49 protein-coding genes, 1 tRNA gene and 2 rRNA genes (2 of these 52 running past the window's edge) are annotated in these 57,042 nt (G+C 69.3%); 36 read left to right on the plus strand and 16 right to left on the minus strand.

Features of this window, described 5'->3' with window-relative positions:
* The 3 genes from PBN85_RS03150 to PBN85_RS03160 form a co-directional block, all read left to right on the plus strand.
* Window positions 1-1,834: ribosomal RNA gene (locus tag PBN85_RS03150) — 23S ribosomal RNA — on the plus strand; it begins 983 nt to the left of the window's first position.
* Between the two features lie 195 nt (window positions 1,835-2,029).
* Window positions 2,030-2,144, plus strand: a 5S ribosomal RNA gene (gene rrf / locus PBN85_RS03155).
* 98 nt (window positions 2,145-2,242) lie between these two features.
* Window positions 2,243-2,319, plus strand: a tRNA-Met gene (locus PBN85_RS03160).
* Between the two features lie 67 nt (window positions 2,320-2,386).
* Here the strand turns inward: PBN85_RS03160 and PBN85_RS03165 are convergent.
* Window positions 2,387-3,304: a LysR family transcriptional regulator gene (locus PBN85_RS03165; protein ID WP_271300130.1), complete on the minus strand. Its 918-nt coding sequence runs from the start codon at window positions 3,302-3,304 to the stop codon at window positions 2,387-2,389.
* A gap of 57 nt (window positions 3,305-3,361) precedes the next feature.
* Between PBN85_RS03165 and PBN85_RS03170 the strand changes: the two genes are divergently transcribed.
* The 12 genes from PBN85_RS03170 (at window position 3,362) to PBN85_RS03225 (ending at window position 17,832) form a co-directional block, all read left to right on the plus strand.
* Window positions 3,362-4,909 (plus strand): CoA-acylating methylmalonate-semialdehyde dehydrogenase, encoded by a 1,548-nt coding sequence (locus PBN85_RS03170; RefSeq protein ID WP_271300131.1) that lies wholly within the window; start codon window positions 3,362-3,364, stop codon window positions 4,907-4,909.
* Window positions 4,910-4,913: 4 nt separating this feature from the next.
* The gene (locus tag PBN85_RS03175; protein WP_271300132.1) at window positions 4,914-6,062 is read left to right on the plus strand and encodes an acyl-CoA dehydrogenase family protein; all 1,149 of its coding nucleotides are present in this window, start codon (window positions 4,914-4,916) and stop codon (window positions 6,060-6,062) included.
* A gap of 40 nt (window positions 6,063-6,102) precedes the next feature.
* Window positions 6,103-7,167 carry an enoyl-CoA hydratase/isomerase family protein gene (locus tag PBN85_RS03180; protein WP_271300133.1) on the plus strand — a complete coding sequence of 355 codons (1,065 nt, stop codon included), beginning with the start codon at window positions 6,103-6,105 and terminating at the stop codon, window positions 7,165-7,167.
* A gap of 29 nt (window positions 7,168-7,196) precedes the next feature.
* A complete protein-coding gene (gene mmsB, locus PBN85_RS03185) occupies window positions 7,197-8,072 on the plus strand; it encodes a 3-hydroxyisobutyrate dehydrogenase (RefSeq protein WP_271300134.1) in 876 nt (291 codons plus the stop codon).
* Window positions 8,073-8,221: 149 nt separating this feature from the next.
* Window positions 8,222-9,112: a TorF family putative porin gene (locus PBN85_RS03190; protein ID WP_271300135.1), complete on the plus strand. Its 891-nt coding sequence runs from the start codon at window positions 8,222-8,224 to the stop codon at window positions 9,110-9,112.
* Window positions 9,113-9,219: 107 nt separating this feature from the next.
* Window positions 9,220-9,309 carry a K(+)-transporting ATPase subunit F gene (kdpF, locus tag PBN85_RS03195; RefSeq protein ID WP_037531783.1) on the plus strand — a complete coding sequence of 30 codons (90 nt, stop codon included), beginning with the start codon at window positions 9,220-9,222 and terminating at the stop codon, window positions 9,307-9,309.
* A gap of 13 nt (window positions 9,310-9,322) precedes the next feature.
* Window positions 9,323-11,026, plus strand: coding sequence for a potassium-transporting ATPase subunit KdpA (kdpA, locus tag PBN85_RS03200; RefSeq protein WP_271300136.1), 1,704 nt, complete (start codon window positions 9,323-9,325; stop codon window positions 11,024-11,026).
* 11 nt (window positions 11,027-11,037) lie between these two features.
* Window positions 11,038-13,074, plus strand: coding sequence for a potassium-transporting ATPase subunit KdpB (kdpB, locus tag PBN85_RS03205; protein ID WP_271300137.1), 2,037 nt, complete (start codon window positions 11,038-11,040; stop codon window positions 13,072-13,074).
* 59 nt (window positions 13,075-13,133) lie between these two features.
* A complete protein-coding gene (gene kdpC / locus PBN85_RS03210) occupies window positions 13,134-13,706 on the plus strand; it encodes a potassium-transporting ATPase subunit KdpC (protein ID WP_271300138.1) in 573 nt (190 codons plus the stop codon).
* 13 nt (window positions 13,707-13,719) lie between these two features.
* Window positions 13,720-16,389, plus strand: coding sequence for a sensor histidine kinase (locus tag PBN85_RS03215; RefSeq protein WP_271300139.1), 2,670 nt, complete (start codon window positions 13,720-13,722; stop codon window positions 16,387-16,389).
* Between the two features lies 1 nt (window position 16,390).
* On the plus strand, window positions 16,391-17,074 hold the full coding sequence (locus PBN85_RS03220) for a response regulator transcription factor (RefSeq protein WP_271300140.1): 684 nt from the start codon (window positions 16,391-16,393) through the stop codon (window positions 17,072-17,074).
* Window positions 17,075-17,154: 80 nt separating this feature from the next.
* Window positions 17,155-17,832, plus strand: a complete 678-nt coding sequence (locus PBN85_RS03225; RefSeq protein ID WP_271300141.1) for an HAD family hydrolase — start codon at window positions 17,155-17,157, stop codon at window positions 17,830-17,832.
* Between the two features lie 30 nt (window positions 17,833-17,862).
* On the opposite strand, the gene PBN85_RS03230 is transcribed toward PBN85_RS03225, so the two are convergent.
* The 10 genes from PBN85_RS03230 to PBN85_RS03275 form a co-directional block, all read right to left on the minus strand.
* Complete coding sequence (locus PBN85_RS03230; protein ID WP_051583739.1) at window positions 17,863-18,612, minus strand: Crp/Fnr family transcriptional regulator; 750 nt, start codon at window positions 18,610-18,612, stop codon at window positions 17,863-17,865.
* A complete protein-coding gene (locus PBN85_RS03235) occupies window positions 18,605-18,769 on the minus strand; it encodes a hypothetical protein (RefSeq protein WP_153810812.1) in 165 nt (54 codons plus the stop codon). The genes PBN85_RS03230 and PBN85_RS03235 overlap by 8 nt, the downstream gene beginning before the upstream one ends.
* Window positions 18,770-19,000: 231 nt before the next feature.
* Window positions 19,001-19,813: a Crp/Fnr family transcriptional regulator gene (locus tag PBN85_RS03240; protein ID WP_271300142.1), complete on the minus strand. Its 813-nt coding sequence runs from the start codon at window positions 19,811-19,813 to the stop codon at window positions 19,001-19,003.
* A 132-nt stretch (window positions 19,814-19,945) separates the two neighbouring features.
* Window positions 19,946-20,749 (minus strand): SDR family NAD(P)-dependent oxidoreductase, encoded by an 804-nt coding sequence (locus tag PBN85_RS03245; protein WP_271300143.1) that lies wholly within the window; start codon window positions 20,747-20,749, stop codon window positions 19,946-19,948.
* A gap of 10 nt (window positions 20,750-20,759) precedes the next feature.
* Window positions 20,760-22,298: a GMC oxidoreductase gene (locus PBN85_RS03250; protein WP_271300144.1), complete on the minus strand. Its 1,539-nt coding sequence runs from the start codon at window positions 22,296-22,298 to the stop codon at window positions 20,760-20,762.
* Window positions 22,295-23,644: an alpha/beta fold hydrolase gene (locus PBN85_RS03255; protein WP_271300145.1), complete on the minus strand. Its 1,350-nt coding sequence runs from the start codon at window positions 23,642-23,644 to the stop codon at window positions 22,295-22,297. Before PBN85_RS03255 ends, PBN85_RS03250 begins: the two co-directional genes overlap by 4 nt.
* A 63-nt stretch (window positions 23,645-23,707) precedes the next feature.
* Window positions 23,708-25,060, minus strand: coding sequence for a dihydrolipoyl dehydrogenase (locus tag PBN85_RS03260; protein ID WP_271300146.1), 1,353 nt, complete (start codon window positions 25,058-25,060; stop codon window positions 23,708-23,710).
* Window positions 25,061-25,316: 256 nt separating this feature from the next.
* Complete coding sequence (locus tag PBN85_RS03265) at window positions 25,317-26,516, minus strand: alpha/beta hydrolase (protein ID WP_271300147.1); 1,200 nt, start codon at window positions 26,514-26,516, stop codon at window positions 25,317-25,319.
* Entirely contained in the window at window positions 26,513-27,499 is a 987-nt protein-coding gene (locus tag PBN85_RS03270; protein WP_271300148.1) for an acyltransferase family protein, read from the minus strand. The genes PBN85_RS03265 and PBN85_RS03270 overlap by 4 nt, the downstream gene beginning before the upstream one ends.
* 94 nt (window positions 27,500-27,593) lie before the next feature.
* Window positions 27,594-28,490: a helix-turn-helix domain-containing protein gene (locus PBN85_RS03275; protein ID WP_271300149.1), complete on the minus strand. Its 897-nt coding sequence runs from the start codon at window positions 28,488-28,490 to the stop codon at window positions 27,594-27,596.
* A 124-nt stretch (window positions 28,491-28,614) separates the two neighbouring features.
* Here PBN85_RS03275 and pobA point away from each other — a divergent pair, with 124 nt between their 5' ends.
* From pobA to PBN85_RS03355, 16 genes are all read left to right on the plus strand, one after another.
* Window positions 28,615-29,814, plus strand: coding sequence for a 4-hydroxybenzoate 3-monooxygenase (pobA, locus tag PBN85_RS03280; protein WP_271300150.1), 1,200 nt, complete (start codon window positions 28,615-28,617; stop codon window positions 29,812-29,814).
* On the plus strand, window positions 29,811-30,521 hold the full coding sequence (locus PBN85_RS03285) for a CoA transferase subunit A (RefSeq protein WP_271300151.1): 711 nt from the start codon (window positions 29,811-29,813) through the stop codon (window positions 30,519-30,521). Before pobA ends, PBN85_RS03285 begins: the two co-directional genes overlap by 4 nt.
* Window positions 30,521-31,168, plus strand: coding sequence for a 3-oxoacid CoA-transferase subunit B (locus PBN85_RS03290; protein WP_037536953.1), 648 nt, complete (start codon window positions 30,521-30,523; stop codon window positions 31,166-31,168). The genes PBN85_RS03285 and PBN85_RS03290 overlap by 1 nt, the downstream gene beginning before the upstream one ends.
* Complete coding sequence (pcaH, locus tag PBN85_RS03295; protein ID WP_271300152.1) at window positions 31,165-31,878, plus strand: protocatechuate 3,4-dioxygenase subunit beta; 714 nt, start codon at window positions 31,165-31,167, stop codon at window positions 31,876-31,878. Before PBN85_RS03290 ends, pcaH begins: the two co-directional genes overlap by 4 nt.
* Window positions 31,871-32,563 carry a protocatechuate 3,4-dioxygenase subunit alpha gene (gene pcaG / locus PBN85_RS03300; protein ID WP_271300153.1) on the plus strand — a complete coding sequence of 231 codons (693 nt, stop codon included), beginning with the start codon at window positions 31,871-31,873 and terminating at the stop codon, window positions 32,561-32,563. The genes pcaH and pcaG overlap by 8 nt, the downstream gene beginning before the upstream one ends.
* A complete protein-coding gene (locus PBN85_RS03305) occupies window positions 32,560-33,699 on the plus strand; it encodes a lyase family protein (RefSeq protein ID WP_271300154.1) in 1,140 nt (379 codons plus the stop codon). Before pcaG ends, PBN85_RS03305 begins: the two co-directional genes overlap by 4 nt.
* Before the next feature lies 1 nt (window position 33,700).
* Window positions 33,701-34,885, plus strand: coding sequence for a bifunctional 3-oxoadipate enol-lactonase/4-carboxymuconolactone decarboxylase PcaDC (gene pcaDC / locus PBN85_RS03310; protein ID WP_271300155.1), 1,185 nt, complete (start codon window positions 33,701-33,703; stop codon window positions 34,883-34,885).
* Window positions 34,882-36,084 carry a 3-oxoadipyl-CoA thiolase gene (gene pcaF / locus PBN85_RS03315; RefSeq protein WP_271300156.1) on the plus strand — a complete coding sequence of 401 codons (1,203 nt, stop codon included), beginning with the start codon at window positions 34,882-34,884 and terminating at the stop codon, window positions 36,082-36,084. The genes pcaDC and pcaF overlap by 4 nt, the downstream gene beginning before the upstream one ends.
* A gap of 134 nt (window positions 36,085-36,218) precedes the next feature.
* Window positions 36,219-36,689 (plus strand): MarR family winged helix-turn-helix transcriptional regulator, encoded by a 471-nt coding sequence (locus tag PBN85_RS03320; protein WP_271300157.1) that lies wholly within the window; start codon window positions 36,219-36,221, stop codon window positions 36,687-36,689.
* Window positions 36,690-36,761: 72 nt separating this feature from the next.
* Window positions 36,762-38,183, plus strand: a complete 1,422-nt coding sequence (locus PBN85_RS03325; protein WP_271300158.1) for an aldehyde dehydrogenase — start codon at window positions 36,762-36,764, stop codon at window positions 38,181-38,183.
* A 65-nt stretch (window positions 38,184-38,248) separates the two neighbouring features.
* Window positions 38,249-39,088 (plus strand): p-hydroxycinnamoyl CoA hydratase/lyase, encoded by an 840-nt coding sequence (locus PBN85_RS03330; protein ID WP_037536940.1) that lies wholly within the window; start codon window positions 38,249-38,251, stop codon window positions 39,086-39,088.
* An 11-nt stretch (window positions 39,089-39,099) separates the two neighbouring features.
* Window positions 39,100-41,238, plus strand: coding sequence for an acetate--CoA ligase family protein (locus PBN85_RS03335; protein WP_271300159.1), 2,139 nt, complete (start codon window positions 39,100-39,102; stop codon window positions 41,236-41,238).
* A 23-nt stretch (window positions 41,239-41,261) separates the two neighbouring features.
* Window positions 41,262-42,572, plus strand: coding sequence for an MFS transporter (locus tag PBN85_RS03340; protein WP_271300829.1), 1,311 nt, complete (start codon window positions 41,262-41,264; stop codon window positions 42,570-42,572).
* Between the two features lie 40 nt (window positions 42,573-42,612).
* A complete protein-coding gene (locus tag PBN85_RS03345; protein ID WP_037536937.1) occupies window positions 42,613-43,062 on the plus strand; it encodes a MarR family winged helix-turn-helix transcriptional regulator in 450 nt (149 codons plus the stop codon).
* Window positions 43,063-43,127: 65 nt separating this feature from the next.
* A complete protein-coding gene (locus PBN85_RS03350) occupies window positions 43,128-44,201 on the plus strand; it encodes an aromatic ring-hydroxylating dioxygenase subunit alpha (protein WP_271300160.1) in 1,074 nt (357 codons plus the stop codon).
* A gap of 96 nt (window positions 44,202-44,297) precedes the next feature.
* On the plus strand, window positions 44,298-44,495 hold the full coding sequence (locus PBN85_RS03355; protein ID WP_037536934.1) for a helix-hairpin-helix domain-containing protein: 198 nt from the start codon (window positions 44,298-44,300) through the stop codon (window positions 44,493-44,495).
* On the opposite strand, the gene PBN85_RS03360 is transcribed toward PBN85_RS03355, so the two are convergent.
* From PBN85_RS03360 to PBN85_RS03380, 5 genes are all read right to left on the minus strand, one after another.
* Window positions 44,492-44,845, minus strand: coding sequence for a response regulator (locus PBN85_RS03360; protein WP_271300161.1), 354 nt, complete (start codon window positions 44,843-44,845; stop codon window positions 44,492-44,494). The genes PBN85_RS03355 and PBN85_RS03360 overlap by 4 nt on opposite strands.
* A 94-nt stretch (window positions 44,846-44,939) precedes the next feature.
* Window positions 44,940-46,430 carry a PAS domain-containing protein gene (locus PBN85_RS03365; protein WP_037536930.1) on the minus strand — a complete coding sequence of 497 codons (1,491 nt, stop codon included), beginning with the start codon at window positions 46,428-46,430 and terminating at the stop codon, window positions 44,940-44,942.
* A 47-nt stretch (window positions 46,431-46,477) separates the two neighbouring features.
* Window positions 46,478-46,639, minus strand: coding sequence for a hypothetical protein (locus PBN85_RS03370; protein ID WP_200870479.1), 162 nt, complete (start codon window positions 46,637-46,639; stop codon window positions 46,478-46,480).
* 2 nt (window positions 46,640-46,641) lie between these two features.
* Entirely contained in the window at window positions 46,642-48,282 is a 1,641-nt protein-coding gene (locus PBN85_RS03375; RefSeq protein ID WP_271300162.1) for a histidine kinase famiy protein, read from the minus strand.
* Between the two features lie 83 nt (window positions 48,283-48,365).
* Window positions 48,366-50,939, minus strand: coding sequence for a GAF domain-containing hybrid sensor histidine kinase/response regulator (locus PBN85_RS03380; protein WP_271300163.1), 2,574 nt, complete (start codon window positions 50,937-50,939; stop codon window positions 48,366-48,368).
* A 335-nt stretch (window positions 50,940-51,274) separates the two neighbouring features.
* Between PBN85_RS03380 and PBN85_RS03385 the strand changes: the two genes are divergently transcribed.
* The 5 genes in view from PBN85_RS03385 to PBN85_RS03405 are tightly spaced (at most 50 nt apart) and all read left to right on the plus strand, a layout consistent with a single transcriptional unit that may run on beyond the window.
* On the plus strand, window positions 51,275-51,718 hold the full coding sequence (locus tag PBN85_RS03385) for a DUF2721 domain-containing protein (RefSeq protein WP_037537019.1): 444 nt from the start codon (window positions 51,275-51,277) through the stop codon (window positions 51,716-51,718).
* Window positions 51,715-52,275, plus strand: coding sequence for a DUF4337 domain-containing protein (locus tag PBN85_RS03390; protein WP_037536928.1), 561 nt, complete (start codon window positions 51,715-51,717; stop codon window positions 52,273-52,275). The genes PBN85_RS03385 and PBN85_RS03390 overlap by 4 nt, the downstream gene beginning before the upstream one ends.
* A gap of 50 nt (window positions 52,276-52,325) precedes the next feature.
* Entirely contained in the window at window positions 52,326-56,333 is a 4,008-nt protein-coding gene (locus PBN85_RS03395; RefSeq protein ID WP_271300164.1) for a Pls/PosA family non-ribosomal peptide synthetase, read from the plus strand.
* Window positions 56,333-56,899: a 4'-phosphopantetheinyl transferase family protein gene (locus PBN85_RS03400; protein ID WP_271300165.1), complete on the plus strand. Its 567-nt coding sequence runs from the start codon at window positions 56,333-56,335 to the stop codon at window positions 56,897-56,899. The genes PBN85_RS03395 and PBN85_RS03400 overlap by 1 nt, the downstream gene beginning before the upstream one ends.
* A protein-coding gene (locus tag PBN85_RS03405) for a GNAT family N-acetyltransferase (RefSeq protein WP_271300166.1) crosses the window boundary here: on the plus strand, window positions 56,896-57,042 show its 5' portion. The gene runs 387 nt beyond the window's last position; the window shows 147 of its 534 coding nt (coding positions 1-147); it begins with the start codon at window positions 56,896-56,898; the stop codon falls past the right edge of the window. Before PBN85_RS03400 ends, PBN85_RS03405 begins: the two co-directional genes overlap by 4 nt.

A 57,042-nucleotide genomic window follows, 5' to 3' on the forward strand; every position in this document is an offset into this window, starting at 1 on the left:
AGTGATATCCGGGAGACAGACGGCGGGTGCTAAGGTCCGTCGTCAAAAGGGAAACAGCCCTGACCTACAGCTAAGGTCCCCAAGTTATCACTAAGTGGGAAAGCATGTGGAAATCCCAAAACAACCAGGAGGTTGGCTTAGAAGCAGCCATCCTTTAAAGAAAGCGTAACAGCTCACTGGTCTAAACAAGGGTTTCTGCGGCGAAGATGTAACGGGGCTCAAGTGATACACCGAAGCTTAGGGTGTGGCGCAAGCCACGCGGTAGCGGAGCGTTCCGTAAGCCTGTGAAGCGATCTGGTAATGGGTCGTGGAGGTATCGGAAGTGCGAATGCAGACATGAGTAGCGATAAAGAGGGTGAGATGCCCTCTCGCCGAAAGACCAAGGGTTCCTGCGCAAGGCTAATCCGCGCAGGGTGAGCCGGCCCCTAAGACGAGCCCGAAGGGGGTAGTCGATGGGAACCACGTTAATATTCGTGGGCCTGGTGGTGTGTGACGGATGGTGTGAGTTGTTCGGCCTTAACGGATTGGCCGGGCTTCGAAACTGTTCCAGGAAATAGCCCCACCGTATAGACCGTACCCGAAACCGACACAGGTGGTCAGGTAGAGTATACCAAGGCGCTTGAGAGAAGTGTCCTGAAGGAACTCGGCAAATTGCCTCCGTACCTTCGGAAGAAGGAGGCCCAGCATAAGCGCAAGCTCTTGCTGGGGGCACAGGCCAGGGGGTAGCGACTGTTTAGCAAAAACACAGGGCTCTGCTAAGTCGGCTTCAAGACGACGTATAGGGCCTGACGCCTGCCCGGTGCCTGAAGGTTAAGTGGAGGGGTGCAAGCTCTGAAATGAAGCCCAGGTAAACGGCGGCCGTAACTATAACGGTCCTAAGGTAGCGAAATTCCTTGTCGGGTAAGTTCCGACCTGCACGAATGGCGTAACGACTTCCCCACTGTCTCCAGGACATGCTCAGCGAAATTGAATTCTCCGTGAAGATGCGGAGTACCCGCGGTTAGACGGAAAGACCCCGTGCACCTTTACTGCAGCTTCAGAGTGGCATTAGGAAAGAACTGTGTAGCATAGGTGGGAGGCTTTGAAGCGTTGGCGCCAGCCGGCGTGGAGCCATAGGTGAAATACCACCCTGTTGTTTTCTGATGTCTAACCTCGCACCGTTAGCCGGTGCAGGGACCCTCTGTGGCGGGTAGTTTGACTGGGGCGGTCGCCTCCTAAAGAGTAACGGAGGCGCGCGATGGTGGGCTCAGGCCGGTTGGAAACCGGCTGTTAGAGTGCAATGGCATAAGCCCGCCTGACTGCGAGACTGACAAGTCGAGCAGAGACGAAAGTCGGTCATAGTGATCCGGTGGTCCCTCGTGGAAGGGCCATCGCTCAACGGATAAAAGGTACGCCGGGGATAACAGGCTGATAACCCCCAAGAGCTCATATCGACGGGGTTGTTTGGCACCTCGATGTCGACTCATCACATCCTGGGGCTGGAGCAGGTCCCAAGGGTTTGGCTGTTCGCCAATTAAAGTGGTACGTGAGTTGGGTTCAGAACGTCGCGAGACAGTTTGGTCCCTATCTGCCGTGGGCGTCGAAATTTGAGAGGAGTTGACCCTAGTACGAGAGGACCGGGTTGAACGTACCTCTGGTGTACCTGTCGTCGTGCCAACGGCGCAGCAGGGTAGCTATGTACGGACGGGATAACCGCTGAAAGCATCTAAGCGGGAAGCCTCCCTCAAGATAAGATTTCATAGGACGGTGAAAGACCATCACCTTGATAGATCGGATGTGGAAGTGCGGTAACGCATGGAGCTAACCGATACTAATTGTCCTAGTCGCGCTTGAGAGTTACACACCATCAATGACAACCTTGGGTTGCATGAGGCGGATGATACACTCCCAGCTGAAACAATAAGTGCACGCATCGATTTTGAACCAACCGGGGATCCGATGGCCCGCCGCAAGGCAATCGCCAGACGACCCTCGGCACTCCCGCATCGAAGTCCCACTTCGATGCGAGATTCATCCGCCCGCTCCATTGCCTGGTGGCTATAGCGTCGGTGTCCCACCCGATCCCATCCCGAACTCGGCCGTGAAACCCGACTGCGCCAATGGTACTATCGCTCAAGCGATGGAAGAGTAGGTCGTCGCCAGGCATTGTAGCCGGCGGATGAATATACAAGAACCCATTCACACACCCTCTCCCACAGAGAGGCACACCGTGCCGGGCACAACCCCGCACAACACCCAGTGTCGCGGGGTGGAGCAGCCCGGTAGCTCGTCAGGCTCATAACCTGAAGGTCACAGGTTCAAATCCTGTCCCCGCAACCATCCCAAAACACCACCAATGCCCCAGCCCCCACGGCCCGGGGCTTTCGTGCGTTTCGAGTGCCCGGCCTCACCCCAGCAGCCGCTCCCGCTGCTGCTCCACCCGCGCGATCAGCCAACTCTGGAACGCCTGGACGCGGGCGAGGCGGCGTGTGTCCTGGTGGGTGACGATCCAGAAGGTGCGGCGGATCTGCCGTTCGGGCAGCACCGGTACGAGATCGGCGGACGCGTCGCCGATGAAGCGCGGCAGCACGCCGATCCCGGCCGCCGCCGCGATCAGCCGATATTGCGCGTTGATGCTCGAACTGCGCAGCGTCGGTTCGAGCCCCTCGCCGATCTCGTCGAGATACCGCAATTCCGGCGCATAGAGCAGGTCGGGAATATAGCCGATCAGCGGCAGTCCGGCGAGCGCGGCGACCGAGTCGATCGGCGGGCGCTCGGCCAGGAAGCGGGGATTGGCATAGAGGCGCAGGCTGTAGTCGGCGAGCTTGCGGCTGACCACCGGACCCGACCGGGGGCGGGCGAGCAGGATCGCCATATCGGCTTCACGCCGGGAGGGGTTGAGGAAGCCGCTGGTCGCGGCGAGGTCGATGGTCAGTTGCGGGTGCTCGGCGGTGAAGGCGCGGAGCAGCGGCGCGACGATCCAGGTGCCGAACCCCTCCGACACGCTGACCCTGAGCAGCCCGGTGATCCCGCCGGCATCGGGCTGGCGCTGGATCGGCTCGGCGGCACGTTGCATCGCGCGCACCTGAGCAAGCAGCCGCTCGCCGGCGCTGGTCGGCAGGTGGCCGCTGCGCGATTGTTCGAACAACGTCTGGCCGAGCCGCTTCTCGAGCCGCCGCAGCCGCCGCCCCATCGTCGAGGCGTCCACCCCCATCACCTGCGCGGCGCGCGCGAGCTGGCCGCTTTCGGCAATCGCCAGAAAGGATTGCAGGTCGCTCCACGGCAGGGCGGCCGGGCCGTGCGTTTTTGCAGGTTCGGATTGCATAAACGCTGCTTGCTTGCACGCAGGCAGGGGTGCAGGCAAGCGACCAAGGAGAGAAAGATGCGCGCAATCGACCATGTCATCGTCGGGCAGGGCGGCTCTGCCGGCGGCCGCACCGCGTCGGTGTTCGATCCCAACACCGGTCAGGTCCAGGCGGAGGTGCGGCTCGGCGGCAGCGCCGATCTCGATCGCGCGGTGGCCGCGGCGCAGGCGGCGCAACCCGCGTGGGCGGCGACCAATCCGCAACGGCGTGCGCGCGTGATGTTCCGCTTCAAGGAGCTGGTCGAGCGCGACATGGATTCGCTCGCGGCGCTGCTCTCGTCGGAACACGGCAAGGTGATCGCCGACAGCAAGGGCGATATCCAGCGCGGGCTCGAGGTGATCGAATTCTGCTGCGGCATTCCGCACGTGCTCAAGGGCGAATATACCCAGGGCGCCGGGCCGGGGATCGACGTCTATTCGATGCGCCAGCCGATCGGCATCGGCGCCGGCATCACGCCGTTCAACTTCCCGGCGATGATCCCGCTGTGGATGTCCGGCGTCGCGATTGCCACCGGCAACGCCTTCATCCTCAAGCCGTCGGAGCGCGATCCGAGCGTGCCGGTGCGGCTCGCCGAACTGTTCCGCGAGGCGGGGCTGCCCGAGGGCATCCTGCAGGTCGTGCATGGCGACAAGGAGATGGTCGACGCGATCCTCGATCATCCCGCCATCGGTGCGGTCAGCTTCGTCGGCTCGTCCGACATCGCGCATTACGTCTATCGGCGCGGCGTCGCGGCGGGCAAGCGCGTCCAGGCGATGGGCGGCGCCAAGAACCACGGCATCGTCATGCCCGACGCCGACCTCGATCAGGTCGTCGCCGATCTCGCCGGCGCGGCCTTCGGCTCGGCGGGCGAGCGCTGTATGGCGCTGCCGGTGGTGGTGCCGGTCGGCGAGCGCACCGCCGAGGCGTTGCGCGCCAAGCTGGTCCCGGCGATCGATGCGCTGCGCGTCGGCGTCTCGACCGATGCGGAGGCGCATTACGGCCCGGTCGTCACCGCGCAGCATCGCGATCGGATCGAGCAATGGATCCAGACCGGCGTCGACGAGGGCGCCGAGCTGGTCGTCGACGGCCGCGGCTTCGCGTTGCAGGGGCACGAGCAGGGCTTCTTCATCGGCCCGAGCCTGTTCGACCATGTCACGCCGACGATGCGCGCCTATCAGGAGGAGATCTTCGGCCCGGTGCTGCAGATCGTCCGCGCGCCCGATTTCGAGACGGCGGTGCAGCTGCCGAGCGAGCATCAATATGGCAATGGCGTCGCCATCTTCACCCGCAACGGTCATGCCGCCCGCGAATTCGCGGCGCGCGTTAACGTCGGCATGGTCGGGATCAACGTGCCGATCCCGGTGCCGGTCGCCTATCACACCTTCGGCGGCTGGAAGCGGTCGGCGTTCGGCGACACCAACCAGCACGGTATGGAGGGCGTCAAATTCTGGACCAAGGTCAAGACGGTGACGCAGCGCTGGCCGGACGGTATGGGAGCGGGCAGCGGCGGCGACCTGCCGCGCGGCAGCGAGGATGGCGGCCCGAGCCGCATCCAGGACGCTTTCGTCATCCCGACAATGGGCTAACAGCATGACCATCGGCCAGTTCGACCTCACCGACGACCAGCGCGAGATCCAGGAGCTCGCGCGCCGCTTCACCGCCGACCGGATCACCCCGTTCGCCGGCGAGTGGGACGAGCAGCACATCTTCCCGCGCGACACGATCAAGGCGGCGGCGGAGCTCGGCTTCGGCGCGATCTACGTGTCCGAGGAGTCGGGCGGGATCGCGCTCGGCCGGCTGGAAGCGGCGCTGATCATGGAGGCGATGGCCTATGGCTGCCCGTCGACCAGTGCGTTCATCTCGATCCACAATATGGCCTCGTGGATGATCGACCGGTTCGGCAGCGCGACGGTCAAGGGCAAGTATTTGCCCGCGCTCGTCACGATGGACCAGCTCGCCAGTTACTGTCTGACCGAGCCGGGCTCGGGATCGGACGCCGCCGCGCTCAAGACGCGCGCGGTGCGCGACGGCGATCATTATGTCGTCACCGGCTCCAAACAGTTCATCTCGGGCGCGGGCGAGAACGAAGTCTATGTGACGATGGTCCGCACCGGCGAGGACGGGCCGCGCGGGATTTCGGCGCTGGTCATCGAGCGCGACATGCCGGGGGTGAGCTTCGGTGCCAACGAGCGCAAGCTCGGCTGGCATTCGCAGCCGACGCGACAGGTGACGTTCGACGGCGTGCGCGTGCCGGTCGAGAATCTCGTCGGCCACGAAGGCGAGGGGTTCCGCATCGCGATGAGCGGGCTCGACGGCGGCCGGCTCAACATCGGCGCGTGCAGCCTCGGCGGCGCGCAGCGCTGCCTCGACGAGGCGGTCCGCTATACCAGGGACCGGCGGCAGTTCGGCAAGGCGATCGCCGACTTCCAGGCGACGCAATTCACGCTCGCCGACATGGCGACCGAGCTGGAGGCGGCGCGCGCGCTGCTCTACGTCGCCGCGGCCAAGGTGACGGGCGAGGCGCCCGACAAGACGCGCTTCGCGGCGATGGCCAAGCGGCTCGCCACCGATACCGGGTCGAGCGTCGTCGACCGGGCGCTGCAACTGCACGGCGGCTACGGCTATCTGATGGACTATCCGATCGAGCGTTTCTGGCGCGACCTGCGCGTCCATTCGATCCTCGAAGGCACCAATCAGGTGATGCGGATGATCGTCGGGCGGGAATTGGTGCGGGAATGATCGGGCGCGCGCATGTCCTCCCCGTGCCGGGGAGGAACAAGTGAGTGATGTCATCACCGAAGTGGCCGGCGGCGTCGGCCGGCTGCGGCTCAATCGCCCGCAGGCGCTGCATGCGCTGACGCTCGACATGTGCACCGAGATGGCCGGGGCGCTCGATCGCTGGCGCGACGATCCGCAGATCGCCGCGGTGCTGCTCGACCACGCGCCGGCGCCGGACGGCGACGCGAAACGGTCGCGCGGCTTCTGTGCCGGCGGCGACATCCGCCTGCTCAGCGAGAGCGGGGCGGGGGACGGCGCAGCGGCGCGGAACTTCTTCCTGACCGAATATCGGCTCAACCATCAGCTCTTCACCTATGGCAAGCCGGTGGTCGCGGTGATGGACGGGATCACGATGGGCGGCGGCGTCGGCATCGCCTGCCCGTGCCGCTATCGGGTCGCGACCGAGAATACCAAGCTGGCGATGCCCGAGACGGGAATCGGCCTGTTCCCCGACGTCGGCGGCGGCTGGTATCTGTCGCGGCTGCCGGGGCGGATCGGCCATTACGTCGCGCTCACCGGGCACCGGCTGGACGGCGCGGAATGCGTCGGGCTGGGGCTGGCGACGCATTACGTGCCCAGCGCGCGGCTCGATACGCTCAAGGCGGCACTGATCGCGCGGCCGGAGGCGGTCGCGGCTATCCTCGCCGAACAGGCCGTCGAGCCGGGGGCCGCACGGATCCTGGATCATGCCGCCGCGATCGACCGACTGTTCGCCGCCGACCGGCTCGAGGACATTTTCGCCGCGCTCGCCGACGATCCGAGCGCGTTCGCGCAGCAGACGCTGGCGACGTTGCGCACCAAATCGCCGCTGGCGATGAAGGTCAGCCTGCGGCTGCTTTACGACGGCGCCGCCATGCCCGATTTCGCCGCGGAGATGCGGCAGGAATATGCGGTGGCGACGCGCATGGTACAGCAGCCCGACTTTCTCGAAGGCGTGCGCGCGGTGATCGTCGACAAGGATCAGGCGCCGCGCTGGCAGGCGGACACGCCTGCGGCGGTCAACGACGAGGCGGTGGCGCGCATCTTCGCACCGCTGCCGGCGGACGAGGCGTGGACGCCGGGCTGAGCGGCGCAGGCAAAACAGAGGAGAGACGAATGGCGCGGATCGGTTTCATCGGCCTCGGCAACATGGGCAGCGGCATGGCCGCCAATCTGGCGGCGAAGGGCCATGATGTCGCGGCCTATGACCTGTCCGCCGAGGCGCTGGCACGGGCCGAAGCCGCGGGCTGCCGCGTCGCCGCCGATGCCGCTGCGGCGGTCGACGGTGCCGAAATGGTGGTGACGATGCTCCCCGCGGGCCGCTTCGTCGAACAGGTCTATGCGGACAGCGTCTTCGCTGCCTGTCCGCCGGGCGCGCTGCTGATCGACTGTTCGACGATCGACGTCGCCACCGCGCGGCGCGTCGCCGCCGCGGCGGAGGAGCGCGGGCTGGTCGCGGTCGATGCGCCGGTGTCGGGCGGGATCGCCGCGGCGCAGGCGGGGACGCTGACCTTCATGGTCGGCGGGCCCGACGCCGCTTATGCGCGTGCCGAGCCGATCCTGTCGGCGATGGGCAAGGCGGTGATCCACGCCGGCGGCAATGGCGCGGGGCAGGCCGCCAAGATCTGCAACAACATGATCCTCGGCGCGACGATGATCGCGACGTGCGAGGCCTTCGCGCTCGCCGAACGGCTCGGGCTCGACGCCCAGGCCTTCTACGATATCGCCAGCGTGTCGTCGGGGCAGAGCTGGTCGATGACGAGCTATTGCCCGGTGCCCGGGGTGGGGCCGGCATCGCCCGCCGACCGGGATTATCAGGGCGGGTTCGCCGCGGCGCTGATGCTCAAGGACCTGCGGCTCGCGATGGAGGCGGCGCGGAGCGTCGGCGCGAGCACGCCGATCGGCGAGCAGGCCGAACGGCTTTACGCCCGCTTCGTCGAGGATGGCGCGGCGACCAAGGATTTCTCCGGGATCATCACCACGCTGCGTTGATCGCCGCCGCGTTGAAGAAAAGCGCGAAACATATGCGCGCTATATGCCTTTGCCGGGAATCGATCTCGATTTGCTACGCGACGTGCGCCTAATCGCACACCCCTGAAGGCGCCGTCACGGGACGGGCGCCGCCAATAAGGGGTGTTGCGATGAACTTGCGTCATATGGCCGTGGTAGCGGCGATGGTGGCGTATCCGGCGGGCGCGGCGGCGCAGGACGTCGCCAAGCCGTCGAGCCCGCAGGCGATCGCCGAACCGCCGACCACGCCGGTCAGGCCGATCACGGTGACCGGCAGCGTATCGGTGCAGAGCGACTATCGGCTGCGCGGCGTGTCGCAGAGCGACGACCGGCCGGCGGTGCAGGGATCGCTGACGATCGCGCACGACAGCGGCCTGCACGTCGGCACCTTCGCGTCGAACCTCGCCGGCTGGGGAACGTTCGGCGGCTCCAACCTCGAACTCGATGCGATCGGCGGCTACAAGCACGCCTTCGGCAGCGCGACGGTCGATGCAGGGCTGACCTGGTACATGTATCCGGGCGGCGCCAGCAAGACCGACTATGCCGAGCTGTTCGCCAAGCTGTCCGGCACCAGCGGGCCGGCGACCCTGCTCGCCGGCGTTGCTTATGCACCGAGCCAGCAGGCGCTCGGCCGATGGTATGACACCGGCGCCGAGGCGGCGGCGGGCGTCTACACGCATCCCGGCGCCAGCCACGACAATCTCTACCTATGGGGCGACGGCGGCGTCGCGGTGCCGCGGACGCCGATCACCGCCAAGGCGCATATCGGCTATTCCCGCGGCAATCGCGGGCTCGGCCCCAATGCGACCAGCGCCGCGCCGACCGGCGCCTATTGGGACTGGCAGCTCGGTGCCGATTACGCGATCCGCAACACGCCGCTGACCGTCAACCTCAGCTGGATCGATACCGACATCTCGCGGCGTGAGGCGGCCTATCTGCAGCCGAGCTTCAGCAAGGGGCAGGACGGCCGCGGGTCGATCGCCGGTTCGACGCTGTTCGCCTCGCTCACCGCAGCCTTCTGAAAAGGAACGACCGATGCAGGATCTGATGTGGATCGCGATCATGGTCGGACTGGTGGCGGCGACGCTCGCCTATGTCCGCCTGTGCGACAATGCGTGAGGGAGCTGACATGACGCTCGACCTCTGGCTGGCGGCGCTGACCGCGCTCGGCCTTCTCGTCTATCTGGTGGCGGTGCTGATCCGCCCCGAACGCTTCTGAAGGAGGCGGTGCGATGACCTTGCAGGGCTGGATCCTGATCCTCGGCTTCGTCGGCATCTTGCTGGCGCTCGCCAAACCCGTCGGCCTGTGGCTGTTCGCCCTGTACGAAGGGCGGCGCACGCCGCTGCACGTCGTGCTCGGTCCGGTCGAGCGCGGCTTCTACGCGCTCGCCGGCGTCGATCCGCAGCAGGAGCAGGGCTGGCGGCGCTATGCCGTCCACATGCTGCTGTTCAACGCGGTGCTGATGCTGTTCACCTATGCGGTGCTCCGCGTGCAGGGGATGCTGCCCGGCAATCCCCAGCATCTCGCCGCGGTGGGCGAGCATCTGTCGTTCAACACGGCAATCAGCTTCACCACCAACACCAACTGGCAGAGCTACGGCGGCGAGAGCACGATGTCGAACCTCAGCCAGATGCTGGGGCTGACCATCCACAATTTCCTGTCCTCGGCGACGGGGATCGCGCTCGCCTTCGCGCTGTTCCGCGGTTTCGCGCGGCGCGAGGCGAAGACGGTGGGCAATTTCTGGGCCGACGTGACCCGCATCACGCTCTACCTGCTGCTGCCGCTCTGCATCGTCCTGACCCTCGTCTACATCGCCGGCGGCGTGCCGCAGACGCTCGCCGGGGTGGTCGATGTCTCCACGCTGGAGGGCGCGAAACAGTCGATCCTGCTCGGGCCCGTCGCCAGCCAGGAGGCGATCAAGATGCTCGGCACCAACGGCGGTGGCTTCTTCAACGCCAATAGCGCGCATCCGTTCGAGAATCCGACCGCCTTCACCAACATGGTGCAGATGCTGTCGATCTTCGTGCTCGGCGTCGGCCTGACCTGGTGCTTCGGCAAGGCGGTGGGCAATCCGCGGCAGGGCTGGGCGATCCTGGCGGCGATGATGATCCTGTTCCTCGCCGGCACTTCCGTCACCTATTGGGCGGAGGCCGCGGGCAATCCGGTGCTCCACCAGCTCGGCGTCGCCGGCGGCAATATGGAGGGCAAGGAGGTGCGCTTCGGCATCGCCGCCTCGGCGCTCTTCTCCGTGATCACGACCGCGGCGTCGTGCGGTGCGGTCAATGCGATGCACGACAGCTTCACCGCGCTCGGCGGCCTCGTCCCGCTGTTCAACATGCAATTGGGCGAGATCGTCGTCGGCGGCGTCGGCGCGGGCATCTACGGCTTCCTGCTGTTCGCGATCCTCGCGGTGTTCGTCGCCGGGCTGATGGTCGGCCGCACGCCCGAATATGTCGGCAAGAAGATCGAGAGCCGCGAGGTCAAGCTCGCGGTGCTGGCGATCGCAGTGCTGCCGCTCGTCATCCTCGGCCTCGCCGCGATATCCTGCGTGCTGCAACAGGGGCTGGCGGGGCCGCTCAACAAGGGGCCGCACGGCTTTTCGGAGATCCTCTACGCCTTCACCAGCGCGGTCGCGAACAACGGGTCCGCCTTCGCCGGCCTGACCGCCAACACGCCCTATTACAACGGGCTGCTCGGCGTCGCCATGTGGATCGGCCGGTTCTTCATCATCGTGCCGGTGCTGGCGATCGCCGGCAGCCTCGCCGCCAAGAAATACACGCCGGAAAGCGCGGGCTCGTTCCCGACCACCGGCGGCCTGTGGGTGGGGCTGCTCGTCGGCGTCATCCTGGTGCTGGGCGGCCTCACCTTCCTGCCGAGCCTCGCGCTCGGTCCGATCGCCGATCATCTCGCGATGATCCGCGGCCAGCTGTTCTAACGGGGGCCATCATGGCGAATACCCAGACCAAGAGCCTGTTCACCGCCGACCTCGTCGTCCCGGCGATCAAGGCGTCGTTCGTCAAGCTCAATCCCAGGGAGCTGATCCGCAACCCGGTAATGTTCGTCACCGCCGCGGTCGCCGCGCTGATGACGGTGCTGCTCGCCATCGGCCATGACGGGCTCGGCATCGGCTTCAAGCTGCAACTCGTCGTCTGGCTGTGGCTGACGGTGCTGTTCGGCACCTTCGCCGAGGCGCTGGCGGAAGGGCGCGGCAAGGCGCAGGCCGCCTCGCTGCGCGCGACCAAGGCGGACCTGACCGCGAAGCGGCTCAAGGGCGACGGCCGCCAGTATGACGATGTGCTCGCCAGCCAGCTCAAGGTCGGCGACATCGTGCTGGTCGAGACCAACGACCTGATCCCCTCGGACGGCGAGGTCGTCGCCGGTGTCGCCTCGGTCAACGAGGCGGCGATCACCGGCGAGAGCGCGCCGGTGATCCGCGAGGCGGGCGGCGATCGCTCTGCGGTGACCGCGGGCACGCGCGTCATCTCCGACGAGATCCGCGTCCAGGTGACGGTGGAGCCGGGCAAGGGCTTCCTCGACCGGATGATCGCGCTGGTCGAGGGCGCCGAGCGGCAGAAGACCCCCAATGAGGTGGCGCTGACGCTGCTGCTCGTCGGGCTGACGATCATCTTCCTGATCGCGGTCGCGACCATCCCGGGCTTTGCCGCTTATGCCGGTGGCAGCATCCCGGTGGCGATCCTCGCCGCGCTGCTCATCACGCTGATCCCGACGACGATCGCGGCGTTGCTGTCGGCGATCGGCATCGCCGGCATGGACCGGCTGGTGCGCTTCAACGTGCTCGCCAAATCGGGACGCGCGGTCGAGGCGGCGGGCGATATCGACGTGCTGCTGCTCGACAAGACCGGGACGATCACCGTCGGCGACCGGCAGGCATCGGAGTTCCGCGCGGTCGGCGGCGCCGGCGAGGCGGAACTGGCCGAAGCGGCGCTGCTCGCCAGCCTCGCCGACGAGACGCCCGAGGGGCGGTCGATCGTGCTGCTCGCCCGCGAACGCTTCCGCGTCACCACCACCGCCCTGCCGGACGGGGCCGAGGTCATCCCCTTCACCGCGCAGACGCGCATTTCCGGCGTGCGGAGCGGCGGCACGCTGATCCAGAAGGGCGCGGTCGATTCGATCCTGCGCGCCAATGCGGGCGCGGGTGAAACGGCCGCGGCGACCGAGCTGCGCCGCATCACCGACGAGATCGCACGCGCCGGCGGCACGCCGCTGGCGGTGGCGCGCGACGGCCGCCTGCTCGGCGCGATCTTCCTCAAGGACGTGGTCAAGGCGGGCATCCGCGAGCGCTTCGGCGAGCTGCGCACGATGGGCATCCGCACCGTGATGATCACCGGCGACAACCCGCTGACCGCCGCGGCGATCGCGGCCGAGGCGGGGGTGGACGACTTCCTCGCCCAGGCGACGCCGGAGGACAAATTGGCGCTGATCCGCCAGGAGCAGACCGGCGGGCGGCTGGTGGCGATGTGCGGAGACGGCACCAACGACGCGCCTGCGCTGGCGCAGGCCGATGTCGGCGTGGCGATGAACACCGGCACGCAGGCGGCGCGCGAGGCGGGCAATATGGTCGACCTCGACAGCGATCCGACCAAGCTGATCGAGGTGGTCGGGCTCGGCAAGCAGCTGCTGATGACGCGCGGCGCGCTCACCACCTTCTCGGTGGCGAACGACGTGGCGAAATATTTCGCGATCATCCCGGCGATGTTCGTCGCGCTCTATCCCGGCCTCGGCGTGCTCAACGTGATGGGGCTGGCGACGCCGCAGTCGGCGATCCTCAGCGCGATCATCTTCAACGCGCTGATCATCCCGCTGCTGGTGCCGCTGGCGCTCAAGGGCGTAACGTACAAGCCGATGGCGGCCGGGCCGCTGCTGGCGCGCAACCTCGCGGTCTATGGCCTGGGCGGGCTGCTCGCGCCGTTCGTCGGCATCAAGCTCATCGACCTCGTCGTCGGCGGCCTCGGGCTGGCGTGATCTGAACACGGGAAAGCCCCTCCCCTGACGGGGAGGGGCTGAAGGTAGGGAATCGTACAATGAACACAGACATCACTACCGCCGTCCGTCCGGCGATCGTCCTGACGATCCTGTTCGCGATCCTGCTCGGGCTGGTCTATCCTCTTGCGATGACGGGCATCGGACAGGCGATCTTCCCCAGCCAGGCAAACGGCAGCCTCGTCCGTGACGGCGGCGGCCGCGTGATCGGCTCGACCGTCGTCGGTCAGGCGTTCACCAGCGACCGCTATTTCCAGACGCGCCCCTCCGCGGCGGGCAAGGGCTATGACGGGCTCGCCTCGTCGGGGTCGAATTACGGCCCGACCAGCCAGGCGCTCGCCGACCGTGTGAAGGCGGATGTCGCCAGGCGGCGCGGCGAGGGCGTGGAAAATATGCCCGCCGACCTGCTCACCGCGAGCGGGTCGGGCCTCGATCCCGATCTGTCGCCGGCGGCGGCGCTGGCGCAGGCGCCGCGGGTCGCCCGGGTGCGCGGACTGCCGGTCGCGCGCGTCGCGGCGCTGGTCGCACCGCTGACCGAGGATTCCCCGCTCGGCGACCGCCACGTCAACGTGCTCGCGCTCAATCAGGCGCTCGACCGCATGACGCGCCGATGAGGAGCGACGGCTGATGGCGGCCGCGCCGCCGCGCCCCGATCCCGACGCCTTGCTGCGCGCCGCGGTGCAGGAGGGGCGCGGGCGGCTCAAGATCTTCCTCGGCGCCGCGCCCGGCGTCGGCAAGACCTATGAGATGCTGTCCGAAGGCGCGGCGCGGCGGCGCGACGGGGTCGACGTCGTCATCGGCGTGGTCGAGACGCACGGGCGCGCCGAGACCGAGGCGCTGACCCGCGGGCAGGAGATCGTCGCGCGCCGCGCCGTTCCCTATGAGGGGCGGACGCTGCACGAGATGGACCTCGACGCCATCCTCGCGCGTGCGCCGCGGCTGGTGCTGGTCGACGAACTGGCGCACACCAACGCGCCCGGCAGCCGCCATCCGAAACGCTATCAGGATGTCGAGGAACTGCTTGCCGCGGGGATCGACGTCTATTCGACCGTCAACATCCAGCACGTCGAAAGCCTCAACGACGTCGTCGCCAGCTTTACCCGCGTGCGGGTCCGCGAGACGGTGCCCGACAGCGTGCTTGAACAGGCCGAGATCGAGGTCGTCGACATCCCGCCCGACGAGCTGATCGAGCGGCTCAAGGCGGGCAAGGTCTATCTGCCGCACGAGGCGACGCGCGCGCTCGGCCATTTCTTCTCCAAGTCGAACCTGTCGGCGTTGCGCGAACTGGCGCTGCGCCGCGCCGCGCAGGCGGTCGACGCGCGGATGCTCGACGACGTGCGGGCGCTGGGGCTCGGCGGCACCTGGGCGGGGAGCGACCGGATCGTCGTCGCGATCAACGAACTGCCCGGTGCCGACGGACTGGTGCGCGCCGCCAAGCGCGTCGCCGACAGCCTGCGCGCGCCCTGGACCGCCCTGTTCGTCGAAACGCCGCGCGCCGCGCAGCTCAGCGACGCGCAACATGCCCGCGTCGCCGCGACGATGACGCTGGCGACGCAATTGGGCGCAGCGGTGGCGACCGTGCCGGCGACCAACGTCGTCGCGGGCATCCAGAGCTTCCTCGCCGATGCGCGCGCGACGCAATTGGTGCTCGGCAAGTCGCGGCGCTCGCGCTGGTTCGAACTGCGCCACGGATCGGTGGTCGACCGGGTGATCCGCGACACGCCCGACGTGACGGTGCACGTGCTGCCGATGTCGGGCGGCGCCAGCGAACCGCGCGGCCGGCGCAAGCCCGCCCGCTGGGGCACGCCGCTCGGCTATGGCGTGACGACCGCGCTGGTCGCGGCGGTGACGCTGGTCGCGAGCGCGCTGTTCCACGTCCTCGACCTCGGCAACGTCGCCTTGCTCTATCTGTTGCCGGTGATGGCGGCGGCGAGCCTGTTCGGTCTGCGCACCGGCCTCTATGCCGGCATCGCCTCCAGCCTCGCCTATAATTTCGTCTTCCTGCCGCCGGTCGGCACGCTGACCATCAGCAATCCCGAGAATGTCGTCTCGGTCGTCGTGCTGCTCGGCATCGCGGTGGCGACCAGCCAGCTCACCGCGCGGGTGCGCGCGCAGGCGGACCTCGCCGCGGCGAGCGCGCGGACCAATGCGACGCTCGCCGGCTTCCTGCGCCAGATCGCCGCGGTCAGCGATCTCGACGCCGCCGCGCGGATGATCTGCGACGACGTCCGCCGGCTGCTCGGCGTGCAGGTGGTGCTGCTCGGCCGCGGGCATGGCGCGCAGCTCGACCTGCTCGCCGCGACCGATCCCGCTTATGCACTGAATACGATGGACAATGCCGCCGCAAACTGGGCGTTCGATACCGGCAATGCCGCCGGCAAGGGATCGAACACGCTCGCCGCCTCGGAATGGCTGTTCCAGCCGCTCAAGGCCGGCGAGCGCGTGCTCGGCGTGCTCGGCGTCGCCAGCGAGAGCGGGCGCAATCCGGTGCGCGCCGACCAGCTGCCGCTGCTCAGCAGCCTGATCGACCAATCGGCGCTGGTGCTCGAACGGTTGCGGCTGCAGGCGGAGATGCGCGACGTAGACGTGGTGCGGACCCGCGACCGGCTGCGCGCGGCGCTGCTGTCGTCGGTGAGCCACGACCTGCGCACGCCGCTCACCGCGGTGATCGCGGCGGCGGCGCAGCTCCACCACGAGGTCAGCCCCGAGCTGATCGCGACGATCGAGGGCGAGGCGGCGCGGCTCAACCGCTTCGTCGCCAATCTGCTCGACATGGCGCGGGTCGAGGCGGGGGCGATCAAGCTCAACGTCGAGGCGATCGACCTCAGCGATGCGGTGACCGGCGCCGCGCACGATGCCCGCCGCGCGCTCGAAGGGCATGACGTGCGGCTCGACGTGCCGCCCGACCTGCCGCTGATCCGTGCCGATCCGCAATTGCTCCACCATTGCCTGCTCAACCTGCTCGACAATGCCGGGCGCTACGGCGATCCCGGCACCGCGATCGTCATCGAGGGGCGCAACCGGTTCGGTGAGGTGCGGCTCGCCGTGCTCGATCACGGTCCCGGCCTGCCGCCGGGGCGCGAGAGCGAGGTGTTCGAGACCTTCACCCGTCTGGAGGGGTCGGATCGCGCCGCCGGCGGCACCGGCCTTGGCCTGGCGATCGTCAAGGCGTTCGCCGAAGCGATGGGGATGATGGTCGAGGCACGCAATCGTCCCGACGGCGCGGGCGCGGCCTTTGCGCTGATCTTCCCCAGCGCGCTGGTGCTGAGCGATCCCCCGAACGAAAGCCTGTCCTGATATGCCCGCGACGATCCTGGTGGTGGATGACGAGCCGGCGATCCGGCGGCTGCTGCGCAACACGTTGCTCCGCGCCGGTTATGCCGTGGTCGAGGCGGAGGATGGCCGCGCCGCGCTCCACATGGCGGCGGCGGAGCGGCCGGATGCGATCCTGCTCGACCTCGGCCTGCCCGATCGCGACGGACTCGGCGTCATCCCGCTGCTGCGCAAACAGGGCGATGCGGTGATCCTCATCGTCTCGGCGCGCGATGCGGTCGACGAGAAGGTGACGGCGCTGGATCTCGGCGCGAACGATTTCGTCACCAAGCCGTTCGATACCGAGGAGCTGCTCGCCCGGCTGCGCGTCGCGCTGCGGCATCGCGGACCGGCGGAGGCGGCGCCGCAGGTGGTGGAGCGCGGCGACCTGCGCATCGACCTCGATCGCCGGCTGGTCAGCCGCGGCGGCGAGCCGGTGCATCTGACGCGCAAGGAGCATGACGTGCTGGCGCTGCTGACCCGGCATATCGGGCGGATCGTCACGCATGAAAAGCTGCTCTCCGCCTGTTGGGGCGGCGACGACGATCCGCGCATCGAATATCTGCGCATCGTCATCCGCAACCTGCGCCAGAAGCTCGAAGCCCCCGACCCGGTCGGCAGCGTCATCGCCAACGAACTGGGCGTCGGCTACCGCCTGCGCAGCGACTGACCGGCGGCCGATGCCGCCATCCCTTCGGAACGACCGGCGATCGCCACTGGTTGGCACGATCCAACAACAGGATAGCGGTCATGCCGATCAAGGCGGTTCTTTTCGACATCGACGGTACGTTGGTGGACAGCAACGACATGCACGTGCTCGCCTGGGAACAGGCGTTTGCCGGCATCGGCGCGCAGTTCGACCGGCAGGTGCTGCACGAGCAGATCGGCAAGGGCACCGACAAATTGGTGCCGACCTTGCTCCCCGACCTCGACGACGCCGCGGTCGAGGCGCTGGGCGATGCGCATGGCGCGATCTTCAAGCGGCTCTATCTCGAATCGGTGCAGCCGTTCGCGCACGCCTCGGATTTGCTGCGGCACGTCGATGCGCAGGGGCAGCGGGTGGTGCTGGCGTCGTCGGCCTCGGGCGAGGAGCTCGACCATTATCTCAAGCTGCTCGATGCCGAGACGCTGGTGAGCGGGACGACGAGCAGCGACGATGTCGCCGAGACCAAGCCCGCACCCGACATCTTCGCCGCCGCGCTCGACACGCTGGAAGGCGTCACCGCGGCGGAGGCGGTGGTGATCGGCGACACGCCCTATGACATGGACGCGGCGGTGCAATGCGGCATGGCGGCCGTGGCGGTGCGATCGGGCGGATTCAGCGACGATCAGCTCACCGAGGCGGGCGCGACCGCGATCTACGACGATGTCGCCGCGGTGCTGCGCGATTATGCCGGATCGCCGCTCGCTCCGACGCGCGGGGACTGAGCGCGCCGCCACGCACCAGGGTGCCGGTGGTCAGGCGGCCATCCGGAGGCGCAGATAGGCGGGGTCGAACTCGCCCTCATGCTGCAACCGGCGCAGATCGGGGATCGACACTGTACGCCCGTCGGTGACGACGAAGCCGTCGCCGCGCAGCTCCTGCATCATCCGGTTTACGTGGACCGAGGTCAGACCGAGCACGTCACCGAGCTGCTCCTGGGTCAGTGCCATGTCGAAACTGCCGTCATTGATCCCCTGCCGCCCGCAGCGCGCGCTGAGCTCGCAGAGCAGATGCGCGAGCCGCCGTCGCGCGCTCAGCCGCCCGTTGCACACCATCCACCGGCCGAGGATCGCATGATCCTTGAGGGCGATGTCGAGGAACAGCCGCGCGATCGCGGGATAGTCGTCGGCGAGCGCCGCGGCATGCTGGCGACCGATGGCAAGCACCTTGAGCGCCGAGAGCGCACGGATGCCGTGGCCGGCCCGGTGCGCGGCGAGCGCATCGACATTGGCGACATCGCCCGGAAAGATCAGCGCCGACAGCTGGCGCAGGCCGTCGCGGGTGATCGCATAGCGGCACGCCCAGCCTTCGACGATCAGATACAGATGCTGCGACGTCGCGCTCTCACGCAGCAGATCGGCGCCGGCCCGCACATGCTGGACCGACGAGGTGACGTCGGCGAGCGCCTGCCGTTCGTCCTCGCCGAGCAGCGACAGGACGCCGATCGCGGCGTCGGTGTGCGCCCGCCCGGCGATACGCTGTTGCAGCAGGCTTTCTTCAAACATGGCGTCGTTCGCGCCCGGTGACCTCGCCGATCCGCTGCAGATAGGCGGCCGCCAGTTGCCGATGCGCGCAATGCGCCTCGGGGCTGCTTGCCCTGCGGGCCCGTTCGCGCTCGACGACGACGCGGTTCCTGAAATAGTCGAGATCGCCGTCTGCCATGATCCGTCTCCCGTTCCACTCAGGGGCGAAGGAAATCCTTCTGCCACGCGCGCGCCGGATTCGACTGGCGAGTGACGTAGTTGATGTAGATAGGACGGTGTCGCCAATCCTTGCGCTCGCGCAGCTTGACCGGCGATCCGGCGCACATTTACACCGTTCGGGCGACATGATTTCGTGCGGGCGATCGGCGCTGATGTGGATCAGGGCAACATCTTGCACTTGTCTGCCACGCTAGCGGAGTTCGCCTTGCCTGGCGTCGATAGGGTGATCGACTGCCGGATAATCGATCAGATCGCCGACGCGATCACGGACCGCCGGGTCGCCGGACAGGGTGCGTTCGAGGTGGAGGTAATTGGCGGAGAAGCGACCGATCCTCATCAGCCGCGGCGGATCGACCACGGTGAGGCGACGGCTGCGCAATGCGATCAACCCCTCCTCGCGAAAGCGTTGCAGCACGCGGTTGACGTGCGTCGGGGTGAATCCGGTGGCATCGGCGAGGTCGGTCTGGGTGATCGCGAAGTCGAACGTCTCGCCGTCGGTCTGGCCGACCATCCGGTAGCGCAACAGCATTTCGTAGAGCAGATGGGCGAGCCGCTCGGTGGCGTCGCGGCGGCCGTGGTCGACGATCCGTTCGCGCAGCACGGCCAGGTCGGTCATCGTCCCCCACCACAAGGCTTCGGACACGCGCGACACCTCGCGCAGCAGCGTCTTCATCTCCCCGGCCGGGATCATCGCCGTCGTGCACGGCGCCAGCGCGCCGATCGCATGATCCATCCGCTTGAGCACGAAGATCTCCGCGTCGCACAGGTCGCCGGGGACGAGGAAGGCCATGATCTGCCGCTCTCCGTCCGGCAGGATGGTGTAGCGGCAGGCGATGCCGCTGAGCAGCACGTGGCAGTGATCCGAATGGGCCCCCTCGGCGATGATGTCCGCATGCACGGCGTGGGAACGCTGTCGCCCGACCAGCAGCGCATCGAGCCGCGCGCGCTCATGCGGGGTAAAGCGGGTGAATTGCTCCATCTTCATCGCCCAGGGGTTGATCATGCGACTCTCCATCGCGGCGGCCGATCATCCGGTCTTCGCGCGAGACAGCCTAGCCCCCGGGCATCCTGGCGTCGCCCCGGCAAAAGCCAACGTACTTTAACCGCACGGCTTTGTTCAAGGCGACGGCAGCCGCTAGCCCGCGATGGTGAAGACCGATCCGGAATCGACCCGGATGCCCGCGCCGTTGATGAAGCTCGCCCGCTCCGAACAGAGGAAGGCGACCGCGGCGGCGACCTCTTCGGGCTTGCCGCGCCGCTTGAGCACCATGCCGGGGCGCTCCTCTTCGAGGAAGCTGGCGATCGCCGCATCGAAGCTCTCGCCGCGTTCGTCGGCGCGCTTGCGCATCATCGCGTCGGTCATCGGCGTCGCGATAAAGGCCGGGGACACGGTGTTGACCAGCACGTTGTCGCAGCCATAGGCCTTGGACAGACCCTTGGCGAGGCTGAGGATCCCCGCCTTGGACGCGCAATAGGCGAGCTCGTCGACATAAGGCTGCACCGCGTCTTCGGAGGCGAACAGCACGACCCGGCCCCAGCCCTTGCGGCGCATCGCCGGAATCGCCTCGCGGCACATCCGCACCGCACCCATCAGGTTGATGTTGAGCGTGTCGAGCCAGCCGGCATCGTCGACCTCAAGGAAGTCGCCGGTCGCGCCGGTGACGCCGGCGGCGTTGACGTAGATATCCGGCTCGCCGAGCGTGTCGCGCACCTCCGCCCAGATCGCCTTGACGTCGTCCGGCCGGGTGACGTCGCCGGTGACCGCGACGATCTCGCCGAGCGGCGACAGCGCCTCGACCGCTTCGTCGAGCGTGCCGTCGGGCTTGTCGGTGATGGCGACGCGCACGCCGGCTTCGAGCAACAGCCGGGCGGTTTCCTTGCCCATGCCGGAATCGGCGCCGCTGATCAGGGCGATACGGTTGGTGATACCAAGATCCATGGTCTGTTCCTTACGGGCGGGAGGTGAGAAACCGGTCGGCGGTGCGCAGCGACAGCGCCATGATCGTCAACGCGGGATTGGCGGCGAGGGCGCTCGGAAAGATCGAATTGTCGCAGATCAGCAGGTTCGGCACCTCGAAGCTGCGCCCGTCGGCATCGACCACCGCGCTCTCGGCATCCTCGCCCATCCGGCAGGTGCCGATGGTATGCGCCGACCGGTCGACCGCGAACACGTCCTGCGCACCCGCCGCCTGCCAGATGTCGGTCATGACGCGGCGGGCATGGCGGTCGATCGCCTGTTCGTTGGCATGATAGCTGAAGCGGACCCGCGCCTTGCGATGACCGAAGGCATCGGTCTCGTCGGCGAGGTCGAGCCGGTTGTCGGCATGCGGCAGGCATTCGCCGTTGATGCCGATCCCGGCCATGCGATTGTAGCCGCGCAGGGTCGTCTGCAACCGTTCGCCCCACATGCCCGCGCCGCGCGCGAGGCCGGTGGCGAGGTTGACCGGCAGCACGCCGAGGCTCTGGATCAGATAGCCGCCGGCGCACCCCGCATCGCCGGGGCGCATCATGTCCTCGCTGATCAGCGACGAGGGATAGCCGCGGTTCATCCGCATATCGGCGTCGAACCGGCCCCAGACCTGCGTCGCGACATGCGCCATGAAATTGCGCCCGACCTGGCCGCTCGCATTGGCGATGCCGAGGTTGAGCAGCAGCCGCGGCGTCTCGACCCCGCCGGCGCACAGGAAGACCGCGTTGCAGCGCTGGCGATGCTGCTGTTCACCCGTCGCATAGACGACCGCGCTGATCCGGCCGCGATCGTCATAGTCGAAGTCGACGACGCGGCAGCCGGGGCGGATCTCCGCGCCATGCGCGACCGCATAGGGCAGATAGGTGGTGTCCATGCTCGTCTTGGCGGCGTTGCGGCAGCCCTGATGGCAGGTGCCGCAATTGACGCAGGCCTGGCGCTGACCGAAATGCGGCTGCTCGCGGTCGCGCGAGACGAGCGCGGCGGGGGCGTCGGTCGCGGTCATGCCGATCGCCGCGCAGCCGCGCGCCATCGCCTCGGCCGCCGCATTGCGCGCCACCGGCGGGTAAGCGTAGCGGCGTGTCGCATCCCACGGATAATCCGCCGGCCCGGAGACGCCGGTGAAGCCTTCGACCTCCTCGATATAGCGGATCAGCTCGTCATGCGGCACGGGCCAGTCCGCGCCTTCGCCGGTCAGCGTCTTCAGCTGCAGGTCGCGCGGATCGGGGCGCGGGCAGAAGGCGCCCCAGTGAAGCAACGACCCGCCGACGCCCATCCCCGAATTGTTCGATCCGAACGCGGTCGGCGTCGCGCCGCCGCTCAGCCGCTCCTCCATCCAATAGATGTCGGCGGCCAGTTCGTCGGCGACATGCTCGTCGGGCCGGAAGGCGCGCCCCGCCTCGAGCGCGACCACCGACAGGCCCGCCGCGGCCAGCCGTGCCGCAAGCGGCGCGCCGCCGGCACCGGTGCCGATCACCACCGCATCGACCGTATCGCGACAGTCGTGGTGCGTGCCCGTCATGCCACCGTCTCCGACTGCACCTGCCAGGCTTCGACCGTGTCGGCCTGGGTGCGGACATAGCCCTGTTTGCGCGGGCCATCGCCGCCGACCGCAAAGCCGTCATAGCCGATCGCCGCCATCGTCGCGGGCAGGGCGATCCAGCTGCGCACCACCTCGGCACGGACATCCTCGAACCACAGGGCCATTTGCGCGGGCGAGAGGTGGCGGCCGTCGTCGTCACATCCCACCTCGCCCGCGGCGAGCCGATCGAGCCAGTCCGCCTGGACGGAGCGGTCGAGCGCCGCAAAGCCGCCGGTGACCGTATCGAGCGTCGCGAGGCCGCGAACCCAGGCGATGCGATCGGGCGGCAGGCTGTCGAACCGCCAGCCGTCACCGCCACCATCGCCGATGCTCGCCTCGACGCGCCGGGCGAGATCGTCGGCATCGGCGAGGTCGGGAAGGATCTGACCGGTCAGCGCCACGATCGTCGCATGCTGCGCCGCGCTCCAGTCGCTCGGGCGCGGCGGACGCAGCCGGGCAAGCATCGCCGCGCGGGTGCGGCGGCTGACCCGGGCGGAGCCGAGCAGATCGGCGAAGGCGCGCGGCAGCACGCTCGCGGCGAGGCCGGTTGCGAAGCCGTCGATCAGCGCCGCAAGCGCGTCCGGCTGTTCGTAGGGGATGAGGTGCGCGGCGTCGGCGACGACCGCGACCTCCGCTTCCTCGTAGAGGGGCTGGTTGAGTCGCCGCTGCGCCGCCTCGCCGAGGTCGCCGTCGTCGCTGCCCGCGACGATCAGCGCGGGCATGGCGATGGGACCGATGTCCGCGCTCCAATCCTCGCGGCTGCCGCGTTCGAGCCACGCGATCCACGCCTCCGGGGCGGAGCGCCGCACGTCGGCAATCGCCGCCTCACGCAACGGGTCGGGCAGGCGCGCGGCGGTATTGGCGTCGACGAAGGTCTCCGCCGCGTCGCGGTCGATCGCGCCATCGGCGCACCATCCGAGCATCTGCGCGCGGCGCGCCTCGTCCATTGGCTCGGGCGAGGGCGGCGAGGCGGCGACCAGCACGACGCCGAGCAGGCGCGACAGGCCGTATTCGCCCGCCGCGGCGCGCGCGGCGACGAGCGTCGCCATCTTGCCGCCCATGCTGTGGCCGACGAGGATGCAGGCCGGCGCACCGCTGGCGCGGATCGCGTCGGCAAGCTGGTCCGCCATCGTCACGACATCGGCATGACCCTGACCGGCGGCGGCGCCAAAGCCCGGCAGATCGAGCGCCACGCAGTCGTAATCGGGCAGGCGCTCGCGCACCTGCCGCCATTCGTCGCCGCTCGCACCGAGGGCGTGGAGCATCAGCAGCGTCGGTCGGATCATGAGTCTCTTTCCCTCCAGTGGAAGGCCGGGGCGCAGGCGAGCGCCATGACGCGCGTCATCGGCTCAGGCGTCGGTGCCGAGCAGATCGCGCGCGGCGCTCTGCAACAGCTCCTCGACGGTCGGGTGATACCAGGGCTGGTCGGCGAAGGTGGCGATGTCGGTGCCACGATCGATCGCCAGTGCGACCAGATGGCCGAGATGCTCGCCCTCCGGCGCGACGATCGTCGCGCCGATCAGCAGGCCGTCGCCGTCGGCATAGAGGCGGACGATGCCGTCGGAGCGGCCGTCCGCGGTCGCCCGGCCATTGTCCTCGACCGTGGCGCTGCCGATCCGGGCACCGTCGGGCAGCGCGTCGAAGCGCGTGCCGACCGAGACGATATTGGGCTCGGTGAAGGCGATGGCGAGCGAGGGGATCTCCCGCGCCGGTGGTCCGCCCGCGGCGACGTCGCCGGCGATCCGCCCGCCGCGCGCCGCCTCGTGCAGCACCGGGCGCCAGGCGTTGGCGTCACCGGCGATGAAGATACGGCTGTCGCCACAGCGGCGGGTACTTTGATCGAAGGTCGGCGTACCGTGGTCGTCGCGCGCGATGCCGGTGGCGTCGAGGTTGAGCGCGTCGAGCGTCGGCGGCCGTCCGGTCGCGGCGAGGATCAGGTCGACGGTGACGCTGCCGCCGTCCCAGCGGATGCAGGCGCCGTCGTCACCCGGCTGCGCGCTGGCATCGACGCCGAGCTCGATGCGCATCTCCTTGCGCAGCGCGGCGAGCGCGAGCGTGTTCGCCTCCGGATCGTCGAGTCCGCCGACGGTGTCGCCGCTGTCGATCACCGTCACTTCGCTGCCGAGCCGCGCGAACGCCTGGGCGAGCTCGAGGCCGAGCGGGCCGGCCCCGAACACCGCGAGGCGCTGCGGCAGGCCGTCGATCTCGAAGATCGTCTCATGCGTGTGGAGCCGGTCGCGCACCGCGTCGAGCGCGTCGGGGATGATCGGATGGCCGCCGGTGGCGATGATGATCCCGTGCCGCGCGACGATCGTTCGTTCGTCCGTCGTCACCGTATCCGGGCCGGTGAAGCGCCCGGTGCCGTGGAGGACGTGGTCGGCCGGGATGGCGTGATAATCGTTGAGTACCGCGGCGACGAAACGGTCGCGCTCGTCGCGGACACGCTGCCAGACGCGCGCGGCGTCGATCGTCACCGCGCCGGTGACGACGCCGAACTCGGCGGCGCGGCGCGCCTCGTGCGCATGGCGGGCGGCGGCGATCAGCAGCTTCGACGGCATGCAGCCGACGCGGGTGCAGGTCGACCCGCCGGGACCTTTCTCGACGATGACGGTATCGGCGCCGCGCGCGACCGCCGCCTTATAGGCCTTGAGGCCGGCGGTCCCCGCTCCGATGATCAGCACGTCGCACTGGCGTGTTTCCACTTTCCGTCTCCTCGCACGACCGACCACGCCGGCAGGGTGTCGCCTGCGGCCCGTCGTGTCCGTTGTGTCCGATGATCGCGCATCGTCCGCAGCGGATGATCCGCCGGATGACGCCACGCCGACCGTGATGACCTGTCTTGATGAACCTGAATGAGCCGAACGCGCGGCAACGATGCCGGTTCAGCCGACCTGACGGAAAAACTGATCTATGCGAAGGATATGCGTCGGTGGACGCGGTGGCGCGCCCGTCCGTCGGTCACGATACGGGGGCGCGGCGTGAGTAGAGGTTCATGAACCGGGTGATCGTTTCCATCGTCAGCTGATTGGCGATGCTGTAATAGGCGGTGTTGAAGTTGTGGCCGGCATAGGGCAGCACGACGAGATCGACGCTGTTGCCGCTCGCCGCCGAGCGGGTCGCGAAGGCTTCGACGCTGGCGATGGGCAGCAGCGGATCATTCTCGCCGGCAAGGATCAGCGTCGGCGGCTTGCCCGGCGCGACCAGTCGCCGCAGGTCGAGCGCGGCGTAGCGCGCCGGATAGGCTTCGGGCGGGCCGCCGATATAGCGCGTCATGTAGAGGCGCTGCTGATCCTGCAGCTCGCCCGGCCGCCACCACGAGGCGAGCGGATCGATCAGCGGCGCCTTGACGATCACCGCGGCGATCGACGGGCTGCGGGGGCCGCAGCTGCGATCGGCGCCGCCGTCCTCGACCGTATAGGCTGCGGCGAGGGCGAGATTGCCGCCCGCTGATACGCCGAACACGGTGACGCGATCGGGGTCGGCATGCAGTTTGCGGGCATGCGACACCACCCAGCGCAGCGCGCAGCGCACGTCGCGGGTCGCCAGGTTCCAGGTCGGCCGATCCGGCCGCGCCAGCCGGTAATCGATGCTGATTACGATGAAGCCGCGCTCGGCATAGCGGCGCATATTGGCGGCGCCGACCCGGCGGCTGCCTTCGATAAAGCCGCCGCCATGGACGACGAGCAGCACCGGCCGCGGCGGGCCGACCGCGACATCCGTGGGCCGGTAGAGGTCGAGCCACAAGGGCTCCCCCTGCGGCCGGGCGAAGACGAGGCTGCGATCGGGCTGGGCCGCCTCGCTGAACTCGCGCCACGACAGGGTGCTCGGCAGGTCGATCTCCGCCTCGTTCGCCGCGGCGACCTGCAGCAGATGGACGATGACGATCGTCGCGCCGATCGCCGTCACCCCGGCGACGGTGAGCAGGGCGCGGGTCAACGCGGTCGGGCGGGCGCGATGCGCCAGCCATGCGATCACGGCGATCGTCACGGCGACGAGGAAGATCCACGTCACCCGATTGGGCACGATGTCGCTCGCGACGATGCGCAGCCACGGCACGATCGGGATCATCGCGCCGAACAGCAGGGCGAGCATCGGCAGCAGCACGAGCCAGGCGATCGTCAGCATCCCGGTACGGGCAAGCGCGGCAACACCGGTCATGCGAGCCGTTCCTGCAACGCCACCTCGCGGGCTGGCGATGGTCCCGTCCGGACGGTGACGCCGAAGACCCGCGCCGCGGCGCCATGCCGGGTGAGCCATGCACAGGCGAGCGCAAGCGACAGGATCGTGACGCCGAGCATCGGCACGCCGCGGATGCCGGCGCTCGACCACAGACCGAAGACCATCGGGTGCCAGAGGTAGAAGAACAGGCTATGGCGGCCGATGCCGCCGATCACCGGCAGCGACCATGCGCTCGCCCGGATGCCGGGCAGCAGGCAGATCAGCGACAGCGACGCGATCAGGCTCGCCGCCACCTCACCCGACGCGGACGGATGGGCGTAGAGCGTGCACCACCACACCAGTCCGATCGGCGCGAGCACCAGCGCCGCACAGATCTTGCCGCGATCGATCGCGCGATCGGCGACCCAAACGCCGTAGAAGAAATAGATCGGGAAGATGAAGAAGCGCCGGTCGGGCATCCAGCCGTTGAAGTCGTGGCGGACGACATGCTGCACGCCGAGCAGGTACATCGCCGCGATACTCACCGGAATGGCGACGCCGAGCATCGACAGCGGCGTGCACCGGCTCAGCGCGGCGATGACGATGAAGCTCATCATCACCGGGACGAACCAGAAGTGGAAGGGCGGCCGCACCGGCACGGCGAGCAGCGCGAGCGGGGTGAGCTGCGTCGCGCAGGTCAGATAGACGCCGCAGGCGATCAGCCAGGGCGCGATCAGCCGCGCGCCATAGCGGTGCAGCGTCACCGCCAGCGGCCGCGACCGCGCGCCGCCGAGATTGAACAGATAGCCCGTCAAGCCGATGAACAGCGGCATCCGCACCCCGGCGCCGAGCCAGGTGAGGAAGCTCGTCCGGTCGGTGATCTCGGCATAATGGCCGGCGATCACCGCGAGGACGAGCAGGCCGCGCAGCGTATCGATCGTCCGGTCGCGCCGCCGGGTGTCCGCGTGATCGCCAAATAGCACTGTCGTCTCCGCCCTTTGGGCGGGGATACGGGCTTGAGGTTAAAGAGATATGCGTCGCCACGCGGCGCGTCGGGGCAAGGGCGGCCGATGCCGGTTATGAGCGGCGGTCCGCGGCGTCCACCGCATTCGCGCGGCGGTAGCGCAGCGGTGATCGGCCGGCGTGGCGGGTGAAGAAGCGGGTGAAATAGGCGGGATCGGCGAAACCGAGCGCATAGCCGATCTCCGCCACCGATAAATTCGAATAGAGCAGCGCGCGGCGTGCCTCCAGCATCGCGCGCTGGTCGAGCATCGCCGCGGGCGAGCGGCCGGCGATGCGCGCGCAGGCGACGCGCAGGCTCGTCTCGCTGGTACCGAGCGCGGCGGCATGCGCGGCGATGCTCTCGCGCCGGCGGAAGCGATCCTCGATCCGGGCGCGGAAGCGGGCGACGAGGCCGGCATGCTGGCCCGGCGCGGGCGCGGCGGCGGCATCGTCGCCCGGCAGCAGCCGCAGCGCGCCGACCAGCATCGCGAGCAGCGCCGCCTCGACCGCGACATGATGACCCGCGGCGGACCAGGCGAGCTCCTGGCGCAGCGTCGCCATCGCCTGCGTCAGCCGCGCGGCGACGGCGGCGTCGGGGGTCAGCGCCTGCGGCCGGTCGAACACCGGGGCGAGGTCGGGATGCCGCGCGACGAGGTCCTTGAGGAAGGTGCGCGCGAGCGTCAGCACCCAGCCCGCCGATTCGCTCGTCCAGTGAAAGCCATGGACGACGCCGGCGGGGATCAGCAGCAGCGCCGGCGCGTCGAAGCGCATCGCCGCATCCTCCGCCTGCATCGCGCCGCCGCCCGATCCGATCAGGAACATCTGCACCAGATCGGCGTGGGCATGCGGTCGGATCGTCCATTCGCTCGGCCGCGAACGGTCATCGAGCTGCTCGACATGGATGAAGCCGTCGGCGACCGCGCGATGCGGCTCGCCGTAGAGATAGAAGCTCGGCACCGGATCGATTCCCATCGCCCGAGCATAACGGCCGCGCTGGAAAATCCAACTTTTCGGCTGGCGACGGCATGGCCCGCGCCGCGGCCGCCGCGCACCTTGGTGGCAGGCGATGCGAAGAGTCTGCAGAGAGGATCGACGGATGCGCACACAGGTTGCGATCATCGGGGCAGGACCGGCGGGGATGTTCCTCGCGCACCTGCTGCGCCGCGAGGGCATCGATGCGATGGTCCTCGAACGGCGCGACCGCGCCTATGTCGAAGGGCGGGTGCGCGCCGGGGTGCTCGAACAGGTCACCGTCGATCTGATGCACCGGCTCCGCCTCGCCGGGCGGTTGCAGCGCGAGGGGCTGGTGCATGGCGGCACCAATCTGTCGCTCGACGGGCGATCGTTCCGCATCGACATGGCGGCGCTGACCGGCGGATCGACCGTCACCGTCTATGGCCAGCAGGAGGTGATGCGCGACCTGTTCGACGCCGCCGAAGCCGACGACCTGCCGATCGTGTGGAACGCCGAGGATGTCGCCCTTGCCGGGATCGACGGCGAGCGGCCGACGGTATCGTGGCGCGCGGACGGCGTCGACCACCAGGTGGCGTGCGATTATATCGTCGGCTGCGACGGCTATCACGGCATCAGCCGCGCGGCGATCCCGCCCGAGGTGCTGACGACGTTCGAGCGCGTCTATCCGTTCGGCTGGCTCGGCATCCTCGCCGACGTGCCGCCCGCGGACCACGAACTGATCTACGCCAATCACGAACGCGGCTTCGCGCTCGCCTCGATGCGATCGACGACGCGCAGCCGCTATTACATCCAGTGCGGGCTCGACGAGGATATCGCCGACTGGTCGGACGACCGCTTCTGGGACGAACTCTGCCTGCGACTCGGCCCCGATACCGCCGCGAAGGTGACGCGCGGACCGTCGTTCGAGAAGGCGATCGCGCCGCTGCGCTCGTTCGTGTCGGAGCCGATGCGCTGGGGGCGGCTGTTCCTTGCCGGCGACGCTGCGCATATCGTGCCGCCGACCGGCGCCAAGGGCATGAACCTCGCGGTGTCGGACGTGACGATGCTCGGCGAGGCGTTCGCGCTCCACTATAAACACGGCTCGGACGCAGGGCTCGACGGCTATTCGGCGCGCGCGCTGGCGCGGGTGTGGAAGGCGGAGCGGTTTTCCTGGTGGTTCACCTCGGTGACCCACCGGTTTCCGACGATGGACGGATTCGACCGGCGTATCCAGATGGCGGAGCTGGATTATATCCGTGGGTCCGAAGCGGCGCAGCGGACGCTCGCCGAGAATTACGTCGGCCTGCCGCTCACCGGCGGGATCAGCAGCGAGGCGGTATGAAGAACAAGATCTACGACAGTCCGGCGGCGGCGCTCGACGGGCTGCTGTTCGACGGGATGACGATCATGTCGGGCGGCTTCGGCCTGTCGGGCAATCCCGAAAGCCTGATCCCGGAGGTGCGTGCGAGCGGCGTGCGCGACTTGACCGTCATCTCGAACAATGCCGGCGCGGACGGCTTCGGCCTGTGGATGCTGCTCGAGACGCGCCAGATCGCCAAGATGATCTCCAGCTACGTCGGCGAGAACAAGCTGTTCGAGCAGCAATATCTGTCCGGCGAGCTGACGCTGGAGCTGACACCGCAGGGTACGCTCGCCGAGCGGATCCGCGCCGGGGGTGCCGGCATCCCGGCCTTCTACACCAAGACCGGCGTCGGCACGGTCGTCGCCGAAGGCAAGCCGGTCGAGACCTTCGAGGGCGAGGACTATGTCCGCGAGACGTGGCTGCGCGCCGATCTGTCGATCATCAAGGCATGGCGTGCCGATCCGGCGGGCAATCTGATGTTCCGCAAGACCGCGCGCAACTTCAACCCGAACATGGCGACCGCGGGCAGGGTGACGGTGGTCGAGGTCGAGGAGATCGTCCCGGCGGGCAGCCTCGATCCCGATTGTATCCATACGCCCGGCATCTATGTCGACCGGATCGTCCGGTCGACGATCAACGAGAAGCGGATCGAGAAGCTGACCGTCCGCGAAGCGGAGGCGATGTGATGGGCTGGACCCGCGAACAGATGGCGGCCCGCGCCGCGCAGGAGCTGGAGGACGGCTTCTACGTCAACCTCGGCATCGGCATTCCGACCCTGGTGGCGAATTACGTGCCCGAGGGGCTCGACGTGACGTTGCAGTCGGAGAACGGCATGCTCGGCATCGGCCCCTTCCCGACGCGCGACGCGGTCGACCCCGACCTGATCAACGCCGGCAAGCAGACGATCACCGCGCTGCCGACCTCGAGCTTCTTTTCCTCCGCCGACAGTTTCGCGATGATCCGCGGCGGCCATATCGACATGGCGGTGCTCGGCGCGATGGAGGTGAGCGCGGCCGGCGACATCGCCAATTGGACGATTCCCGGCAAGATGGTGAAGGGGATGGGCGGCGCGATGGATCTCGTCGCCGGGGTCAAGCGCGTCGTCGTGGTGATGGATCACGCCAACAAGGCGGGTGAGGCGAAGATCCTGCCCGCCTGCACGCTGCCGCTGACCGGGCGGGCGTGCGTCGACCTGATCATCACCGATCTGTGCGTGATCGCCTGCGACAAGCCGGGGCTGCGGCTGGTCGAGCTCGCGCCCGGCGTGACGGTGGACGAGGTGCTCGCCCGGACCGCGGCGCCGGTCGAGGTGGCGGAAGGGCTGGCGGCATGATCGAGGTCCGCCCCTATGCGCGCGACGATGCGGGCGCGCCGCCGTCGCTCTTCCCCGACTATCGCTCGACCGTGCTGCGCGCACCGGCGCAGCCGCCGGTGCGCGCGCCGCAGACGCTGACCGAGACGACCGGGCCGGGTGGCAGCTGGGAGCGGCTGATGGGGCCGGCGCTCGCCGATCTCACCAGCCAGCATCGCGGCACGCCGATCGGCCAGCGGATCGTCGTGTCGGGCCGGGTGCTCGACGAGGCCGGGCGGCCGGTGCCCGACACGGTGGTGGAGATCTGGCAGGCCAATGCCGCCGGGCGCTACGTCCATGTGCGCGATCAATGGGATGCGCCGCTCGATCCCAATTTCACCGGCGCCGGCCGGGTCGTCACCGATGCCGAGGGTCGCTATCGCTTCGTGACGGTGCGGCCGGGGGCCTATCCGTGGGGCAATCACAACAATGCCTGGCGGCCGGCGCATATCCATCTGTCGCTGCTCGGCCCGGCGTTCGCGACGCGCCTGGTGACGCAGCTCTATTTTCCCGACGACCCGCTGATCGAGATCGATCCGATCGCCAATGCGGTGCCGATGCCCTATCGCCAGCGGCTGGTCAGCCGCTTCGACATCGCGACGACCATGCCCAATTGGGCGCTCGGTTACCTGTTCGACATCGTGCTCAAGGGGCGCGCGCAGACGCCGTTCGAGGAGGATCATCATGACTGACCTCGAAACCCGCGAGCCCGCGCCGCGGCAGGACAATCGCGACCCGGCGCTGTTCGGCCAGACGCCGAGCCAGACGGTGGGGCCGTTCTTCCACTATGGCCTGCCGTGGAAGGGTGGCGCCGACCTCGTCGGCCAGTCGGAGATGGGCGCGCGGCCCGACCTGTTCGCCGAGGAGCATTGGCTGCTCAACCTGTCGGCGCTGACCGGTACGCCGCAGGGCGCGGTGATCGAGATCGCCGGCCGCGTGCTCGATGCCGAAGGTGCGCCGGTGGTCGATGCGATGATCGAGATCTGGCAGGCCAATGCCGCCGGCCGCTACCATGCGCTCGACGACGATCGCGACGACGTGCCGATCGACCCGCATTTCATCGGCTTCGGCCGCGCCGCGGTCGATGCCGAGGGCGTGTACCGCTTCCGCACCATCCTGCCGGGGCGCGTGCCGGGGCCGGGCAACAGCCTGCAGGCGCCACATGTCGCTGTGTCGGTATTCGGGCGCGGGCTGCTCAAGCGGCTGGCGACGCGGCTCTATTTCGAGGGGGCGGCCGGCAATGACGAGGATCCGGTGCTCGCCTGCGTCCCCGCCGAACGGCGCGGCACGCTGATCGCGCAGCAGCGCGGCGAGGGGCTCTGGTGGCTCGACCTGCGGCTTGCCGGCGCGGACGAGACGGTGTTCTTCGACCTGTGAGCCTGCTCCGCACCCGACCGGTCGCCACCGCGGCGATGATCGCGACGTTCGACGATGAAGCGACGATCGCCGCGGCGCTCGCCTTCGAAAGCGCATTGGCGGCGGCGCAGGCGGTGGTGGGGGTGATCCCGGCGGAGGCCGCCGCGGCGATCGCGGCGGCGGCGTCGGCGCTGCGCCTCGATCCTGCGGCGCTCGCCGAACGGGCGGCGCTGGCGGGGACGCTGGCGATCCCGCTCGTCGCGACGCTGCGGGCGCAGCTCGACGGTGAGGCGGCGACGGCGCTGCATCGTGGCGCGACCAGCCAGGATGTCGCGGACAGCGCGCTGATGATGCAGGTGCGCCGCGCCGGCACGCTGCTGCTCGTCGATACCGACCGAGTCACCACCGCGCTGGCGCCGCTCGCCCGCGCGCATGCCGCGACGCCGGCGATCGGGCGGACGTTGCTGCAGGACGCGCAGCCGATCGGCTTCGGGCTGCGGCTCGCGCAATGGCATGCCGGGATCGCCGCGGCGGCGGCGCGGCTGTCGCGCGAGGTCGCGGCGAAGGCGGCGCTGCAATGGGGCGGCGCGGCGGGCAGCCGGCCCGATCAGGCGGGGCAGGCCGATGCGGTCGCCGCCCGGCTCGCGGCGGCGCTCGGGCTTGCCGAGGCGCCGCCGTGGCATGCGCGGCGCGAGGGGGTGGCGGGTATCGCGGCGGCGCTCGGCATCCTGATCGGTGCGCTCGGCAAGATGGCGCGCGACCTCGCGCTGCTCGCGCAGAATGGCGTCGGCGAGGCGCGCGAGCCTGCGGTCGCCGGGCGTGGCGGATCGTCGGCGATGGCGCACAAGCGCAATCCGACCGGCTGCCAGATCGCGCTGTCCGCCGCGACGCGCGCGCCCGGACTGGTCGCCGGCATCCTCGCCGCGCTGCCGGCGGAGGAGGAGCGCGGGCTCGGCGGCTGGCAGGCCGAGGGGCCGATGCTGGTCGACCTGTTCCTGCTCGCCTCGGGCGCGGCGGAGGCGATGGCGGGCGTCGCCGAGGGGCTGGAGATCGACGGCGATGCGATCGCCCGCAACCTCGCCGCGGCGGGGCAGGGCACCGACATCGGCGACAGCGTGGCATTGGTCGATGCGCTGCTCGACATAGGGAAGGACTGACATGCCGTTTGCGACGCGGGACGGGGTGCGGCTCTACTGGCGGCTCGACGGCGACGATGCCGCGCCGCCGCTGGTGCTGCTCAATTCGATCGGGACCGACATGGCCTTGTGGGCCGGCTGCGTGCCCGCGCTGGCCGGGCGATACCGCGTGCTGCGGATCGACACGCGCGGCCATGGCGCCTCCGATGCGCCGGGCGGCGACTATGACCTGCCGATGCTCGCCGCGGATGTGATCGCGGTGATGGATGCCGCCGGCGTCGATCGCGCCGCGGTCGCCGGCGTCTCGCTCGGCGGGATGATCGCGATGCAGCTCGCGCTCGACCATGGCGAGCGGATCACGGCGCTGGCGCTGATCTGCACGTCGGCGACGATGGATGCGGCGGCGTGGGGCGATCGCATCGCCACCGTGCGGCGCGACGGCATCGCGGGAATTGCCGATCTGGCGATGGACCGCTTCCTGTCGACGGGCTTTGCCGCGACGCATCCGGCGGAGGCGGCGTCGCTGCGCCGCGGGCTGATCGCGATGGCGGATGCGGGCTATGCCGGCGCGGGCGCGGCGATCCGCGACATGGCGGTGATCGACCGGCTGCCCGGCCTGGCGCTGCCGGTGCTGGTGGTGGCGGGCGACGGCGACCGCTCGACGCCCTTCGCCGGCCATGGCGAGCGGATCGCGGCGGCGATCCCGCACAGCGAGACGGTGCATCTCGCCGTCGGCCACCTCGCCCCCGTCGAGGCGCCGCAGGCGCTGGCGGGCGCGCTGATCGCCTTCCTCACGCGCGACGCGGCGACGGACGCGGCGGCGGCGACGCTGTTCGAGGCCGGGCTGGTCAACCGCCGCCGCATCCTCGGCGACGCCTGGGTCGATGCCTCGCTCGCCAGGCGGACCGACTTCACCGCCGATTTCCAGGCGATGATCACCCGGATCGCCTGGGGCGAGATCTGGGGCCGGCCGGGGCTCGACGAGGCGACGCGGCGGCTGCTGGTGGTGGCGATCACCGCCAGCCTCGGCCGTTGGGAGGAATTCGGCCTCCACGTCCGCGCCGGCCTGTCGCGCGGCGGCTTCACCCGTGACGCGCTGAAGGAGGTGCTGATGCAGACCGCCATCTATGCCGGCGTGCCCGCCGCCAATACCGCCTTTGCCGAAGCGGGCCGCATCATCGCCGAACTGGAAGGGACTGACTCGTGACCGATGCCTTTATCTGCGACGCCATCCGCACGCCGGTCGGTCGCCTCAACGGCGCGCTGTCGACCATCCGCGCCGACGATCTCGCCGCGCTGCCGATCAAGGCGCTGGTCGAGCGCAACCCCGGGGTCGACTGGGCGGCGGTGGACGATTGCCTGCTCGGCTGCGCCAATCAGGCGGGCGAGGACAATCGCAACGTCGCGCGGATGGCGGCGCTGCTCGCCGGGCTGCCGCCGGAGGTGCCCGGCGCGACCATCAACCGCCTGTGCGGATCGGGGCTCAACGCGATCGGCATCGCCGCGCAGGCGATCCGCAGCGACGATGCCGCGCTGGTCATCGCCGGCGGCGTCGAGCAGATGACGCGCGCGCCCTATGTGCTCGGCAAGGCGGCGACCCCGTTCGACCGTGCGCAGAGAATCGAGGACACGACGCTCGGCTGGCGCTTCATCAACCCGGCGATGCGTCATAAGTATGGCGTCGATTCGATGCCGGAGACCGCCGAGAACGTCGCCACCGACTGGCAGGTCAGCCGCGAGGATCAGGACGCCTTCGCGCTCGCCAGCCAGACCAAGGCTGCGGCGGCGCAGGCGAGCGGCCGCTTCGCCGCGGAGATCGTCCCGGTGCTGGTGCCGCAGCGCAAGGGCGATCCGGTCGCCTTCGCGGTCGACGAGCATCCGCGCGCGACCAGTGCCGAAGCGCTGGCGAAGCTCAAGCCGGTCGTCCATGCCGACGGCACCGTCACCGCCGGCAATGCCTCCGGCCTCAACGACGGCGCGGCGGCGCTGCTCGTCGCCTCGGCGGCTGCGGCGCAGGCGCACGGCCTCGTGCCGCGGGCGCGGGTGTTCGCCATGGCCTCCTCCGGCGTCGCGCCGCGGGTGATGGGGATCGGGCCGGTCGAGGCGGTGCGCAAGGTGCTGCGCCGTGGCGGCGTGACGCTCGATCAGATCGACGTGATCGAGCTCAACGAGGCCTTCGCGGCGCAGGCGATCGCCGTGCTGCGCGACCTCGACGTCGATCCCGCCGATCCGCGCGTCAACCCGAACGGCGGCGCCATCGCGCTCGGCCATCCGCTCGGCATGTCGGGGGCGCGGATCACGATGACCGCGGTCGAGCAACTGCAGCGCGAGGGTGGCCGCTATGGACTCGCCTGCATGTGCGTCGGCGTCGGCCAGGGCGTCGCCTTGCTGTTCGAGCGGGTCTAACGGGACCGGGGGCGCGGCCGGTCGGGGGCCCGTGGCCGTGGCGATCCGGTATCCCGTCCCCCCCCCCGAGCCGGTGACGGGCTGCCCGCCCGCGCCGTTGTCAGGCGCCGGGCTTGATCCTATCACCTTCGCCAATGGAAACAGGCACAACCGATCAGACGACCGATGCGGCAGCGGTCAGGCTGAACGTCCTCGATACGCTGGTCGGCTATCATCTCCGCCGCACCTCGTCGCTGTTCGCCGCCGATTTCGCCGATGCGCTCGGCGATCTCGGCATGCGGCAGGTGCTGTTCGGCATCCTGTCGACGATCCGCGACAATCCCGGCATCAACCAGGGCGCGGCGGGCAAGGTGCTCGGCATCCAGCGGCCCAATATGGTCAGCCTGGTCAACGATCTGGTCGATCGGGGGCTGATCGAGCGGCGGGTCGCGCGCGACGACCGCCGCGCCTTCGAACTCCAGCTGACCCAGGCCGGCGCGGCGCATATCGAGACCGCGCTCGAACGGATCCGCGAGCATGAAGACCTGCTGTTGCGCGACCTTACCGCGGACGAACGGCAGACGCTGATCGCGCTGCTGACGCGGATCGAGCGGGCCGGCGGATGATCGCGTAAAATCCCGCTTGCCCCGGCCATCGGTTTAGGTATGCTCCATAACAAATAAGACTCAGGAGCGGACATGTCGACGGCAGCGACTTTGGAACGGCCCACCTTCACGCGCCACAATCCGGTGACCGGCGCGGTCGCGACCACCGCGCCCGCGCAATCCCCCGCCGATGCCGTCGCCGCCTGCGACGCCGCCGCCGCCGCCTTCGACAGCTGGAGCCAGACCGGCCCGACCGCGCGTCGCGCCGCGCTGACCCGCGCCGCGGCGGCGCTCGAGGCGCGCGCCGACGATTTCGTCGCGGCGATGATGGGGGAGATCGGCGCGACCGAAGGCTGGGCGCGGTTCAACCTGATGCTCGCCGCCGGCATGATCCGCGAGGCGGCGGCGCTGACCACGCAGATCGGCGGTGAGGTCATCCCGTCCGACAAGCCCGGCTGCATCGCCATGGCGCTGCGCGAGCCCGCCGGCGTGGTGCTCGGCATCGCGCCGTGGAACGCGCCGATCATCCTCGGCGTGCGCGCGCTGGCGGTGCCGCTCGCCTGCGGCAATACCGCGGTGCTCAAGGCATCGGAACAATGCCCGCGCACGCATCAGCTGATCGTCGAGGCCTTCGCCGAGGCGCTGCCCGACAATGTGGTCCAGATCGTCAGCAACGCGCCGGCGGATGCGGGCGAGGTGGTCGGCGCGATGATCGATCACCCCGCGGTGCGACGGATCAATTTCACCGGGTCGACGCATGTCGGCCGGATCATCGCCAAACGCTGCGCCGAACAGCTCAAGCCGGTGCTGCTCGAACTCGGCGGCAAGGCGCCGCTGCTGGTGCTCAAGGATGCCGACCTCGACGAGGCGGTGAAGGCGGCGGCGTTCGGCGCCTTCATGAACCAGGGCCAGATCTGCATGTCGACCGAGCGGATCATCGTCGTCGAAGCCGTCGCCGATGCCTTCGCCGAGAAGTTCGCCGCCAAGGTCAAGACGATGCCGGTCGGCGATCCGCGTGCGGGACAGGCGCCGCTGGGCGCGGTGGTCGATCGCAGGACGGTCGACGGCGTCCGCGCGCTGATCGACGACGCGCTGGCGGGCGGCGCACGGCAGTTGGTCGGCGGCGAGGCGGACGGTGTGCTGATGCCGGCGCATGTCATCGATCACGTCACGCCGGCGATGCGGCTGTTCCGCGACGAAAGCTTCGGCCCGGTCGTCGGCATCATCCGCGCCGCCGACGAGGCGGAGGCGATCCGGCTCGCCAACGATAGCGAATATGGCCTGTCCGCGGCGGTGTTCACCCGCGACACCGCGCGCGGCCTGCGCGTCGCCCGCGCGATCAAATCCGGCATCTGCCACGTCAATGGCCCGACCGTGCACGACGAGGCGCAGATGCCGTTCGGCGGCACCAAGGGTTCGGGCTACGGCCGGTTCGGCGGCCGCGCCGGCATCGACTCCTTCACCGAATTGCGTTGGGTGACGATCGAGACGCAGCCCGGCCACTTCCCTATCTGATCCTACAATAACCCTATCCCTAGCCACCGTCGCGTCGCGCGTCGCGGCGCCTGGAGACCTGTGTCATGACCATCGAACGTACCGAAGAGGAAACCGTCGCCTTCACCGTCGAGGACGGCATCGCCTGGGTCCGCTTCAACCGCCCCGAGAAGCGCAACAGCATGAGTCCCAAGCTCAACCGCCAGATGATGCGGGTGCTGGACGCGCTCGAATTCCGCGACGACGTCGCGGTGCTGGTGCTGACCGGCGAGGGCACCGCCTGGTCGGCGGGCATGGACCTTCAGGAATATTTCCGCGACACCGAGGCGCTCGGCCTCGCCGGCACGCGCGGGGCGCAGCGCGAGAGCTACGGCTGGTGGCGGCGGCTGCGCTGGTATCAGAAGCCGACGATCGCGATGGTCAACGGCTGGTGCTTCGGCGGCGGCTACGGCCCGCTGTTCGCCTGCGACCTCGCCTTCGCCGCCGACGAGGCGCAGTTCGGGCTCAGCGAGATCAACTGGGGCATCCTGCCCGGCGGCGGTGCCACCAAGGTCGCGGTCGAGCTGCTGTCGTTCCGCCGCGCCATGTATCACGCGATGATGGGCGAGACGATCGACGGGCGCACCGCGGCGGAATGGGGGCTGGTCAACGAATCGCTGCCGCTCGCCGATCTCAAGGCGCGCGTCACCGCGGTGGCGCAGGTGCTCGCCAAGAAGAACCCGGTCGCGCTCAAGGCGACCAAGGACGCGGTGCGCCGCGTCGGCGTGATGACCTATGACGAGGCGGAGGATTATCTGATCCGCGCGCAGGAGGCGGCGAACAGCTACGACAACGAGGGGCGAAAGGAGGGCATCCGGCAATTTATCGACGACAAGAGCTACAAGCCGGGCCTGGGCGCCTATGATAAGACCAAGACGCGCGGCTGAGGAGCGAGACGATGTCGATCGATGCCCCGGCACCGTCCCTTACTCCGTCGCCGTCGATCGCCCGGCTGCTGCGCCCGCGGTCGGTGGCGATCGTCGGTGCGTCGGACAAGCCGGGCGCACTCGGCGCGGCGGTGCTCGCCAACCTCGATCGCCATCGCTTCGACGGCGCGATCCACCTCATCAACCCGCGCCGGGAGGAAATCGGCGGACGGCGCTGCCTGCCGTCGATCGCGGCGCTGCCCGAAGGCGTCGACGTCGCGGTGCTGGCGATCCCGCGCGCCGGCGTGCTCGATGCGGTGCGCGAACTGGCGGCGCGCGGCGTCGGCGCGGCGGTGATCTTCTCCGCCGGCTTTGCCGAGGGCGGCGCGGCGGGGCTCGCCGAACAGGCGGAGATCGGCCGCATCGCCCGTGAAGCGGGGATGGTGGTCGAGGGGCCGAACTGCCTCGGCATGGTCAATCATCCCGACGGCGTGCCGCTGACCTTCGTCGAGACGGTGGCGACGCCGCCCGCGCCGGGACAGGCGGGGATCGGCGTCGTCTCGCAATCGGGCGCGATGGCGGCGGTGCTCGGCACCGTCTTCGCCGCACGCACGCTCGGCCTGACCTTCTCGGTATCGACCGGCAACGAGGCGGCGAGCGGGGTGGAGGATTATGTCGACTATCTGGTCGACGAACCCGGCACGCGCGTGATCGCGATGATCGTCGAGCAATTCCGCCAGCCGGCGCGCTTCCTCGCTGCCGCGCGTGCCGCGCGGGCGGCGGGCAAGACGATCGTGCTGCTCCATCCCGGCACGTCGAGCGCCGCGCGCGAGAGCGCGGCGACGCATACCGGCGCGATGGCGGGCGATCATGCGGTGATGCGGCTGCTCGTCCGCCAGGCGGGCGTCGTCCTCGCCGAGACGCTGGAGGAATTGAGCGACGTCGCCGAGATCGCGCTGCGCTGTCCGCGCCTGCCGGCGGGCGGCACCGCGGTGCTGGGTGAATCGGGGGCGTTCAAGGCGCTGATGCTCGACCTTGCCGAAGCGCTCGACCTGCCGCTCGCCGCGCTCGGCGACGATACGGCGCCGGCGTTGCGCGCGGCGCTGCCCGAGTTCGTCGGAGTGAGCAATCCGCTCGACCTGACCGCGCAGGGGCTGGTCGATCCCGATCTCTATACCCGCACGCTCGCCGCGCTGTTCGCCGACGATCGCGTCGATACGATCCTGATCGGGCTGATCCAGACCGATCCGGTGACGATGGCGATCAAGCTGCCGCCGATCCTTGCCGCGCTCGGCGACGGTGCCGACAAGCCGGTGATCTATGCCGGGCTCGACGAGGGCGCGCCGATCGGGGAGGAGGCCGTCACCGCCTTGCGTGCACGCGGCGTGCCGTGCTTCCCGTCGAGCGAGCGCGCGCTGCGGGCGATCGCCCGGCTGGTCGATGCCACCGCCCCGGCGGCGCGCGTGCCCGCGGCGGCGCCGCCGCTCGCGCTGCCCGAGGCGGGCGGCGTCATCCCCGAACATGCCGCCAAGGCGCTGCTCGCCCCCTGCGGCTTCACCTTTCCGGCCTCGCGCCTGGCGACGAGCCGCGATGCCGCCTGCGCCGCGGCGGAGGCGCTCGGCTATCCCGTCGTGCTCAAGGCGCAATCGGCGGCGCTCAGCCACAAGAGCGATGCCGGTGGCGTCATCCTCCATCTCACCGATGGCGCGGCGGTCGCCGCCGGCTGGGACCGGATGATCGCCGATGTCGCGCGCCACCTGCCCGGCGTGACGCTCGACGGTATTCTGGTCGAGGCGATGGGCGCGCGCGGCACCGAGATGATCGTCGGTGCGCGCAACGATCCCGATTGGGGGCCCGTCATCCTCGCCGGCTTCGGCGGTGTGCAGGCGGAGGTGCTCAAGGACGTGCAGCTGTTCGCGCCGACGATGACGCACGCGCAGGTCGTCGCCGGACTGCGCCGGCTGCAGGCCGCCGCGCTGCTCGACGGCTGGCGCGGCGCGCCGGCGCTCGACGTCGCGGCGCTCGCCGATCTGGTGCTAAGGCTCGCCGACGTGATGGTGGCGCATCCGCGCATCCGGGAAGTCGATCTCAATCCGGTGATCCTCCACCCGGCCGGCGCCGGCCCCAGTGTCGTGGCGCTCGACGCCTTGATGGCGGTGGAGCCCCGCTAACAGGAGACAGCGTGGTGACGGCGATGGGCGGCGGCGGGGTCGATCCCCGCCAGAGGATCGAGACGGGGGCGATGCACTGGCGACAGATGGTCGCGATCGCCCTGTGCGTGCTGCTCAACGCGCTCGACGGGTTCGACGTGCTGGCGATCAGCTTCGCCGCGCCGGGCATCGCCGCCGAATGGCAGGTCGATCGCGCCGCGCTCGGCGTCGTGCTGTCGATGGAGCTGTTCGGCATGGCGGCGGGATCGGTCCTGCTCGGCCGCGTCGCCGACCGGATCGGAAGGCGGCCGGTGATCCTCGCCTGCCTCGCGATCATGGCGGCGGGGATGGCGCTGGCGCCGCTGGTCGGCGGTATCGTCACGCTGTCGCTGGTCCGGCTCGTCACCGGCCTCGGCATCGGCGGGATGCTCGCCACCACCAATGCGATGGTCGCCGAACAGGCGAATGCGCGCAGCCGTTCGCTCGCGGTGACGATCATGGCGGCGGGCTATCCGCTCGGGGCGATCGTCGGCGGGACGATCGCCTCGGCACTGCTGGCGGGCGGCGGCTGGCGCGACGTCTTCGTCTTCGGCGCGATCGTCAGCGCCGCCTTCCTGCCGCTGACGTGGTGGCTGCTGCCCGAGACGATCGGCTATCTGGTCGAGCGGCAGCCGCGCGACGCGCTGGCGCGGGTCAATGCGCTGCTCGCGCAACGCGGCGAGCCGGTGCTGGCGACGCTCCCCGACCCGGCGGCGGCCCAGGCGCGCGGCGGCTGGCGGGCGCTGTTCGGGCCGGGGCTGGCGGGCACGACGCTGCTGCTGACGCTCGCCTATCTCGCGCACATCATGACCTTCTACTTCACGCTCAAGTGGATCCCGAAGATCGTCGTCGATCTGGGCCATCCGGCGGCGGTGGCGGGCGGCGTGCTGGTCTGGGCGAATGTCGGCGGGCTGACCGGCGCGGTGCTGCTCGGCCTGCTGTCGAAGCGCTGGCCGGTGCGGCCGCTGGTGCTGGCGGCGCTGGTCGGTGCGGTCGCGAGCGTCATCGTCTTCGGCCGGGCGGCGGGCGATCTCGGCACGCTCAAACAGGCGGCGGCGCTGGTCGGCGTCTTCACCAATGCGGCGGTGGTCGGCCTCTATGCGCTGGTCGCGGACTCCTTCCCGGTCGCCGCGCGCGGCAGCGGCACCGGCTTCGTCATCGGCGTCGGACGCGCCGGGGCCGCGCTCGGGCCGATCGTCGCCGGATTGCTGTTCGCCGCGGGCGGCGATCTCGCGCTGGTCGCCGACTGTATGGCGGGGGGATCGGCGATCGCCGCACTGGCCTTGCTCGCGCTGCCGCGGCGGCGCGCGGCGTAGCGCGCTTGTCGGCGCGGGGAGGAGCCGTCATGCCGGTGCGATGCCCCAGCTCGACCTCGACCGTTACGTCCCCTTCTTCCTGTCGTCGATCGGCAACAAGCTGTCGCGCGGTGCCTCACGCATCTATCTCGCGCGCTTCGGCATCGGCGTGAACGAATGGCGACTGCTCGCCAATCTCAAGGTGCGCGGCACCGCCAGCGCCGGCGCGATCTGCGAGGCGAGCGGCATCGACAAGGCCGCCGCCAGCCGGGCCACGGGCCGCCTGCAGGCGCTCGGCCTCGTCCAGGCCGTGCCCGACCGCGCCGACGCCCGCAGCCGCGCGCTGTCGCTGACCCCGGCGGGGGAGGCGATGCACGACGCCATCATCCGCATCGCACTCGACCGCGAGCGGGCGCTGCTCGCCGGGCTCGATGCCGCGGAGCGCGACCAGCTGATCGCGCTGCTCGGCAAATTATACGCCAACGTCGATCGGCTCGATCGGGATAGTTGACATCGCAACTATATCGGCAGACGATCACCGGGCTTCCGCCAGAGGAGCGGACAATGGAGAGCGTGATGTTTCTGCAAGACCGCTGGTATGTCGCCGCCTGGGATCATGAGGTCGACCGTCAGCCGATGGCGCGGACGATCTGCGGCGAGCCGGTGGTGCTGTACCGCAAATTCGACCGGTCGATCGCCGCGCTGCACGATGCCTGCCCGCACCGCATGCTGCCGCTGTCGATGGGCCTCAAGGAAGGCGACAATCTGCGCTGCCGCTATCACGGCATGCTGTTCGATCCCGACGGCGCGGTGCTCGAAATGCCGATCAAGGGCGAACGGCCCAATCAGGCGCTGTGCGTGCGCCGCTATCCGGTGGTCGAGCGGCATCGCCTGATCTGGGTGTGGATCGGCGACCCGGCGCGCGCCGACGACACGCTGGTGCCCGACTTCTGGCCCTGTTCGCACCCCGACTGGACGTTCGACGGCGGCTATTATCCGATCGCCTGCGATTACCGGCTGGTGATCGACAATCTGATGGACCTGACGCACGAGACCTACACGCATCAGGGATCGATCGGCCAGCCCGAGCTGATGGAGGCGGCGATCGAGACCGAGGTGCGCGGGGAAGAGGTGTTCGTCACCCGCTGGATGCCCGGGGTCAATGCGCCGCCCTTCTGGCGCGACGCGCTCAAGCAGGACGGCCCGGTCGACCGCTGGCAGATCTGCCGCTTCATCGCGCCCTCGTCGATCCTGATCGACGTCGGCGTCGCGCCGGTCGGGGCGGGGGCGACGATCGAGGATCACGACCAGGGCGTGCGCGGCATGGTGATCGACGCGCTGACTCCCGAGAGCGAGACGACCACGCATTATTTCTGGGGCATGGCGCGCAATTTCGACATTCGCGATCAGGGCTTCACCGAACGGTTCAAGGCGCAGCAGGGCCGCGTCTTCGCCGAGGATGTCGAGGTGCTCGAGGCGCAGCAGCGCTCGATCGAGCGCAATCCGGGGATGAAGCTGCGCGGCTTCTCGATCGATGCCGGCGGCGTCCGCTCGCGTCAGGTGCTGGCACGGCTGATCCGCGCGCAGCAGGAGGAGGCGCAACCGGTGCCGCCGACGCCCGAGCCCGTGCCGTCGCCCGCCCATCTCTGATCTGCCGCTCCGGCGGCTGCCGCGAGGCCGCCGGGACCCCGCAGGATCGCGCGGGACGGGCTTGACCCCGGCGGCGGCAGGGCGGATCACGGTGGCATGAGCGATAGCGTCAACGTCAATACCGCCACCGCCGAGCAGCTCGATGCGGTGCCGGGCCTGCGCGGCCATGGCTTCGAGATCGTCCGCTATCGCGGCGAGCGCGGGCGGTTCACCGATCTGCGGCAGCTCGAGGAGGTGCCGGGGCTCGCCGGCAAGATCGACGACAGTCGCGCCGCGCTGACCGTCGCCGATTAGGCGGGCGGGGCGACCGCGCGGAAGGTGGCGATGAGCAGGCGGTCGTCGACCGGTTTGTGCAGCACGCGCATCGACGTCGCCCGCGGCCGGAACGCGCGCGGTTCGCCGGTGACGAAGAGCACCGGTATCTTGCCCGCCTGCGCGGTGATCCGGTCGACCGCGGCGGGGCCGGTGCCGGCGGCGAGCGTGACGTCGGCGATGATCACCGCGGGTCGACGGGCAAGCGCCTGCGCCACCGCATCCTCCTCGCAATCGGCCATGTCGATCGTCACCGCGCCGGCGCTCTCGACCAGCTGGGCGATATGATCGGCGATAAACCAATCATCCTCGATGATGAGCACATGACACATGGTCCTGTCTCAATGATCGCGGGGGGCGATATGTTCGGTAGCGTACCGATTTGTCAGCAACTGTGACACATCGGCCGCAGCGCCGGCCGTGCGGCTAGACCGCCGCCTCGATCTCGAAGCGGACGCCGGTCGGCGGGTAATGGATCGCCGCGCCGCCGCGGACATGCCGGCGCAGCACGCGTTCGATCATCCGCGTGCCGAAGCCGGTGCGGCTCGGCGGCGTCACCGGCGGCCCGTCATGTTCCGCCCAGCAGAAGAACAGCCGCCGCTCGCCGTCTTCGTGACGGATCGACCATTCGATCGCGACGCGCCCCTCGGGCACCGACAGCGCGCCATATTTGATCGCATTGGTGGCAAGTTCGTGCAGCGCCATCGCCAGCGCCAGCGTGATCTCCGGCGTCAGCCGCACCGACGGGCCATGCGCCGCGAAGCGTGCACCGTCACGGTCCTTGAACGGCAGCAGCGCGCGATCGACGATGTCGCCGATCGATGCGCCCTCGACCTCGTCCTGGATCAGCAGCTCCTGCGCGGCGCCGAGGCTGGCGATCCGGCCGGTCACCGCCGCTGCGGCATCCTCCAGCGACACGGCGTCGCGCAGCGTCTGGCTGACCACCGCATTGACGGTGGCGAGCGTGTTCTTGACGCGATGGGTCAGCTCGCGCGCGAGCACGGCGCGATGCTCCTCGGCGAATTTGCGCGTCGAGATATCGGTCGAGAAACCGGTCATCGCCAGCGGCGTGCCGTCGGCGCGATGCTGCAGGTCGCCCTGGATCGACACCCAGCGCTGATCGCCCGCCGCGGTGAGGATGCGATATTCGATATGATAGGGTTCGCCATGCGTGATCGTCCGCTCGACTGCGGCGCGCATCATCGGCAGATCGTCGGGATGGATGGCGGCGAGCAATTGTTCGTAGGTGAAGGGCTCGCCGAGCGGCCGGCCGAAGATGCGCTTGCATCCCGACGAGGCGGTCAGCACCATCTCGGGCAGGTCGAGCGTCCAGGTGCCGAGCCCGCCCGCCTTGAGCGCGAGCCGCAGCCGCGCATTATGCGCGGCGAGATCGGCGTCCCGCTGCGCCACCTCGGCAGCGAGCGCCTCGCGGTCCTGTTCGAGCATCAGCACGCGATGCCGCTCGACGGTGACGTCGATCTGCGTCGCGACATAATAGCGCAGCGAGCCGTCATCGCAGAAGACCGGGGCGACCATCAGCCGGTTCCAGAACGGCGTCCCGTCACGGCGATGGTTGAGCAGGTCGAGCTCGATCGGCACGCGCTGCGCGATCGCTTCGCGCAGGCGGACGATGTCATCGGCGTCGGTCAGCGGCCCCTGCATGAAGCGGCAGTTGCGGCCGAGGATCTCCTCCGCCGGAAACCCGGTCAGCCGCTCGAATGCCGGATTGACGTAGATGAGCGGGCAATCGGGCAAGGTCGGATCGCTGACCACCATCGCCACCGGCGTCATGGCGAAGCCGACCTGCATCGGATCGCAGGCGTCCAGCCCGCGCGCATAGGCGTCGATCGCCGCCTGCACGGCAGGCGTCGGCTGATACGGCTGGATCGGGGCAAGGGGAAGCGGTTGACGGTCCAAAACGAGAACGTTCTAGCCTGGGATTACCTTGGCCGCAAACGCCGGCATCATGCCTTTGCCGCCTTGATCTCGGTATGACGGGCGGCGCGGTCCGCCATCGCCAGCCATGCCGCCTCCGACCGGCGCAGCCGGGCGATGACGTTGGGCAGGCTGGTGGCCGACGCCTGTTCGGCGCAGATCGTCGCCTGGTCGCGGTAATAGCTTTCCATCTTTATCCCCCGTGGCTGCCGATCCCGGTCGGCCCTTCGATCACCTGACGTACCTTGGTCGCCAGTTCGCTGCGCTTGTACGGCTTCTGGATCAGCTCGAATTCGGCACCGCGCGCGTCGACGCGCTCGATCGACGATTCGGCATAGCCGGAGGTGAGCAGCACGCGCATCTTCGGCCGCCGCCGCTTGATCTCGCGCGCCAGCATCACGCCGTTCATCCCGCCCGGCATGATCAGATCGCTGAACAGCAGGTCGATATGGCCGGCCCCGTCGAGCAGGGCCAGCGCCTCATTGGCATTTTCCGCGCGCAGCACGGTATAGCCGAATTCGGAGAGCACGGTTTCGGCATAGTCGCCGACATCGACCTGATCCTCGACGACCAGCACCGTCTCGCTGCCGCGCTTGTCGGCGAGCGAGCGCGACGCCGGCGCGGTGATCGGGTCGGCCTTGCCATATTCGCACGGGAACAACATCCGCACCGTGGTGCCGTGGCCCTCCTCCGAATAGAGGCGCAGCGAGCCGCCCGACTGCTTCATGAAGCCATAGACCATCGACAGGCCGAGCCCGGTGCCCTTGCCCTGATCCTTGGTGGTGAAGAAGGGTTCGGTGACGCGCTTGAGCACCTCGGGCGACATGCCGGTACCCTCGTCGGTGATCGTCACCGCGACGTAATTGCCGCTTTCGAGCTCGCCGAACCCCTTGTCGCCCGCTTCGATCGACCGGTTGCGCACCTCGATGGTGATCGTGCCGCCATCGGGCATCGCGTCGCGGGCGTTGAGCAGGATGTTGATGATCGCCAGTTCGGCCTGGGTCGGGTCGATCCGTGCGTTGCAGGTGGTTTCCTGATGCTGGATGCGGACCTTGACCAGCCCGCCCGCGGTACGCTCGATCAGCGGCTGGAGCTCGTCGATCAGGTCGACGAGATTGACGACGCGACCCTGCAGTTTCTGCCGGCGCGAGAAGGCGAGCAACTGCTGCGTCAGCGTCGCGCCGCGCTCCGCCGCCTGCATCACCGCGTTGATCGAGCGCGACGCCTTGGCGCGGTCGAACTCGCCCTCGCCGTCGATCTGGCTGCGCAGCACATCGCTGAAGCCCTGGATGACGGTGAGCAGATTGTTGAAATCGTGCGCGACGCCGCCGGTAAGCTGGCCGACCGCCTCCATCTTCTGCGCCTGGCGCAGCCCTTCCTCGGCATCGCGGCGGCGCGTCACGTCGAGCTGCGAGGCGAAGAAATAGATCAGCTTGTTGTCGGCATCGAACACCGGCGAGATGAACAGCGCGTTCCAGAAGGCGGCGCCGTTCTTCTTGTAATTGAGCAGCTCGACCGAGGTTTCCTGCCGCCGCTCGATCGCCCGGCGGATCTCGGCGACCGTCTCGCGATCGGTGTCCGGCCCTTGCAGCAACCGGCAGTTGGTGCCGACCAGCTCGTGCCACTCATACCCCGTCATGTTGATGAAGGCGGGATTGGCGAAGACGATCGGATTGTCCGGCTGATTGGGATCGGTGACGATCATCGGCATCCGCGTCGTCTTGACCGCGGCGAAGAAGATGCTGTTGCTGTCGTCGCCCATGTCGTGATTGGCGGCGCCCGAAAGGTGGGGCGGCGGGCCGCCGGGGGGCGTTTCGGTCGTTTCGTCTACCATGAGCGTCCGGGACAAGAGGGAGGGCATGCTCCGAAGTGCCGGCCACCGGGCCGAAACAACCGAGATTGACCTTTGTTCCCAATCTATGTGTTTATCGCGCCATCGCCACGTTTGGGCGCGCCAGACTCCGGCGGCATCGCAATGATCGCGGCGAGGCAGGCGGAAAGTTCGGCGATGCGGAACGGCTTGGTCAGGCGCGGGATATCGGCATCGACGCCGTCTTCCTCGGCATAGCCCGAGACGATCAGCACCGGCAGGCCGGGGCGGCTCGACCGCAGCCGCCGCGCCAGTTCGGTGCCGCTCATCCCCGGCATCAGATGGTCGGTGACGAGGATGTCGGGGGCGAGGCCGCCGTCGAGCAGGCGCAGCGCCTCTTCCGCCGACCCCGCCTCGACCACCTCATATTGCATGTCGGTGAGCATGTCGGCGGTGCTGAGCCGGACGAGTTCCTCATCGTCGACGAGCAAAGCGGTGCCGATGCGGCGCGGCGCGGCGAGCGGTTCGGCGTTCGCCGCGTCGTCCCGGATGGCGGCGGCGCTGATCGGCAGCCACAGGTTCATCGTCGTGCCATGACCCGGCGCGCTTGCGATCGTCAGCCCGCCGCCGAGCTGCGCGGCGAGGCCGTGGACCATCGACAGGCCGAGACCGGTGCCCTTGCCGATCCCCTTGGTCGAGAAGAACGGCTCGATCGCGCGGCGCTGCGTCTCCTCGTCCATGCCGACACCGGTATCGCGCACGCTGAGCCGGACGTACTCGCCGGCGGCAAGGCCGTGGGCGTTGCGCGATTCGACGCTCTCGGCGCGTGCGGCGATGGTCAGCTCGCCGCCGCCCGGCATCGCGTCGCGCGCGTTGACCGCGAGATTGAGCAGCGCCATTTCGAGCTGGTTGAGATCGGCCCGCGCCGGCGGCAGGTCGACGAGGTCGACGCGCACGTCGATCATCGGCCCGAGCGTCGCGCCGATCAGCCCGGCCATGTTTTGCACGATGCGGACGACGTCGACCGCGGTGGGTTGCAGCGGCTGGCGGCGCGCGAAGGCGAGCAGGCGCTGCACCAGCGTCTTGGCGCGCTCGGCGGATTGCAGCGCGCCCTCGATCAGCCGCCGCTCGCGGGCCGAGCCAATGCCCTTGCGCACCAGCATGTCGAGCGAACCGATGATCGGCGTGAGCAGATTGTTGAAATCATGCGCGACACCGCCGGTGAGGCTGCCCATCGCCTCCATCTTCTGGCTCTGGCGCAGCGCCTCGCGCGCTTCCTCCAGATCCGCCTCGCGCGCCTTGGTGACGCTGAGATCGCGACCGACCGCGACGAAATGGACGCCGTCCTCCTCGGGCGCGACGGTCCATTCGATGTCCTTCCAGCCGCCGTCGCGCGTCGCGATGCGGTTCTCGAACCGGGTCGGCCGCCGTGTCTCCGCCATCCGCGCGATCGCCGCCAACGTCTGCGGCCCGTCTTCCGGGTGGATGAAGCTCGCATAGCCGCGGGTGAGCAGATCCGCCTCGCTCCAGCCGAGCACGCGCGACCAGGCCGGGCTGACCGCGGACATCATCCCGGCGTAATCGGCGCGCGCCAGCATGTCCTGCGACAGGTTCCACAGCCGGTCCCGCTCTGCCGAGCGGACGGCGATCTGCTCCTCGAGCGTCTCGTTGAGGCGGCGCAGGCCATCGGCGGCGCGGGCGCGCTCGACCGCGGTCTTGACCCGCTCGGCGACCTCCTGGACGAGGCTCTCCTCCGCCTCCGTCCAGACGCGCGGCGTCGCCGACTGGACCGCGAGCAGGCCGACGCCTGCTTCCTCCTCGAATAGGATGACGTCGATGAACGCGCCGACCTCGCGCTGGGTGAGGCCGTCGCGCGCCTCCTGATTGAGCCGCGGATCGGCGCCGACGTCGCGGACCACGACCGGGGTGCCGAGCCGATAGGCGCCGAGCAGATCGGGACCGAAGGCGTCGAGCGAATGCGTGCCGACGATCGAGCCGACGCCGCGGGCGAAGTCGCACGTCACCGTCATCTGCCCGCCGGCGATCTCCGCATAGAAGACGCGGCTGGCGTCGAGCCGTTCGCCGAGCCGTTCGGCAGCGAGGTCCATGATCGCATCGGCATGGTCGAGCGGGCGCAGCGCATCCGCCAGCGACAGCAGGAAGGCGGTGCGGCGCTCGCTGGCGACGCGGCGCGTCGTCTCGGCCAGCACGCAGATGACGCCGCCGGGCCTGCCGCTCTCGTCGAGCACCGGCGAATAATCGAGGTCCATCCAGACCTGCTCGGGCCGGCCGTGGCGGTGGAGCGTCAGCTCCTGGTCATGATAATGGAGCGTGCCGCCGGCGAGGCCGACGGTCATGACGTGATCGTTGAACTCGGCGACCTCGGGCCAGCCGAGCCGCACCTCGCTGCCGAGCAGATCGGGATGACGGCCGCCGGCGAAGACCGAATAGCCGTCATTGTACAGCATCACCCCCGCCGGGCCCCACAGCAGCACGATCGGCACCGGCGAGCGCAGCAGGATCGCGACCGTGGTGCGCAGGCTCGCCGGCCAATAGTCGATCGGTCCCAGCGCCGTCGCCGACCAGTCGCGCTCGCGGATCAGCTCTCCGCACGCGCCGCCGCCGTTGAGGAAGTCGAAGGTGGCGACAGGACGGATGGACAGAGCGGAATGGGCCGGCATGAGGGCAGCGTGATCCTGCAGACGGGGGCGTGCCGCACGATCATCCACGCCGCGCCCACGCCAGAGACGCGTGTTGTAGACGCACGGCGGCAGGACGAAAAGCCTGATTACCCGCGATTTGCGGGACATAATCCACAGCCCGTCGCGTCCCGTTCAGCAATTCGGCAAGAAAGAGGGAATATGTCCGGTTTCGATCTTTGCCGACGACGCGACTAATATAAAGCATGGCCGTTATGGACGGGCCAATAGGAGTGGGATGCGATGACGGGCAGGGCGGGGCGGCGCGACGGGTTTCTTTGGTGCGCCGCCGCATCCATGGCGGCGGCGCCGCGCCGATGACGCCGGCGCCCCTCAACAGCGCGGCGCATGTCATCCAGCTCGCGCTGACGCCGATCTTCCTGCTCACCGCCGTCGGTTCGCTGCTCAACGTGTTTTCGACGCGGCTCGCGCGCGTGCTCGATCGCGTCCATGCGCTGAAGGCGGCGGGTCATGGCACGCGCTATGAGCTGGATCGGCTGCGGCTGCGGTCGAAGGTGCTCGACGCGGCGGTGCTGAGCGCGGCGGCGGCCGGCGGGCTGACCTGCTGCGCGGCGGCGACGATCTTCTTCGGCGTGCTGCGCGATACCGGCACCGCCACCGTGTTGTTCGGGCTGTTCGGCGCCGCGCTGGTCGCCGCGATCGTCGCGCTCGCCTGTTTCGCGACCGAGGTCTTTCTGTCGGGCCGGGCGATCCGCGAACATCTCGACGAGGCGGAGATGCCCGGACAGGGTGGGGCATGACGCAGGAGGAATTCGAGGTCCGCGGGACGCATGACGAGGCGGTCGAGCATCACGCCCGCCACGAACCGCTCGCGCAGAAGATCGCGCTGTTCTCGGCGATCCTCGCGACGCTCGGCGCGATCGTCAGCTTCCTCGGCGGGCACGAGCAGAACGATGCGCTCTATTACAAGAACGAGGCGGTGCTGATGAAGGCGCGCGCCTCGGATGCCTGGGCCTATTATCAGGCGGAGGATCTCAAGCGTCACCTCGCCGAGACCAGCGCCGCGCTCGCCCCCGCGTCGACGCACGATTATGCCGCGGACGCGGCCCGCTACGCCAGGCGCGGGCAGGCGCTGCGCACGACCGCGGAAGGCTATGACCGCCGCTCCGAAGAGGCGGATGCCGAGGCGCGGCGGGCGCTGCGGCCGCACACCAAGCTCGCGATCGCGATGACCTTCCTCCAGATCGGCATCGCGCTCGCCTCGATCAGCGCGCTGACCCGGCGGCGCTGGCTGCTCGCCGGCGCGTCGGCGTTCGCACTGATCGGCGTCGCGCTCAGCATCGCCGCCTGGTTCTGACCGGCGATGATATTCCCAAGGACCGATATGTTGGACGGCAAGCCTTTCGCATGAGCACCCTCGATCTCGCCCTGCCCGATCACACCATCGAGGCGCCGATCACGCCCGCGCCGGCGCTGCGCCCCGACGAACCCTATGCGCGCGACGAACTGCTCCACGAGCTGTTCGACGCGACCTGCCGGACCAGCGGCGGCGCCTGCGCATTGCACCTGCTCGGCGCGAGCGAGGAATATGGCCGCAGCACGCGCTGGACCTACGACACGCTCGCCCGGCGCAGCATCGCGCTGGCGCAGCGGCTGCGCGCGATGGGGATCGGCCGCGGCGACCGCGTCGTACTGTGCCTGCCGCGCGGGCTCGACCAATATATGGCGATCCTCGGCGTGCTGCGCGCCGGCGCCGCCTATGTGCCGGTCGACTGGGGCTATCCGCAGGACCGGATCGACTACATCGTCGAGGACAGCGGCGCCGCGCTGACGCTGACCATGATCGCGCGTGCCGACGCCTTCGGCGGCGCGACACTGGCGATCGATGCCGAACTGGGCGAGCTCGCCGCCGAGCCGATCGTGCCGCTGGAACGCGAGCAGACCGGCGCCGTGCCCGACGACCTTGCCTATATCATCTATACTTCGGGAACGACCGGCCGGCCCAAGGGGGTGATGATCACCCATGCCAATGCCTGCCATCTCGTCCGTTCGGAAAGCGCGATCCTCGCACTAGACCCCGATGACGTGGTGTTCGGCGGGTTCAGCCTCGCCTTCGACATGTCGGTCGAGACGATGTGGAGCGCCTTCTTCGTCGGCGCGCGGCTGCTCGTCGCCACCGAGGCGCTGGCGAGCAGCGGCCCCGATGTCGCGATCGCGCTCGCCGAGGCGCAGGCGACGGTCTGGCACGTCGTGCCGTCGCTGATCGCGCTGGTCGAGCATCCGGTGCCGACGCTGCGGCTGATCAACATGGGCGGCGAGGCGTGCCCGCCCGATCTGCCGCGGCGTCTGGCCCGGCCGGGGCTGCGGCTGCTCAACACCTATGGCCCGACCGAAACCTCGGTCACTGCGACCTGGACCGAGGTGCAGCCGGGCCAGCGCATCACCATCGGCAAGCCGCTGCCCGGCTATACCGCCTGGATCGTCGACGCGGCGTTGCAACCGGTGCCGGCGGGGCAGGAGGGCGAGCTGGTGATCGGCGGCCCCGGCGTCGGCGTCGGCTACGTCAACCGGCCGGATCTCACCGCCGAGAAGTTCACGATGACGCCGTTCGACGGCGTGTCGGGGGCGCCGGAGCGCATCTATCGCTCGGGCGATCTGGTGCGGCTCGATGCGGCGGGCGACATCGATTTCGTCGGGCGGATCGACACGCAGGTCAAGATCCGCGGCTTCCGCGTCGAGCTCGCCGAGATCGAGGCGGTGATCGGCGAATGGCCCGGCGTCGCGCAGGCGGTGGTGCATCTGTTCAAGGACGACGACGGCGCCGAATTCCTCGCCGCCTTCCTCGTCGCGCGCGGCGGCGAGGCGATCGACATCGCCGGGCTGCGCGCGCTCGTCGCGGAGCGGCTGCCCAATTACATGCGGCCCGCCGCTTATCAGATCCTCGCCGCGCTGCCGACGCTGCCCGCCTCGGGCAAGGTCGACCGCAAGGCGCTGGTCAAGCCGGAGGTCACCGTCACCACCGGCCGCGCGCTGGTCGCGCCGGCGACGCCGATGGAGGAAATGCTTCACCGCGTCTGGACCGAGGCGTTCGCGCCGCAGCCGGTCTCGGTGCTCGATGATCTGTTCGAGGATCTCGGCGGCCATTCGCTGAAGGCGGCGCGGCTGGTTTCCGCCGCGCGCAAGGTGCCGGGGCTGCAGGGCCTGTCGCTCGAGGACGTCTATGCCGCGCCGACGATCCGCGCGCTGGCGCAGCGCATCGGCGGCACCGCACCGGTCGCAGTGCAGGCGGCGGACAGCTTCCATCATATCGCGCCGTGGAAGCGCTGGCTGTGCGTCGCGGCGCAGACGGTGGCGCTGCTGCCGATCTACACGCTCGCCGGGCTGCAATGGTTCTCGCCCTATATCGCCTACACGCATCTCGCCGGCCGGCTCGACCGGATCAGCGCGCTGATCCTCTCCGGCCTGTTCTTCACGATCGTGCCGATCGCGTCGATGTTCCTGTCGATCGCGCTCAAATGGCTGATCGTCGGGCGCTTCAAGGCGGGGGATTATCCCCTGTGGGGCGGCTATTATTTCCGCTGGTGGCTGATCCGGCGGATCATCGGCGTCACCGCGACGCCCTATCTGGCGGGCACGCCGATGATCCGCGGCTATTACCGGCTGCTCGGCGCGAAGATCGGCGCGCGTGTCCATATCGGCACCGGGGTGATCGACACCGCCGACCTGCTCGAGGTCGGCGACGATGCGATCATCAGCGATCAGGCGGTGCTCGCCACCAGCTCGGTCGAGCGCGGGCTGCTGCGGCTCGGGCGGGTGACGCTGGCGCCGGGCGCCTTCGTCGGCTCGCAGGCGGTGGTCGGCCGCAACGCGACCGTCGGAGAGGATGCGGTGCTCGACGATATGTCGGCGTTGCAGGCCGATACCGTCATCCCCGCGCGCCAGCGCTGGACCGGATCGCCCGCCGCGCATGCCGGCGACGCCCTGCCGCGGCCACCGCGGGTGGGGCGCGAGCCGGTCGGGCCGTTGCTCGGGCTGCTGGTCGGCGCCTTCCTGCTGCCGATCATCGCCATCCTGCCGATCGCGCCGGGCCTGATCGCGCTGATAGAGCTCGACTGGGCGACGACCGGCTATACCTATATGCTCGTCTCGCCATTCCTCGCGACCACCTATGTCGTGATGATGTGCGTGCTGACCGTCGCCGCCAAGCGGCTGATCCTCGGCAAGGTCGCGCCGGCGACCTACCGGCTCGATAGCTGGTTCTACGTCCGCTACTGGCTTGTCAAGCAGATCAACGACCTTGCGTTGCGGCTGCTCCATCCGATCTTCGCGACGCTCTACGTCATTCCCTGGTATCGCGCGCTCGGCGTCAAGGTCGGGCGGCGTGCGGAGATTTCGACCGCGAGCGCGATCGTCCCCGATCTCGTCGAGATCGGCGCGGAAAGCTTCATCGCCGATTCCGTCATCTTCGGCGCGGCGCGGATCGGCCATGGCACGATCGAGCTGGCGCATACCCGCATCGGCCGGCGCAGCTTCATCGGCAATTCGGCGCTGCTGCCGAGTGGCGCGCAGATCGGCGACGAGGTGCTGATCGGCGTCCTCTCCAAACCGCCCGAGGACCCCGCGCAGGCGACCGAGAGCGGCAGCACCTGGTTCGGTTCGCCGGCGATCAAGCTGCCGGTGCGGCAGGTCGCGACGATGTTCGACGAGGGCGCGCGCTTCAATCCGTCGCGCGGGCTGATCGCCACCCGCCTGTCGATCGAGGCGGTGCGCACGACTTTGTCGCTGACCGCCTTTCTCGTCTTCTTCAGCCTGTTGCTGTCGGTGGTCGGCGACCTCGACGATCTCGAACGCGGCGGGCTGGTGATCGGGCTGGCCTTCCCCTTCCTCTACGTCGGCTTCTGTCTGGCCTGCGGGGCGTTCGTGCTGGCACTCAAATGGCTGGTGGTCGGCCGCTACAAGGCGACGACCGCGCCGCTGTGGAGCACCTTCGTCTGGCGCACCGAACTCGTCACCGCGACCTATGAGAATCTCGCCGTCGCCAATCTGCTCGAGCCGTTGCGCGGGACACCGTGGATCGGCCTCTACCTGCGGCTGATGGGCGCGAAGGTCGGCAAGCGTTGCTATATCGACACCACCGACCTGACCGAGCACGATCTGGTGACGATCGGCGACGATGTCGCGCTCAACGATTTCGCCGGGCTCCAGACGCATCTGTTCGAGGATCGGGTGATGAAGGTCGGCCCGATCCGCGTCGGTGACCGCGCGACGATCGGCTCGCTCGCGATCGTGCTCTACGATGCCGAGGTCGGCGCCGATGCCCAATTGGGCGACCTGTCGGTGGTGATGAAGGGCGAGACCCTGCCCGACGGCACCAATTGGGAGGGCAGCCCCGCCCGGATCGCGACCGGCGCATGATGCCGCTCTGGCACGACGGGCCGCTCGCGGCGCTCCACTGGGACGGGCAGGCGCCGGTGGCGTGGCGGACGCACGCGACGGCCGGCGCGCGGGCGGGCCGGATGCAGGCGCTGGTCGCGCGTCTTGCCGGGTGCGCGGCGGAGGACGTGCGGCTGGCGCGGACCGCCGCGGGCGCGCCGCGGGTCGCCAGTCCCGGCGGCTGGCACGTCAGCCTGTCGCATCGCGGCGAGGTCTGCCTGATCGGCGCGGCATTGCAGCCGATCGCGGTCGATCACGAGCCGGTCGACGCCGCGCCGCCGCTGTGGGACATGCTCACCGACGAGGAGGCGGCGGAGTTGCGCGCGGTGCCGCCCGCGGCGCAATCGCGCGGCTGGCTGCGCCGCTGGACGATCAAGGAGGCGCACGCCAAGCTGATCGGCACGCCGCGCCGCATCGCGCCCGAGGCGATCCGGACCCGCCTGCACGACGCAAGCCGCGCGACCGCGCGGTTCGAGGGCATCTCGCGCTGCTGGACGCGCGACGACGGCGGCGCGATCGAAACGATCGCTCTATGGGCGGCGGCATGAGCCGGGTCGCGGTACGGCGCTATACGGCGGCGGATCGTGCGGCGGTCCTCGCGATCTTCGACAGCAATCTGCCCGAATATTTCGGTGCCGGCGACCGCGCCTGGCTCGAGGAGACGCTCGACGAACCCGACGGGCCCGCGTTC

The organism is Sphingomonas sp. CV7422 (genome assembly GCF_027945725.1).
Taxonomy (GTDB): Bacteria; Pseudomonadota; Alphaproteobacteria; order Sphingomonadales; family Sphingomonadaceae; genus Sphingomonas; species Sphingomonas kyungheensis.

What these genes read in the sequence shown, in the direction of transcription:
- PBN85_RS03165 (WP_271300130.1), bottom strand. Translation starts at nt 3,304, where the DNA reads ATGCAATCCGAACCTGCAAAAACGCACGGCCCGGCCGCCCTGCCGTGG.
- PBN85_RS03170 (WP_271300131.1), top strand. Translation starts at nt 3,362, where the DNA reads ATGCGCGCAATCGACCATGTCATCGTCGGGCAGGGCGGCTCTGCCGGC.
- PBN85_RS03175 (WP_271300132.1), top strand. Translation starts at nt 4,914, where the DNA reads ATGACCATCGGCCAGTTCGACCTCACCGACGACCAGCGCGAGATCCAG.
- mmsB (WP_271300134.1), top strand. Translation starts at nt 7,197, where the DNA reads ATGGCGCGGATCGGTTTCATCGGCCTCGGCAACATGGGCAGCGGCATG.
- PBN85_RS03190 (WP_271300135.1), top strand. Translation starts at nt 8,222, where the DNA reads ATGAACTTGCGTCATATGGCCGTGGTAGCGGCGATGGTGGCGTATCCG.
- kdpF (WP_037531783.1), top strand. Translation starts at nt 9,220, where the DNA reads ATGACGCTCGACCTCTGGCTGGCGGCGCTGACCGCGCTCGGCCTTCTC.
- kdpA (WP_271300136.1), top strand. Translation starts at nt 9,323, where the DNA reads ATGACCTTGCAGGGCTGGATCCTGATCCTCGGCTTCGTCGGCATCTTG.
- kdpB (WP_271300137.1), top strand. Translation starts at nt 11,038, where the DNA reads ATGGCGAATACCCAGACCAAGAGCCTGTTCACCGCCGACCTCGTCGTC.
- kdpC (WP_271300138.1), top strand. Translation starts at nt 13,134, where the DNA reads ATGAACACAGACATCACTACCGCCGTCCGTCCGGCGATCGTCCTGACG.
- PBN85_RS03215 (WP_271300139.1), top strand. Translation starts at nt 13,720, where the DNA reads ATGGCGGCCGCGCCGCCGCGCCCCGATCCCGACGCCTTGCTGCGCGCC.
- PBN85_RS03220 (WP_271300140.1), top strand. Translation starts at nt 16,391, where the DNA reads ATGCCCGCGACGATCCTGGTGGTGGATGACGAGCCGGCGATCCGGCGG.
- PBN85_RS03225 (WP_271300141.1), top strand. Translation starts at nt 17,155, where the DNA reads ATGCCGATCAAGGCGGTTCTTTTCGACATCGACGGTACGTTGGTGGAC.
- PBN85_RS03230 (WP_051583739.1), bottom strand. Translation starts at nt 18,612, where the DNA reads ATGTTTGAAGAAAGCCTGCTGCAACAGCGTATCGCCGGGCGGGCGCAC.
- PBN85_RS03235 (WP_153810812.1), bottom strand. Translation starts at nt 18,769, where the DNA reads ATGGCAGACGGCGATCTCGACTATTTCAGGAACCGCGTCGTCGTCGAG.
- PBN85_RS03240 (WP_271300142.1), bottom strand. Translation starts at nt 19,813, where the DNA reads ATGATCAACCCCTGGGCGATGAAGATGGAGCAATTCACCCGCTTTACC.
- PBN85_RS03245 (WP_271300143.1), bottom strand. Translation starts at nt 20,749, where the DNA reads ATGGATCTTGGTATCACCAACCGTATCGCCCTGATCAGCGGCGCCGAT.
- PBN85_RS03250 (WP_271300144.1), bottom strand. Translation starts at nt 22,298, where the DNA reads ATGACGGGCACGCACCACGACTGTCGCGATACGGTCGATGCGGTGGTG.
- PBN85_RS03255 (WP_271300145.1), bottom strand. Translation starts at nt 23,644, where the DNA reads ATGATCCGACCGACGCTGCTGATGCTCCACGCCCTCGGTGCGAGCGGC.
- PBN85_RS03265 (WP_271300147.1), bottom strand. Translation starts at nt 26,516, where the DNA reads ATGACCGGTGTTGCCGCGCTTGCCCGTACCGGGATGCTGACGATCGCC.
- PBN85_RS03275 (WP_271300149.1), bottom strand. Translation starts at nt 28,490, where the DNA reads ATGGGAATCGATCCGGTGCCGAGCTTCTATCTCTACGGCGAGCCGCAT.
- pobA (WP_271300150.1), top strand. Translation starts at nt 28,615, where the DNA reads ATGCGCACACAGGTTGCGATCATCGGGGCAGGACCGGCGGGGATGTTC.
- PBN85_RS03285 (WP_271300151.1), top strand. Translation starts at nt 29,811, where the DNA reads ATGAAGAACAAGATCTACGACAGTCCGGCGGCGGCGCTCGACGGGCTG.
- PBN85_RS03290 (WP_037536953.1), top strand. Translation starts at nt 30,521, where the DNA reads ATGGGCTGGACCCGCGAACAGATGGCGGCCCGCGCCGCGCAGGAGCTG.
- pcaH (WP_271300152.1), top strand. Translation starts at nt 31,165, where the DNA reads ATGATCGAGGTCCGCCCCTATGCGCGCGACGATGCGGGCGCGCCGCCG.
- pcaG (WP_271300153.1), top strand. Translation starts at nt 31,871, where the DNA reads ATGACTGACCTCGAAACCCGCGAGCCCGCGCCGCGGCAGGACAATCGC.
- pcaDC (WP_271300155.1), top strand. Translation starts at nt 33,701, where the DNA reads ATGCCGTTTGCGACGCGGGACGGGGTGCGGCTCTACTGGCGGCTCGAC.
- PBN85_RS03320 (WP_271300157.1), top strand. Translation starts at nt 36,219, where the DNA reads ATGGAAACAGGCACAACCGATCAGACGACCGATGCGGCAGCGGTCAGG.
- PBN85_RS03325 (WP_271300158.1), top strand. Translation starts at nt 36,762, where the DNA reads ATGTCGACGGCAGCGACTTTGGAACGGCCCACCTTCACGCGCCACAAT.
- PBN85_RS03330 (WP_037536940.1), top strand. Translation starts at nt 38,249, where the DNA reads ATGACCATCGAACGTACCGAAGAGGAAACCGTCGCCTTCACCGTCGAG.
- PBN85_RS03335 (WP_271300159.1), top strand. Translation starts at nt 39,100, where the DNA reads ATGTCGATCGATGCCCCGGCACCGTCCCTTACTCCGTCGCCGTCGATC.
- PBN85_RS03340 (WP_271300829.1), top strand. Translation starts at nt 41,262, where the DNA reads ATGGGCGGCGGCGGGGTCGATCCCCGCCAGAGGATCGAGACGGGGGCG.
- PBN85_RS03345 (WP_037536937.1), top strand. Translation starts at nt 42,613, where the DNA reads ATGCCCCAGCTCGACCTCGACCGTTACGTCCCCTTCTTCCTGTCGTCG.
- PBN85_RS03350 (WP_271300160.1), top strand. Translation starts at nt 43,128, where the DNA reads ATGTTTCTGCAAGACCGCTGGTATGTCGCCGCCTGGGATCATGAGGTC.
- PBN85_RS03355 (WP_037536934.1), top strand. Translation starts at nt 44,298, where the DNA reads ATGAGCGATAGCGTCAACGTCAATACCGCCACCGCCGAGCAGCTCGAT.
- PBN85_RS03360 (WP_271300161.1), bottom strand. Translation starts at nt 44,845, where the DNA reads ATGTGTCATGTGCTCATCATCGAGGATGATTGGTTTATCGCCGATCAT.
- PBN85_RS03370 (WP_200870479.1), bottom strand. Translation starts at nt 46,639, where the DNA reads ATGGAAAGCTATTACCGCGACCAGGCGACGATCTGCGCCGAACAGGCG.
- PBN85_RS03375 (WP_271300162.1), bottom strand. Translation starts at nt 48,282, where the DNA reads ATGGTAGACGAAACGACCGAAACGCCCCCCGGCGGCCCGCCGCCCCAC.
- PBN85_RS03380 (WP_271300163.1), bottom strand. Translation starts at nt 50,939, where the DNA reads ATGCCGGCCCATTCCGCTCTGTCCATCCGTCCTGTCGCCACCTTCGAC.
- PBN85_RS03385 (WP_037537019.1), top strand. Translation starts at nt 51,275, where the DNA reads ATGACGCCGGCGCCCCTCAACAGCGCGGCGCATGTCATCCAGCTCGCG.
- PBN85_RS03390 (WP_037536928.1), top strand. Translation starts at nt 51,715, where the DNA reads ATGACGCAGGAGGAATTCGAGGTCCGCGGGACGCATGACGAGGCGGTC.
- PBN85_RS03395 (WP_271300164.1), top strand. Translation starts at nt 52,326, where the DNA reads ATGAGCACCCTCGATCTCGCCCTGCCCGATCACACCATCGAGGCGCCG.
- PBN85_RS03400 (WP_271300165.1), top strand. Translation starts at nt 56,333, where the DNA reads ATGCCGCTCTGGCACGACGGGCCGCTCGCGGCGCTCCACTGGGACGGG.